At 56.5% G+C, this 56,747-nt stretch carries 52 protein-coding genes and 1 pseudogene (1 of these 53 only partly in view); 34 read left to right on the top strand and 19 right to left on the bottom strand.

The window, feature by feature from the left end; all coding sequences use genetic code 11:
* The first annotated feature begins 175 nt into the window (after positions 1 to 175).
* The 9 genes from B347_RS27210 (at position 176) to B347_RS0114950 (ending at position 13,094) form a co-directional block, all read left to right on the top strand.
* Positions 176 to 415, top strand: coding sequence for a transposase (locus B347_RS27210; RefSeq protein WP_081498301.1), 240 nt, complete (start codon positions 176 to 178; stop codon positions 413 to 415).
* A 64-nt stretch (positions 416 to 479) separates the two neighbouring features.
* Complete coding sequence (locus tag B347_RS27205) at positions 480 to 605, top strand: hypothetical protein (protein ID WP_423812785.1); 126 nt, start codon at positions 480 to 482, stop codon at positions 603 to 605.
* Between the two features lie 137 nt (positions 606 to 742).
* Positions 743 to 1,141 carry a plasmid pRiA4b ORF-3 family protein gene (locus B347_RS25465; protein WP_100218036.1) on the top strand — a complete coding sequence of 133 codons (399 nt, stop codon included), beginning with the start codon at positions 743 to 745 and terminating at the stop codon, positions 1,139 to 1,141.
* A 173-nt stretch (positions 1,142 to 1,314) separates the two neighbouring features.
* Complete coding sequence (gene recC / locus B347_RS0114975; protein ID WP_019410507.1) at positions 1,315 to 4,764, top strand: exodeoxyribonuclease V subunit gamma; 3,450 nt, start codon at positions 1,315 to 1,317, stop codon at positions 4,762 to 4,764.
* Complete coding sequence (gene recB / locus B347_RS0114970; protein WP_019410506.1) at positions 4,764 to 8,453, top strand: exodeoxyribonuclease V subunit beta; 3,690 nt, start codon at positions 4,764 to 4,766, stop codon at positions 8,451 to 8,453. Before recC ends, recB begins: the two co-directional genes overlap by 1 nt.
* On the top strand, positions 8,450 to 10,534 hold the full coding sequence (recD, locus tag B347_RS0114965) for an exodeoxyribonuclease V subunit alpha (RefSeq protein WP_019410505.1): 2,085 nt from the start codon (positions 8,450 to 8,452) through the stop codon (positions 10,532 to 10,534). Before recB ends, recD begins: the two co-directional genes overlap by 4 nt.
* A gap of 194 nt (positions 10,535 to 10,728) precedes the next feature.
* On the top strand, positions 10,729 to 11,313 hold the full coding sequence (locus B347_RS0114960) for a YfiR family protein (RefSeq protein WP_019410504.1): 585 nt from the start codon (positions 10,729 to 10,731) through the stop codon (positions 11,311 to 11,313).
* Positions 11,310 to 12,581 carry a diguanylate cyclase domain-containing protein gene (locus B347_RS0114955; RefSeq protein ID WP_019410503.1) on the top strand — a complete coding sequence of 424 codons (1,272 nt, stop codon included), beginning with the start codon at positions 11,310 to 11,312 and terminating at the stop codon, positions 12,579 to 12,581. The genes B347_RS0114960 and B347_RS0114955 overlap by 4 nt, the downstream gene beginning before the upstream one ends.
* 6 nt (positions 12,582 to 12,587) lie before the next feature.
* Entirely contained in the window at positions 12,588 to 13,094 is a 507-nt protein-coding gene (locus tag B347_RS0114950) for an OmpA family protein (protein ID WP_019410502.1), read from the top strand.
* Positions 13,095 to 13,257: 163 nt separating this feature from the next.
* On the opposite strand, the gene B347_RS0114945 is transcribed toward B347_RS0114950, so the two are convergent.
* A complete protein-coding gene (locus B347_RS0114945; RefSeq protein ID WP_019410501.1) occupies positions 13,258 to 14,205 on the bottom strand; it encodes a LysR family transcriptional regulator in 948 nt (315 codons plus the stop codon).
* A gap of 129 nt (positions 14,206 to 14,334) precedes the next feature.
* Here B347_RS0114945 and B347_RS0114940 point away from each other — a divergent pair, with 129 nt between their 5' ends.
* Together B347_RS0114940 and mmsB are read left to right on the top strand one after the other, a co-directional pair.
* Entirely contained in the window at positions 14,335 to 15,849 is a 1,515-nt protein-coding gene (locus B347_RS0114940; RefSeq protein ID WP_019410500.1) for a CoA-acylating methylmalonate-semialdehyde dehydrogenase, read from the top strand.
* Between the two features lie 10 nt (positions 15,850 to 15,859).
* A complete protein-coding gene (gene mmsB / locus B347_RS0114935; protein WP_019410499.1) occupies positions 15,860 to 16,747 on the top strand; it encodes a 3-hydroxyisobutyrate dehydrogenase in 888 nt (295 codons plus the stop codon).
* A gap of 53 nt (positions 16,748 to 16,800) precedes the next feature.
* Here mmsB and B347_RS0114930 read toward each other — a convergent pair whose 3' ends face one another.
* The 3 genes from B347_RS0114930 to B347_RS0114920 all read right to left on the bottom strand — a co-directional run bounded on the left by B347_RS0114930 (position 16,801) and on the right by B347_RS0114920 (position 19,736).
* The gene (locus tag B347_RS0114930; RefSeq protein ID WP_019410498.1) at positions 16,801 to 17,145 is read right to left on the bottom strand and encodes a cupin domain-containing protein; all 345 of its coding nucleotides are present in this window, start codon (positions 17,143 to 17,145) and stop codon (positions 16,801 to 16,803) included.
* Positions 17,146 to 17,309: 164 nt separating this feature from the next.
* A complete protein-coding gene (locus B347_RS0114925) occupies positions 17,310 to 18,713 on the bottom strand; it encodes an amino acid permease (protein WP_019410497.1) in 1,404 nt (467 codons plus the stop codon).
* A gap of 138 nt (positions 18,714 to 18,851) precedes the next feature.
* Positions 18,852 to 19,736 (bottom strand): LysR substrate-binding domain-containing protein, encoded by an 885-nt coding sequence (locus B347_RS0114920; RefSeq protein WP_019410496.1) that lies wholly within the window; start codon positions 19,734 to 19,736, stop codon positions 18,852 to 18,854.
* A gap of 111 nt (positions 19,737 to 19,847) precedes the next feature.
* On the opposite strand from B347_RS0114920, the gene B347_RS0114915 reads away from it, so the two are divergent.
* The 5 genes from B347_RS0114915 to B347_RS0114895 all read left to right on the top strand — a co-directional run bounded on the left by B347_RS0114915 (position 19,848) and on the right by B347_RS0114895 (position 25,814).
* Positions 19,848 to 20,612, top strand: coding sequence for a sulfite exporter TauE/SafE family protein (locus B347_RS0114915; protein ID WP_019410495.1), 765 nt, complete (start codon positions 19,848 to 19,850; stop codon positions 20,610 to 20,612).
* 170 nt (positions 20,613 to 20,782) lie between these two features.
* A complete protein-coding gene (locus tag B347_RS0114910; protein ID WP_019410494.1) occupies positions 20,783 to 21,367 on the top strand; it encodes an NAD(P)H-dependent oxidoreductase in 585 nt (194 codons plus the stop codon).
* 65 nt (positions 21,368 to 21,432) lie between these two features.
* Positions 21,433 to 22,344, top strand: coding sequence for a LysR family transcriptional regulator (locus B347_RS0114905; protein WP_019410493.1), 912 nt, complete (start codon positions 21,433 to 21,435; stop codon positions 22,342 to 22,344).
* Between the two features lie 115 nt (positions 22,345 to 22,459).
* The gene (ggt, locus tag B347_RS0114900; RefSeq protein WP_019410492.1) at positions 22,460 to 24,127 is read left to right on the top strand and encodes a gamma-glutamyltransferase; all 1,668 of its coding nucleotides are present in this window, start codon (positions 22,460 to 22,462) and stop codon (positions 24,125 to 24,127) included.
* Between the two features lie 244 nt (positions 24,128 to 24,371).
* A complete protein-coding gene (locus tag B347_RS0114895; protein WP_019410491.1) occupies positions 24,372 to 25,814 on the top strand; it encodes a SulP family inorganic anion transporter in 1,443 nt (480 codons plus the stop codon).
* A gap of 120 nt (positions 25,815 to 25,934) precedes the next feature.
* Here B347_RS0114895 and B347_RS27200 read toward each other — a convergent pair whose 3' ends face one another.
* The 3 genes and pseudogenes from B347_RS27200 to B347_RS26595 form a co-directional block, all read right to left on the bottom strand.
* Positions 25,935 to 26,648 (bottom strand): methyl-accepting chemotaxis protein, encoded by a 714-nt coding sequence (locus B347_RS27200; RefSeq protein WP_423812784.1) that lies wholly within the window; start codon positions 26,646 to 26,648, stop codon positions 25,935 to 25,937.
* Between the two features lie 141 nt (positions 26,649 to 26,789).
* Positions 26,790 to 27,722: pseudogene (locus tag B347_RS27195) on the bottom strand (methyl-accepting chemotaxis protein); the annotation flags it as partial.
* 103 nt (positions 27,723 to 27,825) lie between these two features.
* On the bottom strand, positions 27,826 to 28,053 hold the full coding sequence (locus B347_RS26595) for a hypothetical protein (protein ID WP_157786890.1): 228 nt from the start codon (positions 28,051 to 28,053) through the stop codon (positions 27,826 to 27,828).
* A gap of 216 nt (positions 28,054 to 28,269) precedes the next feature.
* Between B347_RS26595 and B347_RS0114885 the strand changes: the two genes are divergently transcribed.
* Positions 28,270 to 28,953: a histidine phosphatase family protein gene (locus tag B347_RS0114885; RefSeq protein WP_019410489.1), complete on the top strand. Its 684-nt coding sequence runs from the start codon at positions 28,270 to 28,272 to the stop codon at positions 28,951 to 28,953.
* 92 nt (positions 28,954 to 29,045) lie between these two features.
* Here the strand turns inward: B347_RS0114885 and B347_RS0114880 are convergent, their stop codons facing one another.
* A complete protein-coding gene (locus tag B347_RS0114880) occupies positions 29,046 to 29,552 on the bottom strand; it encodes a hypothetical protein (protein WP_019410488.1) in 507 nt (168 codons plus the stop codon).
* Positions 29,553 to 29,643: 91 nt separating this feature from the next.
* Positions 29,644 to 31,110: an ArnT family glycosyltransferase gene (locus B347_RS0114875; protein ID WP_019410487.1), complete on the bottom strand. Its 1,467-nt coding sequence runs from the start codon at positions 31,108 to 31,110 to the stop codon at positions 29,644 to 29,646.
* A 322-nt stretch (positions 31,111 to 31,432) separates the two neighbouring features.
* On the opposite strand from B347_RS0114875, the gene B347_RS25460 reads away from it, so the two are divergent.
* From B347_RS25460 to B347_RS0114815, 12 genes are all read left to right on the top strand, one after another.
* The gene (locus B347_RS25460) at positions 31,433 to 32,479 is read left to right on the top strand and encodes a DUF2515 family protein (RefSeq protein WP_019410486.1); all 1,047 of its coding nucleotides are present in this window, start codon (positions 31,433 to 31,435) and stop codon (positions 32,477 to 32,479) included.
* Positions 32,476 to 33,111, top strand: a complete 636-nt coding sequence (locus B347_RS0114865) for a hypothetical protein (protein WP_019410485.1) — start codon at positions 32,476 to 32,478, stop codon at positions 33,109 to 33,111. Before B347_RS25460 ends, B347_RS0114865 begins: the two co-directional genes overlap by 4 nt.
* Before the next feature lie 286 nt (positions 33,112 to 33,397).
* Positions 33,398 to 34,534 carry a phosphoribosyltransferase domain-containing protein gene (locus tag B347_RS0114860; protein WP_019410484.1) on the top strand — a complete coding sequence of 379 codons (1,137 nt, stop codon included), beginning with the start codon at positions 33,398 to 33,400 and terminating at the stop codon, positions 34,532 to 34,534.
* Positions 34,524 to 35,282, top strand: coding sequence for a Trehalose-6-phosphatase (locus B347_RS0114855; protein WP_019410483.1), 759 nt, complete (start codon positions 34,524 to 34,526; stop codon positions 35,280 to 35,282). Before B347_RS0114860 ends, B347_RS0114855 begins: the two co-directional genes overlap by 11 nt.
* Entirely contained in the window at positions 35,275 to 36,369 is a 1,095-nt protein-coding gene (locus B347_RS0114850) for a cysteine protease StiP family protein (RefSeq protein WP_019410482.1), read from the top strand. Before B347_RS0114855 ends, B347_RS0114850 begins: the two co-directional genes overlap by 8 nt.
* Positions 36,369 to 37,328, top strand: a complete 960-nt coding sequence (locus tag B347_RS0114845) for an HpcH/HpaI aldolase/citrate lyase family protein (RefSeq protein ID WP_019410481.1) — start codon at positions 36,369 to 36,371, stop codon at positions 37,326 to 37,328. Before B347_RS0114850 ends, B347_RS0114845 begins: the two co-directional genes overlap by 1 nt.
* Complete coding sequence (locus B347_RS0114840; RefSeq protein ID WP_019410480.1) at positions 37,325 to 37,999, top strand: HAD-IB family phosphatase; 675 nt, start codon at positions 37,325 to 37,327, stop codon at positions 37,997 to 37,999. Before B347_RS0114845 ends, B347_RS0114840 begins: the two co-directional genes overlap by 4 nt.
* Before the next feature lie 80 nt (positions 38,000 to 38,079).
* Positions 38,080 to 38,226 (top strand): hypothetical protein, encoded by a 147-nt coding sequence (locus B347_RS26590; protein WP_019410479.1) that lies wholly within the window; start codon positions 38,080 to 38,082, stop codon positions 38,224 to 38,226.
* A complete protein-coding gene (locus tag B347_RS0114830) occupies positions 38,223 to 39,407 on the top strand; it encodes a TerD family protein (protein WP_019410478.1) in 1,185 nt (394 codons plus the stop codon). Before B347_RS26590 ends, B347_RS0114830 begins: the two co-directional genes overlap by 4 nt.
* Positions 39,408 to 39,473: 66 nt before the next feature.
* Positions 39,474 to 39,923, top strand: coding sequence for a tellurite resistance TerB family protein (locus B347_RS0114825; protein WP_019410477.1), 450 nt, complete (start codon positions 39,474 to 39,476; stop codon positions 39,921 to 39,923).
* 7 nt (positions 39,924 to 39,930) lie between these two features.
* Positions 39,931 to 40,974 (top strand): TerC/Alx family metal homeostasis membrane protein, encoded by a 1,044-nt coding sequence (locus B347_RS0114820; protein ID WP_019410476.1) that lies wholly within the window; start codon positions 39,931 to 39,933, stop codon positions 40,972 to 40,974.
* A gap of 157 nt (positions 40,975 to 41,131) precedes the next feature.
* Positions 41,132 to 41,710 carry a TerD family protein gene (locus tag B347_RS0114815; RefSeq protein ID WP_019410475.1) on the top strand — a complete coding sequence of 193 codons (579 nt, stop codon included), beginning with the start codon at positions 41,132 to 41,134 and terminating at the stop codon, positions 41,708 to 41,710.
* A 359-nt stretch (positions 41,711 to 42,069) separates the two neighbouring features.
* Here the strand turns inward: B347_RS0114815 and B347_RS0114810 are convergent, their stop codons facing one another.
* Positions 42,070 to 42,696, bottom strand: a complete 627-nt coding sequence (locus tag B347_RS0114810; protein WP_019410474.1) for a LysE family translocator — start codon at positions 42,694 to 42,696, stop codon at positions 42,070 to 42,072.
* A 137-nt stretch (positions 42,697 to 42,833) separates the two neighbouring features.
* Between B347_RS0114810 and B347_RS0114805 the strand changes: the two genes are divergently transcribed.
* The 3 genes from B347_RS0114805 (at position 42,834) to garD (ending at position 46,154) form a co-directional block, all read left to right on the top strand.
* A complete protein-coding gene (locus B347_RS0114805) occupies positions 42,834 to 43,316 on the top strand; it encodes an Lrp/AsnC family transcriptional regulator (protein WP_019410473.1) in 483 nt (160 codons plus the stop codon).
* A 259-nt stretch (positions 43,317 to 43,575) separates the two neighbouring features.
* The gene (gene kdgD, locus B347_RS0114800) at positions 43,576 to 44,487 is read left to right on the top strand and encodes a 5-dehydro-4-deoxyglucarate dehydratase (protein ID WP_019410472.1); all 912 of its coding nucleotides are present in this window, start codon (positions 43,576 to 43,578) and stop codon (positions 44,485 to 44,487) included.
* 113 nt (positions 44,488 to 44,600) lie between these two features.
* Positions 44,601 to 46,154 carry a galactarate dehydratase gene (garD, locus tag B347_RS0114795; RefSeq protein ID WP_019410471.1) on the top strand — a complete coding sequence of 518 codons (1,554 nt, stop codon included), beginning with the start codon at positions 44,601 to 44,603 and terminating at the stop codon, positions 46,152 to 46,154.
* A gap of 41 nt (positions 46,155 to 46,195) precedes the next feature.
* Here the strand turns inward: garD and B347_RS0114790 are convergent, their stop codons facing one another.
* Complete coding sequence (locus B347_RS0114790) at positions 46,196 to 47,596, bottom strand: purple acid phosphatase family protein (protein ID WP_019410470.1); 1,401 nt, start codon at positions 47,594 to 47,596, stop codon at positions 46,196 to 46,198.
* A 499-nt stretch (positions 47,597 to 48,095) separates the two neighbouring features.
* Positions 48,096 to 48,695, bottom strand: coding sequence for a response regulator transcription factor (locus B347_RS0114785; protein ID WP_026014209.1), 600 nt, complete (start codon positions 48,693 to 48,695; stop codon positions 48,096 to 48,098).
* Positions 48,696 to 48,808: 113 nt separating this feature from the next.
* On the opposite strand from B347_RS0114785, the gene B347_RS0114780 reads away from it, so the two are divergent.
* Complete coding sequence (locus B347_RS0114780) at positions 48,809 to 50,425, top strand: ATP-binding response regulator (protein ID WP_019410468.1); 1,617 nt, start codon at positions 48,809 to 48,811, stop codon at positions 50,423 to 50,425.
* Positions 50,426 to 50,455: 30 nt separating this feature from the next.
* On the opposite strand, the gene B347_RS0114775 is transcribed toward B347_RS0114780, so the two are convergent.
* Positions 50,456 to 50,743, bottom strand: a complete 288-nt coding sequence (locus tag B347_RS0114775; protein WP_019410467.1) for a hypothetical protein — start codon at positions 50,741 to 50,743, stop codon at positions 50,456 to 50,458.
* A 212-nt stretch (positions 50,744 to 50,955) separates the two neighbouring features.
* A complete protein-coding gene (locus B347_RS0114770; RefSeq protein WP_019410466.1) occupies positions 50,956 to 51,756 on the bottom strand; it encodes an AraC family transcriptional regulator in 801 nt (266 codons plus the stop codon).
* Between the two features lie 118 nt (positions 51,757 to 51,874).
* Here B347_RS0114770 and B347_RS0114765 point away from each other — a divergent pair, with 118 nt between their 5' ends.
* Positions 51,875 to 52,750 carry an amino acid metabolite efflux pump gene (locus tag B347_RS0114765; protein ID WP_019410465.1) on the top strand — a complete coding sequence of 292 codons (876 nt, stop codon included), beginning with the start codon at positions 51,875 to 51,877 and terminating at the stop codon, positions 52,748 to 52,750.
* A gap of 70 nt (positions 52,751 to 52,820) precedes the next feature.
* Here B347_RS0114765 and B347_RS0114760 read toward each other — a convergent pair whose 3' ends face one another.
* The 5 genes from B347_RS0114760 to pstC all read right to left on the bottom strand — a co-directional run.
* Positions 52,821 to 53,450, bottom strand: a complete 630-nt coding sequence (locus B347_RS0114760; protein WP_019410464.1) for a hypothetical protein — start codon at positions 53,448 to 53,450, stop codon at positions 52,821 to 52,823.
* Entirely contained in the window at positions 53,450 to 54,148 is a 699-nt protein-coding gene (locus tag B347_RS0114755) for a hypothetical protein (RefSeq protein WP_019410463.1), read from the bottom strand. The genes B347_RS0114760 and B347_RS0114755 overlap by 1 nt, the downstream gene beginning before the upstream one ends.
* A 103-nt stretch (positions 54,149 to 54,251) precedes the next feature.
* A complete protein-coding gene (gene pstB / locus B347_RS0114750; protein ID WP_019410462.1) occupies positions 54,252 to 55,013 on the bottom strand; it encodes a phosphate ABC transporter ATP-binding protein PstB in 762 nt (253 codons plus the stop codon).
* Between the two features lie 76 nt (positions 55,014 to 55,089).
* On the bottom strand, positions 55,090 to 55,983 hold the full coding sequence (gene pstA / locus B347_RS0114745; protein WP_019410461.1) for a phosphate ABC transporter permease PstA: 894 nt from the start codon (positions 55,981 to 55,983) through the stop codon (positions 55,090 to 55,092).
* Positions 55,983 to 56,747, bottom strand: partial view of a phosphate ABC transporter permease subunit PstC gene (pstC, locus tag B347_RS0114740; RefSeq protein ID WP_019410460.1) — the 3' portion only. Its footprint extends 201 nt past the window's final position; only the last 765 of its 966 coding nucleotides appear in the window; the start codon falls outside the window, past its right edge; it ends in the stop codon at positions 55,983 to 55,985. Before pstC ends, pstA begins: the two co-directional genes overlap by 1 nt.

Genomic DNA, 56,747 nt, shown 5'->3' with positions numbered 1-56,747 from the left:
AGTAGGTCATCGTCAAGATTAAATTCCAAACCCCCTGTCTGCTCACGCAGACAGGGGGTTTGTTTTTTGCGTCCGAAAAAGTGGCGCCAAGCATCAGTTTGTTAGTAACCGTCCGGCCTACACCCTCTCCTGATTACTCTCCAAATTGGGCAAGATAATGGGCACTATTCTTTAGCTGACACAGTCTTGGATACAGTTTCCTCCGCTCGTCGAACCCGCCTCCCTCAACGTCTCGCCAGCGTTCAAATGCCAAGTCGTCGGGGCCACTTTCCAGTCTGGCACCTCCGTGTCCTTGAGCGCTCGTGAGCATGACGTCAATGCCAACCTGGTCTTTAGATGGCGGCAGCAATATCAGGAAGGAGCTTGTTATCTGGATCGCTGCCGCCGCCAGGAATATGCGCCGTGGCTTCGATGAATAGGGCCTTGGTGCCAACTCAACTTGAAGCAGATCCGTTCTCCGATCAGATTTTTGCGGACGTATCGGTGATCGAATCAAATTGTTGTGGTGGGATGGCGACGGTTTGTGTCTCTTTTGCAAATTTGCAAACGGTAGGAAAAAGTGTGCTTCGTCTAGCCGTCAGCAACCAGCGGTCGCGTGTCGCTGACGGCTGCGCAGTTGTCGATACCGTTGGAAGGCATTGATTGGCGCAGGCCTGTTCGCTGCTGGAACAACTGCATGCATGGTTTAACCAGGCGCTGATTGAACTGTCGGAAGAATCGGCATTGGGCGGCGCAATCTTCTATGCACACAATCGGTAGCGCTATGGTATGCCCGATCCCTATGGGCTGGGGGCCAACTGCTAACCCGGATGCTCGTAAAACGCTGATCAAGGCGCTGAGCGGAAAACGAACATTCGAGTACCTCTATGACTCCGGTAACAGTTGGTGTCACCGTATTAAGGTCAAAAAAATACTTCCCGCCATTGCCTGTCCTCAGGTGCCGTATTGCATCGACGGCGCCAATGCTTGCCCACCGGAAGACGTGGGTGGCGGGCTAGGTTACAAGCAGATTCTGGAAGCGATGACCAATCCCGATCATCCAGCGTATAAGGCGATGGTTGAATGGCATGGCGACTTTTTTGATCCGGCAGCATTTGAATGCGCGAACGTCAACCCGTGGCTTAAACGGATTAAGGTTTGAGTTGCAAGGCGGTGTAGTTCGGACGCTTACCTTACGTGAGCAGCGTTGCAATCTAAGCACTGGACATAGACCCCCGGCGCCCCCACGCTCATTTCCAGCGTCCAATACGCCAATACCCTTTGAGCAATGTTAAGGTTCGCCTTTGGATTTTGCCTTCTCCTAAGGATGCCGTCATGCCGGGTGCTACGTCCCTCAACGCGGGTTTTATGGTGGTTCACGGTAACCGCCTTGATGAGTTACGCAACCTGGTCGTGAGCTGGATGCGCCGCTATCCACTTGCGCCTCTGGAGAACGAAATTGCTCTGGTGCAGAGTAATGGCATCGCACAATGGTTAAAGCTGGCTCTTGCCGAAGATGCTCAAGACGACGATCTGGGCGGCTGTGGTATTGCCGCCGCGATTGATGTGCAACTGCCCGGCAGTTTTATGTGGCAGCTCTATCGGATGGTATTGGGCAGTGAAGAAATCCCTGCCAAGTCCTTGCTCGATAAAGGCCCCTTGACCTGGCGTTTGATGCGCTTGCTCCCAGCCCTTATTGATCAACCGCACTTCGAACCGTTGCAGCGCTTTCTAACCCACGACACCGATCTGCGTAAGCGCTACCAGTTATCAGAGCGCCTTGCCGACTTGTTTGACCAGTACCAAGTCTATCGTGCTGACTGGTTGGAAGACTGGGCTGCAGGTCGCCATCAATTACGCAATGCCCGAGGTGAAAGTCCGGCCTTGAGCTCGGCTAACTGTTGGCAAGCCGAATTATGGCGGGCGCTGCTGCTCGACGTTGGAGAGGAAGGCATGTCGCAAAGCCGTGCGGGTGTCCATCAGCGTTTTATTGAAAAAATTAATAGCCTCGAACACACACCGCCCGGTCTCCCTGCTCGGGTAATTGTGTTCGGTATTTCGTCATTGCCCGCTCAAGCGCTCGAAGCACTGGCTGGCCTGGCCCGCTTCAGCCAAGTGCTGCTCTGTGTACATAACCCGTGTCGCCATCATTGGTCTGATATCGTTGCCGACAAAGATCTGCTGCGCCATCAATACAAACGCCAATCCCGCAAAGCCGGAATGCCTACGGCACTGGATCTCGACATCCTGCACCAACACGCTCATCCATTGCTCGCCGCGTGGGGCAAACAAGGTCGTGACTACATCAACCTGCTTGACAGCTACGACGACCCCAACAGCTATCGGGCCGCCTTTCGTGATGGCCGCATCGATCTGTTCAGTGAAGTGGAACCGCTCAACCTGCTCAATCAATTGCAGGACGACATTCTTGAGCTGCGCCCACTGAACGAAACTCGCGAACTGTGGCCTGCCGTTGATTTGGATAAAGATCACTCAATCCGCTTCCACATTGCCCATAGCGCACAACGCGAAGTCGAGATCCTTCACGACCAGTTACTCGCTCGATTCAGCGAAAACCCTCACTTGCAACCGCGCGATGTAATCGTGATGGTGCCGGATATCGACAGCTACGCGCCGCACATCCGTGCCGTATTTGGCCAGATTGAGCGCGACGATCGCCGCTTCATTCCCTACACGCTGGCCGACCAAGGTCAGCGCGGACGTGATCCGCTGCTGATTGCCATTGAACACCTGCTCAAACTGCCCGACAGCCGCTTCCCAGTCAGCGAAATCCTCGACTTACTGGACGTTCCAGCATTACGTGCCCGCTTTAATGTGCAAGAGCGCGACTTGCCAACCCTGCATCGTTGGATCGAAGGCGCGGGGATTCGTTGGGGGCTGAATGCCGAACAGCGTGCTGGTCTGGGGTTGCCCTCTGAACTGGAGCAAAACAGTTGGCGTTTCGGCTTGCGTCGCATGCTGCTCGGTTATGCCGTTGGCAGTGGTGAGGCTTGCGATGGCATTGAGCCTTACGATGAAATTGGCGGCCTTGATGCTGTCCTGATCGGCCCACTCGTGGCCCTGCTTGATGCGTTGGAAATTGCCCACCAAGAATTTTCGCAGCCCGCCTTGCCGCAACAATGGGGCGAGCGCTTGCAAGCTTTGCTGCAATTGTTCTTCCAGGCAGAGACTGAGCATGACGACTACCTGCTGGCCCAACTCGAAGAACTGCGCGAGACCTGGCTCGAAACCTGTGAGCTGGTTGGTCTGCAAGATCAATTACCGCTAACCGTAGTACGTGAAGCCTGGTTGACTGGCCTTGACCAAGGCAAGTTGTCGCAACGCTTCCTGGCCGGGGCCGTCAACTTTTGCACACTGATGCCGATGCGTGCCATCCCATTCAAACTCGTCTGCCTGCTTGGCATGAACGACGGCGACTACCCGCGTGCGCAACCCCCGCTGGACTTCGACTTGATGGGCAGCGACTATCGTCCAGGCGATCGTTCCCGCCGCGAAGATGACCGTTACTTACTGCTCGAAGCGCTACTGTCTGCACGCGACCAACTCTATATCAGTTGGGTCGGACGCAGTATTCGCGACAACAGCGAGCGCCCGGCCTGCGTCTTGATCGGCCAATTACGCGATCACCTTGCCAGTGGCTGGCATCTCCAAGGTGATGAGGACTTGCTTAAGGCCATGACTCAAGAGCACCCGCTGCAACCATTCAGCACCCGCTATTTTCACGAAGGCGATCCCAATCTGTTCAGTTATGCCCGTGAGTGGCAACAATTACACGAGCCACAAATAGCCCCTGCACAGCCCGAAACCCTTGCAACGCATGAACAAGAAGAACCTTTAAGTCTCACTCAGTTGCAGGACTTTTTGCGCAACCCAGTGCGCCACTTCTTTAGTCAGCGTCTGAAAGTATTCTTTGAAGCTGCCGAAGTGCCGCTAGAGGATGAAGAACCCTTCGTGCTCGACGCGTTGCAGCGCTACACCCTCAGCGACAGCTTGCTCGAAGCCGCACTGGCGCAACCGGACCAACTGGAACACGCTCTACAGACCCGCGCCCAACGCCTACAAGGCAGCGGACTATTGCCGATGGCAGGCTTTGGTGAGTGCTTGCAACACGAGTTGATTGAGCCTCTTCCCGACATCCTGCAACGTTATCAACAACTCTTGGCTCTGTGGCCGACGCCGCTCAACAGCGCACTGCCAGTCAGCATTGAAGGCCATGGGCTTACGTTGGAAGGATGGCTCAGCAACCTGCATCAACGCAGTGACAAAGGCCTACTGTCCATCACGACGATTCCCAACAGCATTGGGGCGATAAAGGCACGTAAATGGCATCGCCTGACCAGGCCATGGGTCAATCATCTGGTGGCCTGTGCCAGTGGCCTAGACATGTCCACTGCCTTGGTCGCCAGTGATGAGACTCTGCTGTTAGCCCCTTTAACGCCTCAACTCGCCAGCGACATTCTGGGCAACTTATTGATGGCCTGGAAAGTCGGCATGAACCATCCGCTGCCCATCGCCATCAAAACCGGCTTTGCTTGGTTGGCCCAGACTGATCCGGTCAAGGCCGATGCCGCAGCACAAAAAGCTTACGAAGGTGATGGCCAAACCAGCGAAGGCGAGCGTCGCGAAAGCGCAGCCTTGGCTCGGCAGTTCCCTGACTACGCAGCGTTGATGGCCGATGGAGCATTTGAAGACTGGTGCGATGCCCTTTATCGCCCACTCTTCGACGCGCCTTGGCGCTCATTAAACAGCGAGGAGTCCCGCTAATGAGCGAGCAAAAAATGCCCTTGGCTTTGGCTTTTCCCCTACGCGGCAGCCAACTGATCGAAGCGAGTGCCGGCACAGGCAAAACCTTCACCATCTCGGCGCTCTATCTGCGTTTGATCTTGGGTCATGGCGGTGAAGAGTCGGGGTTTGGCCGTGAGCTATTACCACCGCAAATATTGGTCGTAACGTTCACCGACGCGGCGACCAAAGAGCTGCGAGACCGCATTCGCACCCGACTCGCCGAAGCAGCGCGCTTCTTCCGTGACGAAATCCAAGCCCCGGATGCTCTGGTTGAACAACTGCGTGATCAGTTCGCCGCTGGACAGTGGGCCGCCTGCGCGGGTCGCCTCGACATCGCTGCACAATGGATGGACGAAGCAGCGGTATCGACCATCCACAGTTGGTGTCAACGGATGCTGCGCGAACACGCCTTCGACAGCGGCAGCCTGTTCACCCAAACCCTCGAAACCGACCACAGTGATTTACTCGGTGAAGTGCTACGCGATTACTGGCGTTTGTTTTGCTACCCCATGCACGGTGACGCACTGAACTGGGTGCGCGCCAACTGGAGCGGTCCATCCGCCCTGCTACCACGCGTTCGCGCTTTATTCGGCAGCTCTAGCCCGGCAACTAATGCCGAGCAAAGCCCGGCACAAATAATTGAAGCCTGCTTGCAAGAGCGTCGTCTGGCACTGTCCGAACTCAAAACGCCATGGCTGAAATGGGCTCAAGAGTTGCGCGATATCTGCTTGCAAGGCGTAGCCGCTAAAGCCGTCGATGGGCGCAAAATGCAGGCGCGTTACTTTGAGCCTTGGTTTGAAAAAATCAGCGCTTGGGCTGCTGACGAGTCCCAGGAGCAACTAGATCTGGGTACTGGCTTCACCCGCCTGACGCCTGACGGCATGGCCGAAGCGTGGAAAGGCGAAGCGCCGCAACACCCGGCGCTGGACGCCATGCGCGGGCTAAAAACTGCGCTGGACGCATTACCCAGCCCCGATGCCGCTGTTCTAGAGCACGCAGCGCGTTGGGTCAGTGCTCGTTTTGAAGCAGAAAAACGCCGGCGTGCCGAGATGGGCTTCGACGACATGCTGCTCAGGCTTGATGCGGCGCTGCAGGCTGAGGGCGGCGAGCGTCTGGCGTCCCTTATACGAGAGCAATTTCCCGTCGCGCTGATTGATGAGTTCCAAGACACCGACCCGGTGCAGTACCGCATCTTCGAGACCATCTATCGTATCGAAGACAACACGCCAGACACCGGCCTATTCCTGATAGGCGACCCGAAGCAGGCGATCTACGCCTTTCGTGGTGCTGACATCTACACCTACTTGCGCGCCCGCCACGCTACCAGCGGTCGACTGCACACATTGGATACCAACTTTCGCTCCAGTCATGCCATGGTGGACGCGGTCAACCATGTGTTTGAGCGGGCCGAGCAGCGAGACGCCGGGCGAGGCGCGTTTTTATTCCGCGAAGGTTCTGAAAACCCTGTGCCCTTTCTTTCGGTTAAATCCCAAGGGCGCAAAGAAGTCCTACACATTGATGGCCAGGCTGTAACAGCCCTCAATCTGTGGCAGTTACCTTCCGAACAGCCCGTCTCAGGCGCGGTGTATCGCCAGCAACTGGCGGCCGTGTGCGCTAGCCAGATCGTCGAGTTACTCAATGGCGGTCAACAAGGTCGATGCGGTTTTGCCAAAGATGGCCAACCCTTTAAAGGCATATTGCCCGCCGATATTGCGATTCTGGTGCGTGACGGTAAGGAAGCTCAGGCCGTGCGGCGTGAATTGTCGACTCGGGGTGTGCGTAGCGTTTATCTGTCGGATAAGGATTCGGTCTATGCCGCGCAGGAAGCTCACGACGTGCTGGCCTGGCTCAAGGCCTGTGCCGAGCCGGACGTCGAGCGTCCGCTGCGAGCGGCACTGGCTTGCATCACCCTAGACTTGCCGTTGGTTGAGCTCGAGCGCCTGAATCGGGACGAATTGGCCTGGGAACGGCGCGTCATGCAGTTCCGTGGCTACCGTGAAACCTGGCGCAAACAGGGCGTACTTGCCATGTTGCGCCGCCTGCTGCACGACTTCGAATTACCCCAGGCCTTGATCGCCCGTCCCGACGGAGAGCGCGTACTGACTAACGTATTGCACCTGTCTGAGCTGCTACAACAGGCGGCTGCGGAACTGGATGGCGAGCAAGCGCTGATCCGGCACTTGGCCGAACACTTGGCAGTGTCAGGTCAGGCGGGCGAAGAACAAATTTTACGTCTGGAAAGTGATGAGCAACTGGTCAAGGTCGTGACCATCCATAAATCCAAAGGCCTGGAGTACCCATTGGTCTTCCTGCCGTTTATCTGTTCGACCAAACCCGTGGATGGCAGTCGTTTGCCGCTGCATTACCACGATGCAGCGGGCAATGCCCACGTCAGCCTGAAACCCACGCCAGAATTGATCGCCCAAGCCGATGACGAGCGTCTGGCCGAAGATTTGCGATTGCTCTATGTGGCCCTCACACGCGCCCAGCACGCCTGCTGGCTTGGCGTCGCCGACCTCAAACGCGGCAACAACAATCGTTCGACTCTGCATCTTTCTGCGTTGGGCTATCTGCTGGGCGGTGGTGCGCTGCTGGCTGAGTCCGTTGCGCTTGAACGCTGGCTGGCTGATTTGAAACATGACTGCGCAGCGATTCAATTCGCCCCCGTACCCCCAGCCAGTGACGCGCGTTTTTATCCTCCGCTCAATCAGGCCACTTTGCTCAAACCGCTGATCCCGACACGGCGTGCTGCGGAAAACTGGTGGATTGCGTCCTACAGCGCATTACGTATTGGTGACAGCCTCAGCCCTGCCGAAGCGCCTGAAAGTGCCTTGGCGCAAAAGCTATCGGACGATGAGCGACTTGATCCAGATGCGCCGCGTGAAGTGTTAATCAGTGGTGGCGATATACACCGTTTCCCGCGAGGGCCAAATCCCGGGACTTTCCTGCATGGTTTGCTTGAGTGGGCCGGAAGCGAAGGTTTCAAGGCCGATCCTGAGGCGATCAAAGACGCTGTGGCGCGCCGCTGTAATCGACGCGGCTGGCAAGGTTGGATCGACACGCTGAGCGACTGGTTACAGCACCTACAAGATGAGCCGTTGCGTCTGAATAACGGCCAGCCTGCTGTAGTCTTGAGCGAACTGAGTCAGTACCAAATTGAAATGGAATTCTGGTTCGCCAGCCACCGGGTCGATGTCTTGCAGCTAGATCAACTCGTGCGCCAGCACACCCATGGCGGTGCATCGCGTGCCGCCGCCGAGCCGAGCCTGCTTAATGGCATGTTCAAAGGCTTTATCGACCTCACGTTCGAACACGAAGGGCGGTATTACGTAGCGGACTACAAATCCAACTGGCTCGGTGCCGACGATTCGGCCTACACCGAAGAGGCGATGAACACCTCAATTCTGGATAACCGCTACGACCTGCAATACGTGCTGTACCTGCTGGCCTTGCACCGTCAACTCAAAGCCCGCCTAGTTGATTACGACTACGACCAACACATGGGTGGCGCGTTGTACCTGTTCTTGCGCGGTACTCGCTCTCAAGGCCAAGGCGTGTTCTTCACTCGACCACCCCGACTATTAATCGAAAGCCTGGACCTGATGTTCCAGGGTAAACCTCAGCCCAAGCAGGCTGAACCGGCGTGGGAACAGGGAGTGTTGTTATGAGTCGTTCGTTTGCCGAACTGTTGCCTACGCCATTGACGGCCGAAAGCCTTGCCCAACTCCAGCCCTTGAGCCGTGCACACGACTTGCTTGTGCTACTCGAACGTTGGGTCGAGCGGGGCTGGCTACGCGCCTTGGATAAAGCCTTTGTGGCCTTTTTGCATGAGCGCGACCCGCAGGGCGACCCTTTGGTGTTGCTGGCGGCAGCACTGACCAGCCATCAACTAGGTCATGGCCATGTGTGTTTGGACCTGTTTGAAACTCTTAAAGAACCCGATTTCGCGCTGTCCTTGCCACCTGAAGGCGATGTGCAAACTGGCGCCATGTTGCTGCCTTCGCAACTGCTTGAAGCGCTGGATGGCGACGCATGGTGTACAGCCCTGCACGCCAGCCCATTGGTGGAGCACGCGGGGCAGTCGTCGCCAGACTCTGCGAGCAGACCTTTGGTGTTAAGCGAGCGCCGTTTGTATCTGCGCCGCTATTGGGCCTATGAGCGCCGAATCGACAGTGCGTTGCGTCAACGTCTGTCAGCCCCCGAGGTAATACCTGATGATTTATCTGCGCGCCTGAACGGATTATTTGGCAGCCCTAAAGCCGATGCGCTGATTGACTGGCAAAAATTGGCCTGCGCGTTGGCTACGCGTGGCGCTTTCAGCATTGTTACCGGCGGCCCAGGGACCGGTAAAACCACCACCGTGGTGCGTCTGCTCGCGTTGCTCCAGGCTCCGGCCGTTGAAGCGGGCGCGCCTCTACGCATCCGTCTGGCGGCGCCCACGGGCAAGGCCGCCGCACGCTTGACTGAATCCATCAGCCTGCAAGTCAAATCGCTGGAAGTGGATGACAAGGTTCGGCAAAAAATCCCCAGTGACGTAACCACTGTTCACCGATTGCTAGGCAGCCGTCCAGGCACACGCCACTTTCGGCATCACGCGGGCAATCCTCTGCCGCTTGACGTATTGGTGGTCGACGAGGCATCGATGATCGACCTCGAAATGATGGCTAACTTGCTCGACGCGCTGCCTGACCATGCGCGGCTGGTATTGCTGGGTGATAAGGACCAGTTAGCCTCGGTAGAGGCGGGCGCCGTGCTGGGCGATTTGTGCCGCGATGCCGAGGCCGGCTGGTACACCCCGCACACACGCGAATGGTTGGAGTGCGTCAGCGGCGAAAATCTCGCCGCCAGCGGCTTACAACAAGACCTGGATGGCACTCATCCGCTGGCCCAGCAAGTGGTGATGCTGCGCCACTCGCGGCGTTTTGGTGAGGGCAGTGGCATCGGCCAACTGTCGCGGCTGGTCAATCAGCAACAGTCGCACGAAGCCCGCGCGTTGTTGGCTGCTAGCACTCACAACGACCTCTTTACGTTGCCACTCAAGGGTGAGCAAGACCGCGCCTTCGAGCGCTTGGCACTGGAGGGGCGAGGAGCCGATGCCAAAGGCTATCGGCATTATCTTGAGGTCTTGCGCGATCAGCGCCCGGTCGCCGACGCAGGGCTTGAAGACCCTTGTTGGGCCGCTTGGGCGGGCAAGGTGCTGGAGGCTTTCGAAACGTTTCAGGTTCTCTGCGCCGTACGTAAAGGGCCGTGGGGTGTGGAAGGGTTGAATGAGCGTATCACCCGGTCTTTGTTCGCCCGCAAACTGATCGACAGTGACCAGCACTGGTACGAAGGGCGGCCGGTCTTGATGACCCGCAACGACTACGGCCTGGGCCTGATGAACGGGGACATTGGCATCGCCCTTAGGCTTGCGGAGCGTGATGGACTGACCCAGCGCCACGTGTTGCGCGTTGCCTTTGCCCGTAACGACGGGCAGGGCGGTATTCGCTTTGTGCTGCCAAGTCGCCTCAATGATGTCGAAACGGTTTACGCCATGACTGTGCACAAATCCCAGGGCTCAGAGTTTTCCCACACCGCACTGGTGCTGCCCGAAGCGCTTAACCCGGTATTGACCAAAGAACTGATCTACACCGGCATCACCCGGGCCAAACACTGGTTCAGCCTGGTCGAGCCGCGAGCGGGCGTGTTTGAAGAGGCTGTGCAGCGCAAGGTAAAACGCCTGAGCGGCTTAATGCTCGGACTGAGGTAAGACGCAGCAACTCTTAACTTATCTGTGGGAGATTGTGTGGGGCGCTGCACGCTGACGTAGTAGCTATCGCAGTTCACGATGGCCGCCACGCTGCAACTAAAATACTTTAAATATGTGATGGGGGTCACAGTATTTATGCGTGCTGTGGTATCGTTCGGATTATAAATCCTACAACGATTACCGAGATTTCCTGCATGGATGTGGCTGTCTCCTCGGCGGGGCAGGGCTTTGGGTGGCTGCGACGGCTATCCTTGTCCTTGTCCCTTTGCCTGTTACTGCTGAGCACTCCTTGCCTGGCCCAATCTGAAGCACCCATTAACCTGGTTGATCAGCGCGCCAAGGCTGTGACCCAGGTTGTCCTTGGCATCCTCAGCTATGCGCGTTGGCCCACTGAGCCTGCGCAGTTGCAATTGTGCGTCATCGGCCCTACCGAATATACCGATGACCTGTTCAAGGGCACGACTCAGTCCAGTGGACGATCGGTGCATGTCTCTCGTTTGCTGGCAAATAATCCGAGCATTGCCAGCGTCTGCAATGCAGTCTATCTGGGCAAGTTAATCGCGCAAGAGCGCAGTGACTTGTTTGACTCATTGGCTGGCCAAGCCGTGCTAAGCATCAGCGAGGATGGCCATCAATGCACTGTTGGCAGTTTTTTTTGCCTGCACTTTAAAGATGACCAAGTAGTGTTTGAGGTCAATCTCGACTCTGTTGCCCGCAGCGGAGTTCGCATTCATCCAAGCGTATTGCAACTGTCACGCCGTAAGGCTGTACAGCCATGAGCCCGAGTAACCCACAGTACTACCGCCGCAAGTTGCGCTGGGTGCTGCGCCGTGGGCACCTGAGTGTGGCGTTTGTCGCCGTGGTGCTGGCCAGCACGTCCTTGACGTTTCTGGGTGTGCTCGCGCTCAAGGTGTACGCCGATCACAACCTGCATTTGATTACCCGGGCGATCAACTACACCGTCGAAGCGGCGGTGGTGTTCGATGACAAGGCCGCTGCATCCGAAGCACTGAATTTGATCGCGTCCACAGAAGCTGTGGCCGAGGCCGAGGTCTACACCGTTAATGGTAGGTTGCTAGCGCACTGGCGGCGCCCGGAAAGTGGCCTGTTATCGAACGTCGAAATGTTATTGGCCGACAGTTTGCTCAAACAGCCGTTAACGGTGCCGATTGAACATCAGGGCCGACAAGTTGGCAGGGTGATTGTGCGTGGGCATGTCGCCGATATGCTGCGCTTCTTACTCAGTGGGCTGTTTGGAATCATCGTGTGCACAGCGCTTAGCGCCTGGAGTGCGCTCTATCTTTCGCGGCGCTTGCTTAAAGGCATCGTCGGGCCTTTGCAGCAGTTGGCCGAAGTGGCCCACGCCGCGCGCAGTGAACGTGCCTTCGACCGCCGGGTGCCGGCGGCACACATTGCCGAACTGGACAGTTTGGGCAACGACTTCAATGCGTTACTGGATGAGTTGGAGTCACGGCAAAACCACCTGCGAACCGAAAACCAAGCGTTGGCGCATCAGGCTAACCACGACTCGCTCACCGAGCTGCCTAACCGTGCCTACTTTGCCGCGCGACTGGCGCGCACTTTGCGGACCTTGGGCCAGCGCAACGACAAAGTCGCCGTGTTGTTTCTCGATAGCGACCGCTTTAAAAACATCAATGACACCTACGGCCATGCTGCGGGCGATGCGGTGCTGGTCGCAGTGGCCACTCGCATTCGCGCCCAGTTGCGTGAAAGCGACGTGGTCGCGCGTTTGGGCGGTGATGAATTTGCGATCATGCTCGCCCCGTTGCATAAAGTCGAAGACGCTCAGCGTATTGCCGACAAGATCATCGCCAGCATGCATGAACCGATTGAGCTGCCAGGGCAAACCTCTGTCGTGTCCTCGCTCAGTATTGGCATCGCCGTTTACCCCGAACATGGTGCAACTCCTGATTTGCTGTTGTGTGCAGCGGACGCGGCGATGTACCAGGCCAAACGCCTCGCCCGAGGCGGACAACACGTTGCCGAGTCGGAGTACTCCGCAACCCAATACCCATCAGGAGCTTGACCCCCCATGCACGCAGCGACTCGTCGTTATCAACAGTTTTTCAACGTTGTATGGATATTGGCGATGCTGGTTTTGACTGGCTGCCAGACGACGGCCCCACAAAAAGGCCTAACGGCGGCGCAGATTACCGAGCTTAAGCAACAAGGTTTTGAACTGACCGACGAAGGTTGGGCCTTTGGCATGTCGGACAAGGTGCTGTTTGGCAGCGATCTAGAAGTGCTCAACTCCAAAAGTCAGAAAGTCGTTGAGCGAATTGGTACTGCCTTGCTGGCGGTCGACATCCAACGGGTGCGGGTAGACGGCCACACCGACTCTTCGGGGCAGGTCGCCTATAACGATCAACTCTCCGTGCGCCGCGCCAAACGCGTGGTCAAGGTACTGGCCACCGTTGGCATGCGTCCTGAAAATATTGACGTGCGTGGGCTAGGCAGCAGCCAGCCGGTGGCTTCCAACAAAACCCGCGCCGGGCGCACAGAAAATCGCCGCGCATCAATCGTCGTCATAGCCGATTAAAGGCAGGTACCTGTAGCCGCTTCCGAGGTACGAGGCTGCGAAGCAGTCGTCAACCAAGGCTCTCGTGGTGTCTGACACCATGAGTGCTCAGGTCTTACGGGCGCTACGCGACCGATCGCAGCCTCGTACCTCGACAGCGGCTACATGAAAAAGTGTTAAGGCCTCAATCAGCAAACCTCATCTCCCGCGTTTCCCCGAGCAGCAGCGGCGCATTCAGTTCCGTCACGGTGCGGATGTAATCCCACAGCAACGTAATCCGTTTCAGCTTTCTCAAGTCCTCCCGGCAGTACATCCAAAATTGCCGCGTCAGGTTGATTTCATCTGCCAGTACCGGCAATAAACGCGGGTCTTGAGCAGCCAGAAAACACGGTAGTATCGCCAGTGAGCGCCCTTGCTGCGCCGCCACGAACTGCGCAATGACGCTGGTGCTGCGCAGGTTTGCGCTGGCGCCAGGCAGCACATTGGCCAAGTACAGCAGCTCGGAACTGAACGCCAGATCATCGACATAACTGATAAACGGATGCTCCGCCAGGTCACTCGCTCGACGAATGGGCGGGTGCTGGTCCAGATAGTCCTGGGTCGCGTACAGCTGCAAGCGGTAGTCGCACAACTTGCAGCACACGTAAGGCCCGTGCTCCGGGCGCTCTAGTGCGATGACAATGTCGGCCTCGCGTTTGGACAGGCTGATGAAGTGCGGCAGCGGCAGAATATCCACCGAAATCGCTGGGTAGGTGTCCACAAAATGGCTCAGTTGTGGGGTGATGAAAAAGCTGCCGAAACCCTCGGTGCAGCCCATACGCACATGCCCCGACAATGCCACACCAGAGCCCGAGACCTGCTCGCAGGCCATGTGTAACGTGCTTTCAATGGACTCGGCATACCCCAGTAAACGCTGGCCTTCGTTGGTCAGGGTGAAGCCATTGGTGCGCGATTTTTCGAACAGCAAGGTGCCTAGTGCGGCCTCCAGCGAGCTGATACGCCGCGACACGGTCGTGTAGTCGACCGCCAGACGTTTGGCCGCGCTGCTGGCCTTGCGGGTGCGGGCCACTTCGAGGAAAAACTTCAGGTCATCCCAGTTCAATGCGCTTAACGATGTGATGTTTTTTTGCATGTTAGACCGGCTTTTATGTGCGTTCTTATTAGAAGAACGCACACCTATACTCCAAAAACAGTCCTGCGACCAATCTGGACGCCCGCCCGTGTCGTTTACGGGCTCATAAAAATAATTTTGGAGACTTCCATGAACGTTTCTACCACCCCGTACCAAAATGCCCGCCTGCTGATTGATGGCGAATGGGTCGAGTCGCAGACCACCGAGTGGCACGACATCGTTAACCCCGCCACCCAGCAAGTATTGGCCAAAGTCCCGTTTGCTACCCCGGATGAAGTCAACGCCGCCATCGCTGCCGCCCAACGTGCTTTCCAGACCTGGAAGCTGACGCCTATTGGCGCGCGGATGCGCATCATGCTCAAGCTGCAAGCGCTGATTCGCGAGCATTCCAAGCGCATTGCCACCGTGCTCAGTGCTGAACAAGGCAAAACCATTGCCGACGCCGAGGGCGATATTTTCCGAGGCCTGGAAGTGGTCGAGCACGCCTGCTCCATTGGCACCTTACAAATGGGCGAATTCGCTGAAAACGTTGCTGGCGGGGTTGATACCTACACCCTGCGCCAACCGATCGGCGTGTGTGCGGGTATTACGCCTTTCAACTTCCCGGCCATGATTCCGCTGTGGATGTTCCCCATGGCGATTGCCTGCGGTAACACCTTCGTCCTCAAGCCTTCTGAGCAAGACCCGCTGTCAACCCTGATGCTGGTCGAGCTGGCGCTGGAAGCTGGGGTTCCGCCGGGCGTGCTGAACGTCGTGCACGGCGGCAAAGATGTGGTCGACGCGCTGTGCACCCACACCGATATCAAGGCGGTGTCGTTCGTCGGTTCAACCGCTGTAGGGACTCACGTGTATGACCTGGCCGGTCGCCACGGCAAACGTGTGCAATCGATGATGGGCGCCAAAAACCACGCCGTGGTGCTGCCCGACGCGAACCGTCAGCAAACCCTCAATGCCCTGGTCGGCGCAGGTTTCGGTGCTGCGGGCCAGCGCTGCATGGCCACCTCGGTTGTGGTGTTGGTGGGGGCGGCCAAGCAATGGCTACCTGACCTTAAGGCGCTGGCGCAAAAGCTCAAAGTCAATGCGGGCAGCGAGGCGGGTACTGATGTAGGTCCGGTGATTTCCAAGCGTGCGAAAGAGCGCGTGCTGGGACTGATTGAAAGCGGGATCAAAGAAGGTGCAGTTCTTGAACTGGATGGTCGCGACATCAAGGTTCCAGGGTTTGAACACGGCAACTTTGTCGGGCCGACCCTGTTTTCGGGTGTGACCACCGACATGCAGATTTACACTCAGGAAATCTTCGGCCCCGTGCTGGTGGTCATCGAGGTCGACACGCTGGATCAGGCCATCGCACTGGTTAACGCCAACCCGTTTGGCAACGGCACTGGCCTGTTTACCCAAAGTGGCGCGGCCGCGCGTAAGTTCCAGAGCGAAATTGATGTAGGCCAAGTCGGCATTAACATCCCGATCCCGGTGCCCGTCCCGTTCTTTAGCTTCACCGGTTCGCGTGGCTCCAAACTGGGCGATCTGGGGCCGTACGGCAAACAAGTCGTGCAGTTCTATACGCAGACCAAGACTGTCACCAGTCGCTGGTTCGACGATGACAGCGTGAATGATGGCGTCAACACCACCATCAATCTTCGTTGAGGGCACGACCATGAAAATCGCATTTATCGGCCTGGGTAACATGGGCGCCCCGATGGCGCGCAACCTGCTCAAGGCCGGGCATTCGTTGAACCTGTTTGACCTGAACCAAGACATTCTTGCAGAACTGGCGGAACAGGGCGGGCACATCAGTGCCTCGCCACGTGAAGCCGCGCAGGGCGCTGAGCTGGTGATTACCATGCTGCCAGCGGCGGCCCATGTACGCAGCGTGTGGCTGGGGGAAGACGGCGTGTTGGCCGGTATCACCGAAGGCGTGCCTGCAGTGGATTGCAGCACCATTGACCCACAAACCGTGCGCGATGTTGCCGCCGCGGCCGCCAAGCAGGGCGTGCACATGGCGGATGCCCCGGTGTCCGGCGGCACCGGCGGCGCGCAAGCGGGCACCCTGACCTTTATGGTCGGCGCCAACAAAGCGTTGTTCGACACGCTGCACCCGGTGCTGTCGCAGATGGGCCGCAACATTGTCCATTGTGGTGAAGTGGGCACCGGCCAAGTGGCCAAGATCTGCAACAACTTGGTGCTCGGGATCTCGATGATCGCGGTCAGCGAAGCCATGGCCTTAGGCTCGGCATTGGGCATCGACAGCCACGTACTGGCAGGAGTGATCAACAGCTCCACCGGGCACTGCTGGAGTTCCGAGGTGTACAACCCGTGGCCGGGCATTGTTGAAACCGCCCCGGCATCACGCGGTTACACCGGCGGTTTTGGCGCCGAACTGATGCTCAAGGATCTGGGGCTGGCCACTGAGGCCGCACGTCAGGCCCATCAGCCGGTGGTGCTGGGCGCCGTGGCGCAACAGTTGTATCAAGCCATGAGCTTGCGCGGAGAAGGTGGCCAGGACTTCTCGGCCATCATCAACAGCTACCGCAAACCCGAATAGGGTTTTCCAGGGAATCCGCGTCGGGCGGATTCCCTGGGTTTTACCGGATTCGATCAGGCAAAAACGAAGTACTTGCGCACGGTTTCAACCACTTCCCACGTGCCTTTCATTCCCGGCTCAATCACAAAAATGTCACCGGCCCGCAGGTGGATCGGCTCTTTGCCCTCAGGGGTGATGATGCAATAGCCTTCACGGAAATCGCAGTATTCCCACTTCACATACTCCACGTACCACTTGCCGGGCGTGCAGATCCACGTGCCCATGATTTTGTCGCCGTCCTCGCTGGTGTAGGCATTGAGGTTGACGGTATGCGGGTCGCCTTCCAGCTTTTCCCATTTGCAGGCATCCAGCACGGGCAAAGGATGCGTGTCGCGAAGTACGGTAATCGGCGCAGACATAAGAACTCCGTTGAGGGTGTGAGACACAAACCTCACCCTAACTGGCCTTGCGCGTGGGCAGATGCCTGGTTCCGACACTCAGCGGCTCGAATACGCACCCCCAGATACGCAAATGCCCCGGCACTTGAAGGCAAGTGCCGGGGCTTTTCAATTGCGCGTCAGGGTTAGTGGCGGTTAACCAGTGCCTTGCCCATGCGCAGGCGCACACGGTAGAACACGTAAATAATCAGCAACCACACCGGCATCGCATACACCGAAGGGCGAACGTCGGGGATCATCCAGATTACCGAGACGATCACCGCCATAAACGCTAGGCACAGCATGTTGCTGAACGGCGACCAGAACGCTTTGAAGCCAGGCTCAACGCCACGTTTGGCCATCGCCTTGCGGAACTTGATGTGGGTGAGGCTGATCAACGCCCAGTTAATCATCAGCGAGGCAACCACCAGCGCAAACAGCAGCTCCAGCGCTTTGTGCGGCGCGACGTAGTTGACCACCACACACAACAACGTCACCAGCGCCGACACGCCCAGCGCTCGCAATGGCACGCCATTTTTGGTCAGCTTCATCAGTGCTTTCGGCGCATCACCTTGTTCGGCCAAGCCAAACAGCATGCGGCTGTTGCAGTACACGCCGCTGTTGTACACCGACAGCGCGGCGGTCAGCACCACAAAGTTAAGGATCTGCGCGGCAGTGTCGCTGCCGATCAAGGCGAAAATCTGTACAAAGGGGCTGCTGCCGTAGGCATCGCCACCCGCGCCCAGTGTTACCAACAACTGATCCCACGGGTACAACGCCAACAGCACCGTCAGTGCGCCCACGTAGAAAATCAGAATCCGGTACACCACCTGATTAATAGCCTTGGGGATAACTTTTTTCGGTTCGCTGGCTTCCGCCGCGGTGATGCCCACCAGCTCCAGGCCACCAAACGAAAACATGATGAAGGCCATCGCCATCAGCAGCCCGGTGCCGCCATTGGGGAAGAAACCGCCGTGGCTCCACAGGTTACTAATTGACGCCTGCGAACCGCCTGTGCCGCTGAAAAGCAGGTAGCAACCGAGCACGATCATGCCGACAATCGCCACCACCTTGATGATCGCGAACCAGAACTCCATCTCGCCAAAGACCTTCACGTTCAGCGTGTTGATCAGGTTGACCAGCACAAAGAACACCACAGCGCTGACCCACGTTGGCACCTCGGGCCACCAAAACTGGATGTACTTGCCGACAGCGGTCAGCTCGGCCATGCCCACCAGCACGTACAGCACCCAATAGTTCCAGCCCGACAGAAAGCCGGCGTAGCCGCCCCAGTATTTGTGGGCGAAGTGACTAAAAGAGCCGGCCACCGGCTCTTCGACGATCATCTCGCCCAACTGGCGCATGATCAAAAACGCGACAAAGCCGGCAATCGCATAACCGAGAATCATCGACGGTCCAGCGGACTTGAGCACACCAGCCGAGCCCAGGAACAGCCCCGTACCAATCGCGCCGCCCAAGGCAATCAGCTGAATATGACGGTTTTTTAGTCCGCGTTTGAGTGTGACCGGGGGGGAATTAGCGTCAGCCATCGGTTGCCCTGTTGGTTGGTGTTTTCTGTATGTAATGAAGCCACCCCTGTAGCACGGGTGTCATGAAGGCCCGGATATTACTCCCGGTAAAAATTAAGGCATACAGGTGAAGACGACTCTGCGACATTTCTTACAGCGTTAAGGGACTGAAAGTGCATCCAATAACGCTCTCGCGTAGGCCGGTAATTGATCAAACGAGCGGGCACTCAACAGCAGCTTACGTGCTGCCCACGGCTCGTTCAGCGGTACAACCTTAAACGTCGGCGTCGCTTGCCAGCGTTCAATCGTGGCGTTGGGCACGATGCCCAGCCCCGCCCCGCGAGCCACCATGCGCAATACACTGTCAAAACCTTCGGCGCGAATTCGCACCTGCATGCGCGCGCCGCTTCGCAGCGCCTGCTCTTCCAGATACACCGCCAGCGCGCTGTTTTGGGAAAGTCCGACATAGTCATGGCCTAGCGTGTCAGTGAACGCCAGCGTTGAGTGTTGAATCAGCGCATGCCCCTGTGGGATCACCAGCATGAGCGGGTCGTCACGAAAGGGCCGGGTTTGCAGGTCGTGGGTGTCGACAGCGTTGGAAATGATTCCAATATCGGCCGCGTCCTGACGCAAGGCATGGGTGATGCGCAGGCTGGTCAGCTCTTGCTGTTCAATGCTGATGTTGGGGTGCCGGCAGACAAAGTCGGCCAGCAGTTCGGGCAAGTACTCGGTCAGTGCGGTGGTGTTGCATAACAGGCGCACCTGGCCTTTAAAGCCTTGGGCGTATTCGGCCATGTCGTGTTTCATGCGTTCAACCTGTTGCAGCAATAGCCGCGCATGCTGTGCTAGCGCTTGCCCGGCCGGTGTTGGGCTGACGCCACGGCGGCTGCGCTGCAAACACTCAACCCCCAGCGACGCCTCCATCGCACGAATTCGCGCACTGGCGGCGGCCAGCGACAAATGGCTGACGCTGGCGCCCGCTGTGATATTGCCCGCCCGCACCACATTTAAGTACAAGCGCAGATCAATCAGGTCGACATGCATGGTTGAAGTCATCTCAGGTCATCTGTGGAGTGTTCAGCCTATTGCTTGGCAAGAGGCTGGCTCAGTGTATGACGCATTTTCAACCCCGTCGCCGTGGCTCAGCATGTCGCCATGAAATCATTAATCGAGTTCTACCAACACTTAGGCTGGGCCTTGTCACTGCTGGTCATGATGACCTTTGTGCTGGCCGGTACGGTCAAAGGCATGATCGGTCTGGGCTTACCCACCGTTGCCATGGGCCTGCTCGGGCTGGCTATCGCTCCGGTGCAGGCTGCAGCGTTGTTGATCATCCCTTCCATCGTCACCAATGTTTGGCAGTTGGCCATAGGCGGGCAGCTAAAGGTGCTGATAAAGCGCCTGTGGCCCATGCAACTGGCGATCTTTTTTGGTACTGGCCTTGGCGTGCTGTGGTTGAGCGTTGATAGCGCCAGCGAAGTCGTGCGCGGATTGGGCGCGGCATTATTGCTTTACGCCCTGAGCGGTCTGTTCCTGCCCGCCTTGCGCGTGCCCGTGTCAGCCGAGCGTTGGGCAGGCCCGATGTGTGGGTTGATTACCGGGGTCATCACCTCGGCGACCGGGGTATTCGTGATCCCCTCCGTGCCATATCTGCAAGCCTTGGGCTTAAGCAAAAATCAGTTGGTACAAGCCTTGGGATTGCCCTTCAGCGTCTCTACATTGGCCCTTGCTGCCGGGCTTTACTGGCGCGGTAAGTTGGGCGGCGGCGAACTCAACGCCTCGTTGCTGGCGCTGCTGCCTGCCATGCTCGGCATGTGGCTGGGCCAATGTTTGCGCGAGCGCATCAGTGCCACGCTATTTAAGCGGGTGTTCTTTATAGGAATGGCGCTGCTGGGCACGCATTTGTTGATCAGTGGTTGAAACGCTTGAGCAACAATCAAATTGCTATTCGTGCTTTTCTAGCAAAAGCCATTTGCCTCAGCGCGGGTGTTTCCCGAAGGCGGGGGGCTCTATTCTGGCCACCTGTTTTAAACCTTCAACGCCCTGTGCTGTTCACCAGCGCTGAGGGCTGACCCCTGATGAGGCTGATGATGAAAAAGATTCTGTTACTTAACGGCGCTAAAAAATTTGCTCACTCCGATGGTCGCTACAACCTAACGATGCACGACACTGCCCTGGCGTTTTTTGATCGCCAGGGTTTTGAGGTCAAGGTCACCCATATCGACGAAGGCTATGACATCGCCCAAGAAGTCGAAAAATACCTGTGGGCTGACGTGATCATTTACCAAATGCCGGGCTGGTGGATGGGCGCGCCGTGGATCGTTAAAAAATACATTGATGAAGTGTTCACCGAAGGTCACGGCAAGCTCTACGCCAGTGACGGCCGTACCCGTTCCGATGCGTCGCAGCGTTATGGCAGCGGCGGCCTGATTCACGGCAAAAAATACATGCTGTCATTGACCTGGAACGCACCGCAGCAAGCGTTTGAAGACCCGGCTGATTTCTTTGAAGGCAAGGGCGTGGACGCGGTGTACTTCCCGTTCCACAAGGCTAATCAGTTTTTGGGCATGACCGGCCTGCCGACCTTCTTGTGTGTTGACGTGATGAAGCGCCCGCAGCCAGACGTCGATGCGGCCCGTTATGAACAGCACTTGGCTGATGTTTTTGGTCTGTAACGGTAGTCGCAGCCTCTCAGTGCTCGGTAGCGACTACTATTAGCCGCTATTGATGAGGGGCATGCGTGAAAGCCAGATCTGATGAACTGCAAATTTTTGTGTCGGTAATTGAGTGCGGCTCGATCTCGGCCGCCGCCGAACAAGCCGGGCAAACGCCTTCCGCCGTTAGCCGTACGCTGTCGCGGCTGGAGGCCAAGCTTGAAACCACGCTGATCAACCGCACTACGCGGCGCATGGGCTTGACCGAAGAAGGCAAGTTTCTCTTTGAGCAGGCCAAGCTGATCCTAGAGCAAATGGACGAGCTTGAAGAACGCCTGATCTCGCACCAACGCACGCCGTCCGGGCGCCTGCGCATTAACGCCGCTTCGCCGTTCATGCTGCATGCCATCGTGCCGTACCTCCCCGAGTTCCGGGCGCTCTACCCCGAGATTCAACTGGAACTGAACAGCAACGACCTGATCATCGACTTGCTCGAGCAAAGCACCGACATTGCGATTCGTATCGGCACCCTGGCCGATTCCACCTTGCACGCCCGCTCACTGGGTTGCAGCCCGCTGAACATCCTCGCCAGCCCTGAATACATTGCGCAATACGGCGCCCCGAGCGGCGTGGCCGATCTGACCAACCACACCTTGATCGGCTTCACCCAAAACGATGGCCTCAATCAATGGCCACTGCGTTATGCACAGGGTGATCGTTGGCCCATCCAGCCCGCGATCAGTGCCTCCAGCGGTGAAACCGTGCGTCATTTGGCGTTGCAAGGGCAGGGCATTGCCTGTTTGTCGCATTTCATGACCCATGAAGACATCAGCACCGGGCGTTTGCAGGTGCTGCTGGGCGAGTTCAACAGCGGCTACCGTCAGCCCATTAATGCCGTGTACTACCGCAACTCGCAGCTGGCGCTGCGCATTCAATGCTTTCTGGATTTTATTCAGACCAAGCTTGCGAGCTACGCGGCACCGTACTTCAAAGACTAACGGCCAGAGGTCTACAGGTTGTGCGGCTCCATGCCGTTTTCCGTTGCTGTTTGAAATTTTTGACGAAATCAGACAAGGTTCGGCAATAGTTGATAACAATAAAAGGAAGACGCGAATGCGCATTGTATGGTTCAAAACCCTGGCCTTGACGGCTGCCATCGCCGCCAGCTCCTCGGCGTTTGCCGTCACTCTGGAAGGCGGCGCAGTGGCTGCACCCGATCAATACGGCGCTGAAGTGGCGGCGCAAATCCTCAAAAAAGGCGGTAACGTGGTCGACGCCGCTGTCGCAACGGCCTTCACCCTGGCCGTGACCTACCCCGAGGCGGGCAACATCGGCGGTGGCGGTTTCATGACCTTGTTCATTGATGGCAAACCCTATTTCCTCGACTACCGCGAGACCGCGCCTAAAGCGGCCAGCCGCGATATGTACCTCAATGACAAAGGCGAAGTGATTGAAAACCTGAGCTTGGTGGGTGCGCGTGCCGCAGGCGTACCGGGCACGGTGATGGGCATGTGGGAGGCGCATCAGCGCTTCGGCAAATTGCCATGGAGTGAGCTGCTGACCCCGGCCGTGGGTTATGCGAAAAATGGTTTCAAGGTGGCCAACCAGCAATTTCAATACCGCGAAGATGCGCTGGCGCTGTTTAACGGCACCACCAACTTTGGTGATTACTTCGGCAGCATGAAGTCCGGCGAAACCTTCAAGCAGCCTGAGCTGGCCAAAACGCTGGAGCGTATTGCCGACCAAGGCGCCAAAGACTTTTACCACGGCGAAACAGCCGACCTGATAGTCGCGCAAATGCAAAAAGACAAAGGCCTGATTACCCAAGAAGACCTCAACGACTACAAGGTTAACTGGCGTGAGCCGGTGCGCGTCGACTTCCGTGGCAACACCTTGTATACCGCGCCACTGCCAAGCTCGGGCGGCATCGCACTGGCGCAACTGATCGGCATTAAAGAAGACCGTGCAGCGGACTTCAAAGGTGTGGAGCTGAACTCGGCCCCGTACATTCACCTGTTGGCCGAGATCGAAAAACGCGTCTTTGCTGACCGCGCCGATTACTTGGGCGACCCGGACTTCGGCAAAATGCCGGTGGCCGAACTGACTGATCCGGCGTACATCGCCAAGCGTGCGAAAGAGGTCAACCCGAAAGCGATTTCTGAAACCGCTAACGTTAAGCCGGGGCTGGAACCGCATCAGACCACGCACTTCTCCATCGTCGATAAAGACGGCAACGCTGTCAGCAACACCTTCACCCTGAACTGGGATTACGGCAGCGGCGTTGTCGTTAAAGGCGCGGGCTTTTTGCTCAACGATGAAATGGACGACTTCAGCTCCAAGCCTGGTGTGGCCAACGGTTTTGGTGTGGTGGGCGGCAATGCCAACGCCATTGAGCCGGGCAAGCGCATGCTGTCGTCGATGAGCCCAAGCCTGGTGACACGCGATGGCAATGTCACGCTGGTGCTCGGAACGCCCGGTGGTTCGCGGATCTTTACCTCGATCTTCCAGGTGCTAAACAACCTCTACGACTACAACCTGCCGCTGGAAAAAGCAGTGGCTGCGCAGCGCGTTCATCACCAGTTGCTGCCTAAGGACACCATTTACTACGACGCATACGCACCCCTGACCGGCAAAGTCGCCGATGACCTTAAAGCCATGGGCTACACCCTCGAAGATCAGGGCTGGAACATGGGCGACATCCAGGCCATTCGCGTTAACGGCACTCAGTTAGAAACCGCCTCTGACCCACGTGGTCGTGGCGTAGGCAAAGTGGTGAAGTAACTTCGCACATCCTGTAGGAGCCGCCGCCCTGCCTTCGACGCCGCGCTGTCGCGCAGCAAACAGGCGACCGATAATCGACAGCATCCCCCAATCGATTCCCTCTCCTTCGGGAGAGGGCTAGGGTGAGGGGGGCTCTTGATCTTTAAACGATCGCTCGTTCCTACCAGTGTCTTACCTTCCGCGCAATTTGTTACCATCCGTTTCATATCCTCACCCTTCGTTCGTCCCGTCTTTTAGGTAAATCATGAAATTCTCACGTCTGCGCGCTGATGTCTTGGCCGGGCTCACGACGTCGTTTGCGCTGCTTCCCGAGTGCATTGCGTTCGCGCTGGTCGCCCATCTCAACCCGCTGATGGGCCTGTATGGCGCGTTTATTATTTGTACGATTACTGCGCTTTTCGGGGGACGGCCGGGCATGGTCTCCGGTGCTGCCGGTTCGATGGCGGTGGTGATTGTCGCGCTGGTGGTGCAACACGGTGTGCAGTATCTGCTGGCGACCGTGCTGCTGAGCGGGCTGATCATGCTGGCGTTCGGGCTGCTCAAACTCGGCAAGCTGGTGCGCATGGTGCCGCACCCGGTGATGCTCGGATTCGTCAACGGGCTGGCGATTGTGATCGCCATGGCCCAGTTGGATCACTTTAAAGAAGGTGACAAGTGGCTCAGTGGTACGCCGTTGTACCTGATGATCGGCCTTGTGGCGCTGACCATGGCCATCGTCTATTTGTTGCCGCGTCTGACCCGCGCCGCGCCGCCTGCACTGGTGGCGATTTTGAGTGTGGGCCTGGCGGTGTATTTTCTGGGCTTACCGACCCGCACCTTGGGCGACATGGCGCACATCGCGGGGGGCTTGCCGACGTTTGCCCTGCCGGATATTCCATGGAACATGGACACCCTGCGCCTCATCGCGCCGTACGCGATTGTGATGGCGATGGTTGGCCTGCTGGAAACCCTGCTGACGTTGAACCTCACGGACGAAATCACCGAGTCGCGTGGTTACCCGGACCGTGAGTGTGTGGCCCTTGGGGCGGCGAATATGGTGTCGGGCGTGTTTGGCGGCATGGGCGGCTGCGCGATGATCGGGCAAACCGTGGTTAACCTCAGCTCGGGCGGGCGTGGCCGCCTTTCGGGCGTGACCGCCGGGGTCATGATCTTGCTGTTCGTGCTGTTCCTGTCGCCGTACATTGAGCGCATCCCGCTCGCGGCGTTGGTCGGCGTTATGTTTGTCGTCTCGCAACAGACATTCGCCTGGGCCTCTTTGCGGGTGCTGAATAAAGTGCCGCTGAACGATGTGCTGGTGATTATTGCGGTCACGATCATCACTGTCTTTACCGATCTGGCGGTCGCTGTGATGTGCGGGGTTATCATTGCCGCGCTTAACTTCGCCTGGCAGCAGGCGCGCCAGTTGTACGCCGACGCGCAGGTAGAAAGCGACGGCAGCAAACTGTACCGCGTCCACGGCACGCTGTTTTTTGCCTCCACCACGGCGTTTCTCAAACTGTTTGATCCGGCCGATGACCCAGCCACTGTGACCTTGGATTGCGGCCACCTGGGCTTTGCGGACTACTCGGCCATTGCCGCGCTGGAAACGTTGCGCGAGCGCTACCGTAAAGCGGGCAAGCACCTGCGGGTTGTGCACTTGTCCGAGCGCAGTAAAAAGCTGCTCAAGCGTGCTCGAGTGAATCACTAGGGGTTGTACGAAATATTTGGAGCGAAGGTCAGGCAAAGCGAAAACAGGCGCGCAAGCGGAATTTACGGGGTGTAAATGAGCATTCCGAGCCTGTCTTCAACGGCGCTAGGGACTGCTTTTTTACACCTTAAAGTGGCTCACCATTTCTTGCAGTTGAGTGCCCAAACGCGCCAGTTCAACGCTGGATTTGGCCGTCTCGTCGCTTGCGGCCGCGGTCTGCTCGGACACGTCGCGCACGTTGATGATGCTGCGGCTGATTTCTTCCGCCACAGCACTTTGTTGTTCGGCCGCAGCCGCTATTTGCTGGTTCATGGACTGAATATTCGACACGGTGCGGGTAATGCCTTGCAACGAAGTTCCCGCCTGACGGGTCAGGTTCACGCTGCTGTCGGTCAAGGTGCGGCTGTTGTTCATGACCATGGCCACGTGCTTGGTGCCGCTGTGAAGGGCTGCCACCAAGGTTTGAATCTCTTCGGTGGATTTTTGCGTGCGTTGCGCCAGTGCGCGAACTTCATCAGCGACCACAGCAAAACCACGCCCCGCATCACCCGCACGGGCGGCTTCGATGGCGGCGTTTAGCGCCAGCAGATTGGTCTGCTCGGCCACCGCCTTGATCACGTCCATCACGCTACCGATCTTGTCGCTTTCTGTTTGCAACACGGCCATAGCTTCGGTCGAGCGGCCCACTTCAACCGCCAAACGTTCAATCTGATCAATTGCCTGATTCACCACGTTGTCGCCTTCGCGCGCTTCGCCGTCAGCGGCGGCAGCGGCTTGGGATGCTTGCTCTGCATTGCGCGCCACTTCTTGCACGGTGGCAGTCATTTCATGCATGGCGGTGGCCACCTGATCTGTTTCGACCTTTTGGCTGTTAACCCCGGCACTGGTTTGTTCGGTGACCGCAGACAGCTCTTCGGCCGCGCTGGCGATTTGGGTTACGCCGTCGCGAATGCCGCTGATCAACTCACGCAAGGTGGTGCCCATACGTGCAATACCTTGTTGCAGTACGCCCAAGTCATCACGGCGGGTGACGCGCAGGTTTTGGCTCAGATCACCGCTGGCAATGCGCTCGACCACGTCCAGGGTTTCACGCAACGGCCGGGTGATTTGGCGGGTGATGATCACCGCAGCGCAGACCCCGAAGAACAACACCAGCAAGGTGCTGATCAATTGCAGGCGATTGGCGCTGACACTTTCGGCATCGCGACGCTCAAGTTGAATGCTGTACAGATCGTTGCTGCGACTGACGATGCCGTTGCCGTAGTCGGTCATGTCTTTGCGCATATCGATGATGGTGCTGTTGGTGCCAGTGAATACCTGCAGCGCCTGCGTGTATTGGGCTATTGCCGCACTCAGGGTGCGCAAGGTATCGCCGTTAGCGGTGCTGAAATAGTTGTTCAGCCCTTCAAGGCTGGCGCTTGCTGCACTCAGTTGAGCACGTGCTGCCTGTTCGTTCGGCACCGTGGGGGAGGACGTGAACGCCCGTACCATATCGCGCGCGAGCAAGAACTGTTCGCGAACGTTGATCACGGCTTGGTATTGCTCAAAACGACCTTCTTCGCCAGCAGGACGTTGCAGGGTGCGGGCGTTGAGGGTGGCAATGTCTGCAAGCGCCGCTTTGGCGCTGCTGTCCATGTGCTCACGCGACACGGCAGACTCAATGTAAGCCTTGCGCATTGTTACCAGAGCGCGCTGGTAACGGGTGATGAAGTCGTGTTGCTCGTTGAGCAGCTTGAGGTTTTCCGGGCTTTTGAAGATGACGAGCAATTGCTTTTGCTGAGCTTCAAAGGCGTCCAGGTTGGTTTGCACGTTCTGTGCAGCGGTTTCGTCGCCATTCGTCAGCATGTACTGCAAACGCGCGACCCGCAGGTTGGTCAGCGCACTGTTGAGCCGTGTGATGTCGCTCATCCAGTTACTGCGGGCAATCAGGGTATCCAGACTGAACCAACTGCCAATAGCCATCAGGCACGTGAGGGCTAAAACCAGGCCGAAGCCCAAAGCCAGTTTCAGGTTAACGCTGATGTTGCTCAGCCAATTGTTCATTTAAAACTCCAGAAGCGGTGCACGCAGGATCGAATTTCGCTGGAGGGTTTTGTTTTTTTGGCCCAGCAGAGTGCTTGTGTTGGGCTGTATCGGCGGGAGACGGCAGACCTGAAACGTTTTTTGATGCGTCGTGATCAATGGGCAAGTAACTGTTTGTAATGTCGCCATTAATCCCCGGCTTCAAGACTTTTTTCACATTTGTTTCACTCGCTCCTGACTACCCTATTTTTAGACTATGTTCAGTTGGGAAAAAGGCTTGCTATGCAAGACTACTTTCTTACGCCGGAGTGGGATTGCTCATCCATCCATTGTCATATTCGCGTTATAGGGTGGCGGCATATGTCGTTCACTGGCTGCCAGAGGGGCGTTCTACGTGATTTTGAGTCTTCGACTAGCCGGGGCTAAACGCGCAATGTTGCGCAGGGCGCTGGCACGTTATCGAAATACACTGGTAGTGATCGGGGTCAGCGTTCTGACTCTTTTTATCACGCTGCAACTGCTGTCGCTGTCACCTGCGCCTGACCTGGCGAAACTCAACAATGCTAGCCGCGTGTTGACCCTTACCCAAAGCTGGGCTGACGGCGATGTGATTGCACTGGTGCGCCATGTGGAACGTTGTGATCGCACGAATGCGGCCTGTCTTGGCCCACAAGAAGGTGTAACGGTGCAGGGTGCAGCGGTCGCGCAGGGCTTGGGGGATCACTTCAGGCAGCTAGGGCTCAAAAACGCCGATATTTATAGCAGCGACCTGACGCGAGCACGGCAAACCGCCGAGGCGATGTTTACTCACCCCGTTGAAGCACACGACTGGATATTCAATTGCCAGGGTACGATGTTGCGCGATGTGCTTAAGCACAAAGTGCCGGGCCGCAATCTGGTGTTGGTCACCCACAGCGAATGCATGGACGATCTTGAGGCGGGCATGCATGTGCCAACAGACACCACATTCGGCTACGGAGCCTCATTGTTTATCAAAGCCGATGGCGCCAGCGCTCAGCCGCAGATGCTGGGGTACATCGAGACCAAAGATTGGGGGAGCATCGTGCCGCACACAGCTCTTCCCGTCGGCAACAGAGTTGATGCGTCGAGATTGTGATGCAGCCGTGTTGACCTGAACCGCTCTAACGCCCGGCCACTACAGCCGGGCGTTTTCATTGGAGGCGGGGATCGTCCACTGCGCGAGCCCTATCAGGCAGGCTTGAGCACGCGGTTCCAGTTTTGCTCGTCAGGTAGCGGTAGATCGCTGAGTTCACGGGCCACCCCATTTTCAATGTCGTCAGCGCTGAGCACCTTTTCGTCAAGCCACGGCCACGTTGCATCCGCATCGCGAAAATTGAGCTGATTGTTCAGTTGCTGACAAGCGAGCGCGAGCGCATGCATGAGCGCCCATTGGCTGGTGATATAGGGTTTTTGTGGCGCCGGGATGCGGCTAAGCAGGGCGGCAACATGGGGCAGATCGGAGCTTGGCGGTACGCTGCTAAGCAAGTTCCACACAATCGTCCCGTTGTTCGAGCTGTTCTTATCAGCCAGTGCCGGGTCTGTACTGACCTCGACACTGAGTTTTACGTGCTGTTGTTCTAGCTGATCAATCAAATAGTTGGCGAGATCCGATTGGCGCAGATACGCAGTTGCTGTCTTGTAAGCCAACTGCGCGTCGTAATCGCTCAGGGTCTGGCTGGTAATACTGATGGTCATAGCAGGCTCCTTGACTGGGAAACGTCCAGCACTTGGAGCGTAGCCAAAACCGGTTATTCGGCCACGGTAACTTCGGTTCTATTGTCCGCCGTCATGTTTTCGGGCTCTCAGCACCCAGAGATACAAAGTAAAAGCTGCGATGCCCCACGGTGACTGTTGCTAATACGTTCAGTGGCTGTCCGGCCACATCCGGCTTTTCAACGATGGCCACGTTATCGGGCGAGGTCTGTAAAAAGGCCAGTAGCTGTTCTTTGGTTTGCAGCGCCTGTTGCAGTTGCTGGCTATAGAACACCACCGAGGCCAGGCGCTCGTCGGGTTGCATCAAGGCAATATGCTTGCCGCTGGCCTGCAAGCTCAAGGCCTGTGCCGACACGGGCTCAAAGGACACGGCGCGGTCAGCCCGCGGGGCTAGGTAGGCGGCCACCAAGTAGCAACTGACGATGATGCCCAGAAGCGTCATTGCAAAGCCGCGATGATGGTCGCTGATGCGCTTGGCCAGCGCAGAGGTCTGACTTTTGTGCCGCAGCCAGTCCAAAACCACCCCGGCGTATTCCGCTGCAATCACCGCAGCAGCAGGGGCGAGCGACATCAGGTACACCGTGCGTTTGCTGGAGGCTAGGGTCAGCAACATGAATTGCGCCAGCAGCCAGACGCAGAAAAATAGCAGGTAACGGTTTTGCAGCAATTGCTTGCGAAAGTACCAGAGGCCCAGATAGGTCAGTAGGTTCCACGGCAAAAAGGCTTCGGGCAACTTGGCCAAATAATAATAGAAGGGTTCGTAGTGCCCGGCCTCGACAAACGAGCCGCTAAAGCGCCCGATGCTGTTGGCCCACAGCACTTCACCCACCGCCGCCAGCCCGCCGCGCTGGTACAGCACGGCCAGCCAGATCATCAGCGGGATCAGCCCGAGCAGCGTCAACAGTGCAGGGCGCAGCCAGTTTTTCAGGATAAAACGTTTGTCGATCAGGCTTTCACACAACAAATAGGCAAAAATCACCACGCCTGGCAGCGCCAGTCCCAGCACGCCTTTGCTGAGCGTCGCTATCGCAATTCCGACGGCAAACAACAGCCAACTGCTGAGTGCAAAGCGGGGTTGGCGGCTGGCGTGATAGAAGGCTAGCAACGCCATCGTCACCCCGAGGGTGAGTAAGGCATCTTCACCCACTTGGCGGCTGTTGCTCCAAAAACTGGCCATAGTGGCGAGCATGGCGGCGGCCGTCCAAGCCAGTGCTGTTGGGCGTGCGAGCTTGCGCAGCATGGCGTACAGCAACAGCACACAAAACAACCCCGCAAAAGCCGAAGCGAGCCGCGCGCTCAAGGGCTCACCGCCAAACAGGCGAATGGCTCCGGCATCCAGCCACAGACTCAAGGGTGGTTTTTCCAGAAAAGGTTCGCCGAGCAACGTGGGGGTGACCCAGTCGTTGCTCAGGTGCATCTCCATCGCGATTCCCGCCACCCGAGATTCGGTTGAGCCTTGTAACTGATGATTGCCCAGCGCAAAGAAGAACAGCAAACAACCGAGCAGCACTAACAACAGAACGGGACGAGTCAGACGCATTGGGCTACCAAGCAGAAGTCGAGTGAATAATGCGCTGGAGTATAGGAGGCGAATGTTTAACAAAATGTGAAAAGCGAGAGGTGGGGAGTGAAAGGTTTTGGATATTTTTCTGAGTGATTAAGAGGTTGTATCGGTAGGAATAGTCTTGATTTTTTAGTCGATGAATTCCGGCGGGTACGTGCTGTTAGGGTCGTGGCTTTCCAGCCGGGGCGGGCCAATGACTTAGTGTTTTAAAGACCAAGCGTGCGACGCCCAACGCTTGAACGAAAGCACTGTTCCGCTCTCCGAATGCAAGACTCGGTGGGTGGAAGTCTACGGCTGCATGACCGAAGTCACCGACGTATCGATTCTGACCTGTGAGTGCATTTGGCGGATATTTCAGCGCGAAGCCGAAGAAATAGTCGCCCCTGGCGGCGTATTGATTGCTGACCCCAAAGAACGTAACCGCGCCATCAATGCCGCCTATGCACGGTTGTGGTTACACGATGAGCGTTTTCAATGGGCCGGGCTGGCGGCGTTTGCCTCCAAGCAAGTGGGGTGTGGTCTGCTGCACGCGGCCGACTCAATTGAAAAAATCCACACCGAAACAGCCGCGGTGGGGGCGTTGATGAGCACGTTCAGCGGCCCTCATCCCCTGATCAGCGTCGAAACAGTGGAGCTGCTGCAAAAAAAATTCGCAGACTATCAAGTCACCAATGCCGATAACCCGATCCCCTTTGACCTTCGATTCGAAGGCGATGAACAAGGCCAGCTCCAACAACAGTTTCAGTATGTGTACGACATGATGGCACTGGGCAATACCACGTTGTTTCTAGACATATTTCCGCTGCATGCGTTTTATAAAAAGCGTGGGTTGGAGGAGTTGAAGACGTGTATTGAGTCGAGGGCAAAAATCTTTGGTCATTCGAAGTTTCCGGTGTTGTGGCCGGTGGGGCAGGAGAAACTTATTTTTGGACAGGTCTATATCGAAATTTTGCAGGCATTTGAAGCCCTAGAGTCGGGGGATATTGCCAAGAGCGTTGAGTATTTTGCGGCTCACGAGCAAGAGAACATTCTCCAACCGACCATTTACGAAGACCTGCAGTTGATCATACTGCTGCGCGGTAATCATGCATCCTATGTCACGGATTTCCCCTCAGGCGTCGCTCAAGCCATTGAGCTGACCCTCACCAGCCAATGCCTGCGTGTCGACGACGGGCGCACCATCAGTTTTGACGACAACCCTTTTGCAAACTTGGCAGACCTTGATCAACGCATGGTCTTTGTTCTTGCCGCGGCAAAACGATTTGACCAGATGCTGCACGACTCTAACCGTGATGCGCTGGTGCAATCGATCAACGACATTGCTGCGAGTGGTGGCACGCCATGACGCTGCGACAGAAAGTAGGCGGCTGGCGTCGGGTTGTCGCCATAACATTTTTGGCGATCTTGGCCGCAGTAACACTGAGCTGGACCGTGCAATGGTTAAGGGGCGAACCAGAAATCGCCTTGATACGTGGTGAGCCATGGGAAGATATGCGTCAGCGTTCCAGTGCAAAGATTAGTCCGGCAATATCTGGCCATTACTGGTTTCACATGCCCAAGTCCGATGCTCGCTTGCGTTTTATTGATCCGCAGTATGGATTTGTCACGCCGCTGGCCCGCTTCTTTACGATCAGCTTTGATAACGAACGGGTGGCCTCCATTCGCATGTCGCCGCAAATCGAGCCTCTGCTCTTGGATGATGCGCTAATCATTGTGCTGGATTTACAGGAACAATGGCGCCGGGGAGGGTGGGTTCCCAGCAATCCTCGTAGTAATCCACCGATTGCCGATACCCCCGAATGGCGTGCTCGATTGCGGGACGTAAACAAGGGTGGAAGAACCTTTTGGCAAGCAGGTGACAAACATCAGGCCATGCTGATCCTGCACCGCTTCAAGGACAATAAACGGCCCACTGAAGAGCGTTACATGATCACTTTGGCGCTAGCCAATCCTTGGATACCCCGCGATGCAGAGTAATTCGAACACGCATCATGCATGGAGGTCGCTCCCTCCAAGCGCTATCCCTGCTATTGCGGGGCAGGGCTTCAATCAGTCCGCTGCTTTTGCCGTAGAACGCACCCGGCTCGATAGTGTGTGACGTCGTGAAGTTAATCCAGCCACTGCCATTGGACATGGTCAGTGTGTACGGGCCAAGCAACTCGATCATGGCCATTTCCAGTAATCATTTTTCTCTTGTTTAAAGGGAGCTACTCGCGAATCTTGCCACCCCTCTTTTTTGCGTATTTCCAGGTAATAGACTCTGATGAGCAGCGGTAAACCCATGACCGGAGCCCAGGCTTTGTGCGCAAACCTCAGGCGCGGTCGACTGGAGGTTGAAGTCTCTGCATCGACTTTTGATCCGCAGGCACTGTTTAGTTTCGCTGAGCGGCGTAACCCCAAACGCGCCTTTCTGTTTGTTTCGCACGTATTGGGTCGGCACATTCCGACTCGTCCGTCGCGGATGGCCGAAAGCTTCAATGCGTTGGCCGCTAAAATTCCCGCCGACTTACCCGGCCCCGTTCTGGTGATTGGCATGGCTGAAACCGCCATTGGCCTAGGCGCTGGCGTACACCGCGCCCTCAGTCAGACCCGCGATGACTGCATGTACCTGTGTAGCACTCGTCACCCTACAGGCAGCGAGTTGCTTGCCCATTTTGAAGAATCACACAGCCATGCCAGCACGCATTTGCTGCACATGCCACAGGACGCTCGCACCCGCGAATGGCTGTTCAAGGCCCGCTCGTTAGTGCTGGTGGACGATGAAGCGTCGACCGGTAATACCTTTATCAATGTCTCTAAAGCCTTGGCCGAGGCCGGCCTTGTTTCGATTGAGCGAATGGTCACGGCGACGCTGACGGACTGGTCCCAAGACGCAGTGCGCAAGGCGCTGGGCGATCACGTCAGCAGCGTCTCATTGCTTGAAGGTCGTTACACATTCACCGAAGACCGCGGTGCAGCCCTGCCCGATATGCCCGAAGTGGGTAGTGTTGCCCAAGGCGACTGGCCGTTAGACCCCATTCGTGACTGGGGGCGAATGGGCGTGCGTGAGCACTGTGACACGCTGGCCCTAGGCATGCAGGTGCTGCCCGGTGAGCGCGTACTGGTGGTGGGCACCAGCGAATTTGTCTGGCCCCCGTTTTTGTTGGCCGAGCGCCTAGAGCAAGCCGGTGCCGATGTGCACTTCAGCGCCACCAGCCGCTCGCCCATTGCCGTGGGGCATGCTATCGGCCATGCGCTCTCGTTCAGCGATAACTATGGTCTGGGCATCCCCAACTTCCTGTACAACGTCGCCCCGGGGCAGTTTGACCGCGTGCTGATTTGCAGCGAAACCCCGGCCGCTGCGCTTGATCCGGCGTTGCGCAATGCGTTGAATGCGCAGGTCATTGCCCATGACCACTAATCGTCCGCTGGTGTTCGTTGACCTTGACGACACGTTGTTTCAAACCGCCCGAAAAATGGCCGATGAGCCGCGTTACACCGCCACCCTGGATGTGGACGGCCAGCCCAATGGCTTTATGAGTGCCACGCAGAAAAGCTTTGTTGAGTGGCTGCTAGCTACCGCTGACGTTGTGCCAGTGACTGCCCGCAGCGTCGAGGCCTATCAGCGGGTGCAGTTGCCGTTTGTACACGGCGCTGTGTGTGCTCATGGTGGGGTCATCCTCAATGCTGACGGCTCGCCGGACAGCCACTGGCAAGCCCGTATGAGCCACGCGCTGGCGCATGAGCAGAACCGACTTCGTGGTCTAAACGAACACACGCTGGCAATTGGCGCCGAACTGGGCTTCTCGCTACGCGGGTGGGTGGTTGAAGAGCAAGGGCTGGCCCTTTACGTGGTTACTAAGCACAACAACGCAACCGACCAGGTGCTGCTTCGTGTGCTGGCCGAGGTCAAGGCAAGGGGATTGCTCGACGGGCTGTACGTTCACGGCAACGGGAACAATTTGGCCTTCCTGCCGCTGGCGCTGCAAAAGCGTGAGGCGGTGCGCGAGTGGGTTCGCCGCGATCAAGTGCTCAATGGCAAACGTCCCTTACTCGGCTTTGGTGACAGCCTGTCGGACGTGGGCTTTATGTCTGAGTGCAACTGGTGGGGCACGCCCAAGCGCGGCCAGTTGGCCAGCCATGTGTTGGCGAGTATTGATCATGAATAAGGCATTTGCCGGGTTGAACACTGTCGGCAGCGGCAGTTACGGGGTCGATGATGTGCATTTTTTACTGCGCGTCATGGAGATTGACGCGACTGATGTGCTGGAAAAAGAGCGCTTGATTCAGACCCAGCAGCGTCATTACTCCGAAATGATCAGCCACGAACATCCGCCCTCTGATCACCACAAAGTCCTGTATCAACAAGCGTTGGGGCAAAACGGTGCGCGCATGGCGGCCGATGTTCAGGCGTTGGCCCTCGCGCTCAACGAACGTTTTAACGGGGCTTCGATTGCGTTGGTATCGTTTGTGCGGGCAGGGTTGCCATTGGGTGTTTTGCTGCGCCGGGCGCTGGTTGAGCGGGGGCGTGATGCGCGGCATTACGGGATCAGCATTATTCGAGACCGTGGAATCGACAACGTGGCACTCGAAGCTATCATCAAGGCCCACGGTGCCGAGAACATCGTGTTTGTTGATGGCTGGACCGGTAAAGGCGCGATCAGCGGGCAGATTCGCGATAGCTTGGCGGGTGACTCGCGCTTTCCATCCGAGCCGCGTCTGGTGGTGTTGGCCGACCCTTGTGGGCGTGCCTGGCTGGCGGCATCGGCCGAAGACTGGTTGATCCCTTCAGGTATTTTGGGGGCGACTGTATCGGGCCTGGTATCACGCTCAATCTGGCCACCTGAGCCCGGTTTGCACGGGTGCGTGGTGTATGACCACTTGGCTGGGCATGACGAGACCATGAACTTTATCCACAGCATCGAAATCGAGCGTGCTCACGTGTCGCCGCAGGTCGCTGCACAACCCTGGGCGCCGACACAGGCCTTGGCATTGCAACAACGAGCTGTGGCGGCGGTCGAACGTGTCTCGAGGCGCTTTTCGGTATCCAACCCCAATCGGGTCAAGCCCGGTATCGCCGAGGCCACCCGTGCGGTGATGCGCCGTGTGCCCGATCAGGTGTTGGTGCGCAGTTGTGCGGATCGGGACGTTCAACTGCTGATGCACCTGACCCGTCAGGAAAATATCGAGGTCGAAGAAGTCGGCGACGAACTGGGACCGTATCGCGCAGTGACTGTGATCAGGAGTGTTCGTTGATGACCCGGCATTCAGCTTATGCCCTGGGCGCCACGCTCTACATGCCGGCGACCCGTGCTGACATTTTGCAGGTGGTGTACGGCGAGAAAATTCAGGGCTTACGTTCGTTGGTGGTGTGCCTTGAAGACGCAGTCGCCGAAACCGATGTGCAGCAGGCGCTGAACAACCTCAAGCACCTCTTACTGGCGATTGATGCGCGCGGCGGTAGATCATTCGGCGGTCCGATTCTGTTTGTCCGGCCGCGTGACTCAGCGATGGCAGCGCGGCTCAATGAATGGTCATTGATGCGTTACGTCGATGGTTTTGTCGTCCCTAAGCTCAGTCTGTGCAATATCCGAGAGTGGCAACAGGCCGTAACCCGCAGCGATTTGATGCTGATGCCAACCCTTGAAACCCTTGAGGTGTTTGATCCCAGCGCCATGATTGAGTTGCGCAGTGCCCTGTTGGAGCAACTGCCGGGGCGGATAATCGCCTTGCGCATCGGCGGCAATGACCTGATGAGTTGCCTGGGCTTGCGCCGTACCCCGACGATGACGCTGTATAACACGCCCATGAATTACGTGATTTCGATGTTATGCGCGATCATGGGCTCTGCGGGCTTTGCCCTGACCGCGCCGGTGTTCGAACAGCTCAATGCCCCGCAACTGCTGGAGCAGGAACTGGCGTTGGATATTGCCCACGGGCTTATCGGTAAAACTGCGATACATCCGTCGCAAATCGCAGTTATCCACAGGGCGTTGCAAGTCACCCTTGAAGACCTCAACAGCGCACGTCAAATACTCAGTAAGACGGCGCCTGCGGTGTTCAAATTCAACGACGCTATGTGTGAACCCGCGACCCATTACAAATGGGCGCAAATGATTATTGAGCGAGCGCATTGGCAAGGGGTTCGCCCCGAAATAGCCAGCTCGATGGACACTTTTGGAGGCAGCCAGCGATTGGCTGAAGTAGTCGGTTGAACGAAGTTTTAAATACACCAGAGAAGGGCAAACCGGTCCTGTCGGCCTTCGATTTTGATGGCACGTTGACCTATCACGACAGTTTTGTCCCCTTTTTGCGCTTTGCCTTTGGCAATCGACTGTTCGCAATGCGCCTGTTGCGAATGATCCCGTCAACCGCGTCTTATTTGCTGGGCAGGATCAGCCGAAATGATTTGAAAGAAAAGCTAATCACGGTCTACCTCACTGGAACCAAGGAAGCGTGGGTCGCAGAGCGTGCCGACGCATTTTGTGACGCTTCGTTCCAGCGGTTAATGCGGCCTTTGGGCTTAACATCGGTCGCCGATCAGCTTGAGCAAAAAGCAATCGTGACGATCTGCTCGGCATCACCTGAGCTAGTGCTCAGGCCTTTTGCCAAAAAGCTGGGCATCGGGCTCATCGGTACGCGCCTGCAATCGGTCGATGGCGTACTCACCGGCGAAATTGACGGCACCAACTGTCGATGCGAACAGAAAGTCCTCCGGCTAGAGGCGCAGTACGGTCCTTTGGACCAATACACCCTGCGCGCTTGGGGCGATACCCAGGGCGATGAGCAGATGCTGGGTGCTGCACAAGAACCCCATTGGCGCGAGTTTCATGCGCTGTGGAGGCGCAAGCGGCCATTGGACGTGTGCTTGCGTGATCCGTTGTAAGCCTGGCGCAAGTTAAGCAGGTCAATAATCAGCAATCACTTACGGCACCTCGTGCCTCCGTGCAAACAAGGAGACACTACATGGCTATTGGGTTGTCCCAGATTCAAACTATTGTCCTGGAAATAAAAGCCGGGACCGGTTTTGAAAAAAACCGTCCGGGCCTGATAGCCAACGCCGGGAACACATCTCCCTTAACCCACGCTGCTGTGCAGGCGTTGCGCGCATGACCACGCTAACGCCGGGAGCAAACGCTGCCGTTAATCCTGGCACCTTGAGCGTTACTGTCAGCTACAGCCCTGTGCCGGGTGCTGATCTGGACGTCTCGGCGTTCCTGCTTAGCGAATCGGGCAAGGTGCGTGGCGACAACGACCTGTGTTTCTTTGGCCAGCAGAGCGTCAGCGATGGTGCTGTGAAGCTGGTTGAGTCTGCTCCCGGCCGTGCAGTGTTCAGCCTCAATCTAGAGGCGATTGATGCGGCCATCCAAAAAGTCGCATTGACGGCGACCATTTACGAAAACAAGGCCCAGTTCTCCTCATTCGCACCACTCAAACTTTTGGTGACCGGGGGTATTGAAGCGCCGATCCCGACGCAAGGCATGCAAGAAACCGCGCTGATCCTCGGTGAGTTCTATCGCCGTCAAGGTGTATGGAAATTTCGCTGCGTCGCACAAGGATTTGCCGGTGGGCTGGCGCCTTTGGCCGAACACTTCGGCGTTGAAATTGCCACCGCTGCTCCCGCAGCGAATCCAGTACCCGCCATCACTCCTGCACCGCCAGCACCGGCACGCACAGTCAATTTGTCAAAGGTCACCCTCGACAAGCAGCGCCCGACCATCAGCCTTGCTAAAAAAGACGGTGATTTCGGCGAGATCAAAATTAACCTCAACTGGAATCGCGCCCCACAGAACAGCGGTGGTGGTTTTTTTGCCTCGCTGCTCGGTAAGTCGGGTGGCATTGATCTGGATGTGGGTTGCTTGTACGAAATGGAAAATGGTCGCAAGGGCGCAGTCCAGGCGTTGGGCAATGCGTTTGGTAATTTTGTTGACGAGCCGTTTCTTCAATTGATGGGCGATGACCGGACTGGGTCAGTAAGTGACGGTGAGTGGCTGCGGGTCAACGGCAAGGAGTGGCGCAAAATGCGCCGGGTGTTGGTGTATGCGTTCATTTACGAAGGTGCGCCTAACTGGCAGGCAACTGACGGTGTTATCACGCTGTACATCCCGGGCGAACCGCCGATTGAAGTACGCCTGAGCGAAGAGGGCGGTAATAAGGGCATGTGCGCCATCGCCTTGCTCGAAAACGTGGGTGGCAGCGTCAAGGTCAATCGCAAGGTCGAGTTCTTCAAGGGCCATTCCGACATGGACAAGGCATTTGACTGGGGCATGCGCTGGGCCGCCGGGTCCAAGTAAGCACTGTGTAACAGGCCACCTGCCTAGGCAGGTGGTATTCCCTCAATCTTTGACAAGGCGACGACCATGCTTGAATGGCTGAAAACCAACGCAACGGCTGCCCGAGACAAGCTCTCGTCAGAAGTCAGCAAGTTCAAAAATCGCGAATTCATGGAGGCTGTGGTCTCTGGGTGCGCGCTGGTCGCGGCTGCTGATGGCGACATCAGCAGTGATGAAAAACAGAAAATGATCGGGTTTATTCAAAACTCGAAAGAGTTGAAGGCGTTTGACGTTAAAGACGTGATCACGTCCTTCAATGAGGTGTGTGAACAATTTGAATTTGATCAGCAGATCGGTCGGGCTGTAGCGCTGAAGTCGGTCGGTCAGCTACGTAAAAAAGAAGATGCGGCTCGTCTGTTGGTGCGTGTTTGTTGTGCCATCGGCAGTGCGGACGGCAACTTTGACGAAAGTGAGCGGGCTGTTTGCCGCGCTATTTGTAATGAGCTGGGGCTAAGCCCCGGCGATTTTGATCTCTGAGGGCATCATGGAAAACACGGCAATTGGCTTTCCGCCAACGACCATCGCTGTATTTGTGGCTTTGGCGGTCATTGCTTTGGCAATCGACCTGTTTACCCACAAAAGCGATAAACCGGTCACTTTGACCAACGCGGCCGTCTGGTCAGTTTTTTGGGTACTGATCTCGCTCGCCTTTGCGGGCTACCTGTACTACGCGCATGGGCCAAGTGTGGCCAGCTTGTTTGTCACCGGTTATGCGCTGGAAAAAGTCCTCAGCGTCGACAACCTGTTTGTGTTCATGGCGATCTTTGCCTGGTTCAAGATCCCCGATGTGCTGCGTCACCGCGTGCTGTACTGGGGCATCATCGGCGCCATCGTATTCCGCCTGATCTTCGTGGCCATTGGTACCGGCCTGCTGGCGTTTGGTCCGTGGGTTGAAGTGCTATTTGCAGTGATCGTCGCCTGGACTGCAATCATGATGTTGCGCGGCAACGAAGAAGATAAAGACGAAGATTACTCAAAGCACATCGCTTATCGGTTTGCGAAAAAGCTGTTTCCGGTTTGGCCAAAGCTGCACGGACATAACTTCTTTGTGTCGCGCAAAGAGCTTGAAACAGAGATCACCAAACCTGAAAACAAAGGCATGACCTTGGTCGGCAAAGGCGCCTTGTTCGCGACTCCGCTGTTTCTGTGCGTGGTGGTGGTTGAAGTGTCAGACATCCTGTTTGCTTTCGACTCGGTGCCCGCTGTTATCGCCGTGAGCCGTGAACCGTTGATTGTGTACTCAGCCATGATGTTTGCGATTCTCGGCTTGCGGACCATGTACTTCGTACTCGAAGCCCTTAAACGCTACTTGGTGCACCTGGAAAAATCGGTGGTCGCATTGTTGTTCTTTATCGCTGCCAAGCTGGCGCTGAATGCAACCAACCACCTGTTTGGCCATGGCATCAGCATTGAACCCAACACCAGTCTGTTGGTGGTGTTAGTGGTATTGGCGATCGGTATCGTGGCCAGCATTATTTTTCCAGGTAAAGAAGAGCAATCGGACGTTAAAAAAGACACGAATGCTTGAACACGCGTTAGGAGGGGGGGGACTGATGGCACTTCCCCGTTCTAAAGGCCGCAGCCAGGAAACATACGGTGAACGTGCTCGTTATGACTTGGCTAAACGCGAGGGTAGGGCATTTTAATCTGCACCCATTTAACTATTCATATAAGGGTTCATGAACATGGCAGTAAGTCTGAGTAAAGGCGGCAATGTCTCCTTGACCAAAGAAGCACCGGGCCTGACAGAAGTGATTGTTGGTTTGGGTTGGGATCCGCGAGTAACGGATGGCGCGGAGTTCGATCTGGATGCCTCGGTGTTTATAGTTGGCGAGAGCGGCAAAGTGCTGAATGACGGTAGCTTTGTGTTCTACAACAATAAAACTTCGCCGGACGGCAACGTGGTGCACCAGGGCGACAATCGCTCGGGCGCAGGCGAAGGTGACGATGAGCAAGTCAATGTTAACCTCGCGGGCTTTGCTCCTGAAACCAAACGGCTGGTGTTTGCGGTGACCATCCACGAAGCAGACAGTCGCAAGCAAAGCTTTGGTCAAGTTTCGAACGCTTACATGCGTGTCGTGAACAAGGCCAACGGTAAGGAGTTGGCACGCTTTGACCTGAGTGAAGATGCTTCGACTGAAACCGCCATGATCTTCGGCGAGCTGTACAGCCATAGTGGCGAATGGAAGTTCAAGGCTATCGGTCAAGGCTTTGCGGGCGGTTTGGGTCCGCTGGCTAAAGATTACGGCGTAAACCTGGGTTAACTCTCCCCCCTGATATCTGGTAGTAGCGAGCTCGCCTCGCGATCTTTTGAGCTTTAAGAGCGCGCGGGGTAATCGACTGTCTATCTGCATTTCCTAAACTCAAAGGGTTCTTTTTCACGCCATGAATCAGACTCTACTAAACCGATAAAAATTTAATTCGCACGTTCTTCTGAACATTTAACTGCGCAACGTATTGCGCAGTTAAATAAGATTTCTAGGTGGGTGAGGTTCTACAGGCCAACGTAATAAAGGCCCGTGTGCCAAAGTCAAAGCGCTGATTAAACGCTCACCTAGACGTGCAATCACTTAAGTTGTTGCCGAGATGAATACCCGTTAGAACATGAACGGATATTGCGCCATTACAGGTTCTGAACCCACATGGCCCCAGCCGCCCCTAGCATCATCAGCGCTGCACCTCTGAACAAAAAATGTTGCGCACGCTGGCTGGCGAGCACATGGCGAATCCGCACCGCGCCCAGTACAAACAGGCCGCCGACAATGAACAGCACTGCAATGGTCAGCGGCACAAGCATGAGCCCCCAGGTGTGCAGTGACACCGACTCCAGATTAATGACCAGCGGCAGCAGCGCGAGATAGAAGGCGATGGTCTTCGGGTTGCCCAAGGTGATGGTTAGGCCGGACAGCCAGGCGCTGAACAGTTCCTGTTTGTTGATCGGCCGACCTGCCGACACCGGCTGCGGTTTTGCCCACCAAAATTGCCACGCCAGGTAACACAGGTAAATCGCCGCGCACCCGCGCACCACTACAAATAAGGCGTCGAAATAGTGGGCAATCAAGCTGAGGCCGAACACGGCGAAAGACAGATAAATCAAGTCCCCAACAATTAATCCCACTAACAAACTGAAGCCGAGCAGCGCGCCACCACTGACGCTTCGTGCAACGAGGGCAGCCATTCCTGGGCCAGGAATAGCCGCTGCAATACCAAGGGCAGCGGTGTAAGTCAGCGCTTGAGAAAGTGCGAGCATGAGTTGAATTCGTCCAAGGGTGATTTTTTTGTGTGAATAAGCATATCTCCGAGGCAAGGGTTAAATTCGTCTGTTTGTGTTGTTGAATGGCTTAATTTGGGTCAGATTTACCGCTAAAAACTAATGGATAGGTATTTATGACCGAGCAGACGTTAAGTGCTATCGACGCCAAAATTCTTGCTGCTTTGCAGCAGGATGGACGCACCACCAATCAGACGTTGGCAGACGACATCGGCATGTCGGCTTCGCCTTGCTGGCGCCGGGTGCGGCAACTGGAAGAGCACAAGGTAATTCAGGGTTATCGCGCGGTGCTGGATAGACGCAAGATCGGCCTCGGCGTTTTAGTGTTTGTGCGGGTCACGATTGATCGACACAGCGAAGTTGAAGCGCGCAAGTTTGAGCAGGAGGTCATGGCCCTGGAAGACGTGGTGGCTTGCTATAGCATCGGTGGCGATGCGGATTTTTTATTGCAGGTGGTCTCGCGTGATCTGGACACATTTGCCGACTTTGCCATGTCGGTCATTCGGCGCCTAACCGGGATCAAAGAAATGCAGAGCATGTTTGTGCTCAAGGAAATCAAGCCGTTTGTGTCTTATCCGGTCAAAGGTCCCAAGGACTGATACCGCTCGCAGGCGCCTTTAATCAGGTTCCTAAGACAACGTATCTCTTGTGAGAAATTATTTGCGGTTCACCTGATCTCCCACTAAGCCCTTTAAACCGCTGTTTTAGCGTCGGCGCATACGCAGCGGGCGAGGACGCGTACCTGCCATTTAAAGAATGGGGGATTGACGATAATATTATTAGTTGTACGATGACGTACGACACAGCGGAAGCGCTGCCGTCTTTTTCATCACAATAAGCTCCTAGGGTGTTCGAATAATGAATCCACAAGAACTGAAGTCCATCCTCTCGTCCGGCCTACTGTCTTTTCCGCTAACCGATTTCACCGCTCAAGGTGACTTCCACCGTGAGGGCTACATCAAGCGTCTGGAATGGCTGGCCCCGTATGGTGCTTCAGCCCTGTTCGCGGCAGGCGGCACCGGTGAGTTCTTTTCCCTGGCGGCCAGCGAATATTCGCAGGTGATCAAAACCGCCGTCGATACCTGTGCCACCAGCGTGCCAATTCTGGCCGGTGTTGGCGGTTCGACGCGTCAAGCCATCGAGTACGCACAAGAAGCCGAACGTCTGGGCGCCAAAGGCCTGCTGCTGTTGCCGCACTACCTGACCGAAGCCAGCCAAGATGGCGTTGCCGCCCACGTTGAAGCCGTGTGCAAGTCGGTCAAAATCGGCGTCATCGTTTACAACCGCAACGTTTGCCGCCTGACCGCGCCGCTGCTGGAGCAACTGGCCGAGCGCTGCCCGAACCTCATCGGCTACAAAGATGGTCTGGGTGACATCGAACTGATGGTCTCGATCCGCCGCCGTCTTGGCGACCGTTTCAGCTACCTGGGTGGCTTGCCGACAGCCGAAGTCTACGCTGCGGCTTACAAGGCGCTGGGCGTGCCGGTTTACTCATCGGCGGTGTTCAACTTCATCCCGAAAACCGCAATGGATTTCTACCACGCCATTGCCCGCGAAGATCACGCCACCGTCGGCAAGATGATCGACGACTTCTTCCTGCCGTACCTGGACATCCGCAACCGCAAAGCCGGTTACGCGGTGAGCATCGTCAAGGCCGGGGCCACCATTTCTGGTTATAGCGCAGGCCCGGTTCGCACCCCGCTGACTGATTTGTTGCCAGAAGAATACGAAGCCCTGGCGGCCTTGATCGACAAGCAAGGTCCGCAGTAAAGAATTCCAAAGGCCGCTGATCAATCAGCGGCCTTTTGCGTTAGGAAATCGTCTCGTGTTAGACAGAGCAACCTTCACCCGCACATAACAATAATTCCTTAAAAGGCGGCGTCATGACGTTGATTGAACATTCCGATTCGCCGCGCACCATCCAACTGCATGCGCTGGATAACGTGGCGGTGGTGGTGAACGACCAAGGCGTACCGGCTGGGACTGAGCTTGCCGATGGCCTCATTACCTTGGATTTTGTGCCGCAGAGCCACAAGGTCACGCTGGTCGACATCGCCGAAGGTGGCGAAGTCATTCGCTATGGCCAAACCATCGGCTACGCCTTGCAAGCGATCCCCCGTGGCAGTTGGGTCAATGAAGACCAGTTGCGCATGCCTACTGCGCCGCCGCTGGACAGCCTGCCGTTGGCCACCGAGACACCGGCCGCGCAGGCGCCGCTTGAAGGCTTCACGTTTGAGGGCTATCGCAACGCTGACGGCACCGTCGGTACGCGCAATATTCTGGGTATCACCACCACCGTGCAATGCGTGACCGGGGTGTTGAACCATGCGGTCAAGCGTATCCGCGACGAACTGCTGCCCAAGTACCCGAATGTCGACGAAGTCGTGGCCCTGACCCACAGCTACGGCTGCGGCGTGGCGATCAGCGCCACCGACGCCTACATCCCGATTCGCACCGTGCGCAATCTGGCGCGCAACCCTAACTTGGGCGGCGAAGCATTGGTTATCAGTTTGGGCTGCGAGAAATTGCAGGCCGGGCAAGTGATGCACGACAACGACAGCTCGGTGGACCTCAGCGAGCCGTGGTTGTACCGCCTGCAAGATGCCAGTCACGGCTTTACCGAAATGGTCAAGCAGATCATGGCGCTGGCCGAAACCCGTTTGAAAAAGCTCGATCAGCGCCGCCGCGAAACCGTGCCGGCGTCCGAGCTGATTCTGGGCATGCAATGCGGCGGCAGCGATGCGTTTTCCGGGATCACCGCTAACCCGGCACTGGGTTACGCCTCAGACTTGTTGCTGCGGGCCGGAGCGACCGTAATGTTCTCCGAAGTCACCGAAGTGCGCGACGCCATTTACCTGCTGACCTCACGTGCGCAAAGCCAGGAAGTTGCCCAGGAACTGGTGCGTGAAATGGACTGGTACGACCGTTACCTGGCCAAAGGCGAAGCGGATCGCAGCGCCAACACGACCCCGGGCAACAAAAAAGGCGGGTTGTCGAACATCGTCGAAAAATCGCTGGGCTCCATTGTTAAATCCGGTAGCAGCGCGATCAATGGCGTGCTTGGCCCAGGCGAGCGTTTCAAACGCAAAGGGCTGATTTTTTGTGCGACGCCAGCCAGTGACTTTGTCTGCGGAACCTTGCAGCTGGCGGCCGGGATGAACCTGCACGTGTTCACCACCGGGCGCGGAACGCCGTATGGCTTGGCGATGGCGCCGGTGGTCAAAGTGTCGACCCGCACCGAACTGGCCCAGCGCTGGCCGGACCTGATTGACATCGATGCCGGGCGTATTGCCACCGGGCGGGCGAGCATCGAAGACCTGGGTTGGGAGCTGTTCCACTATTACCTGGATGTGGCCAGCGGCAAAAAACGCACCTGGGCCGAACAGCACAAACTGTACAACGACATCACCCTGTTCAACCCAGCACCGATTACCTGAGGCGTTGATTAACGAGCCATATAGTCGCTACGCGTTGAAGCTCACTTACCCCGCGACTTACACGGATAACCATCCGGGCCGACGGTACCATGACAGGCGCGTTCGGCTGGCAAGTCGTCCACAGGCTCGATCAGGTGATTGCGATTGTCGGCATCGCGTTCTAGGTCAAAGGCGTCATACAACGTGCCCGCTGCCGTATAGCTGCGCACTTTGAGGCTTGCGTTCTGGACGTCGATAGTTTGATACAGCTGGGTTTCTTCGGCGCTGCGATCCGGTTGCAGTTGGGCGCGGTCATTGAGGCCATACATCTTCGAACCCGCCACCGACACCATATACACCGGCCCCTGAACCTGACCTCCTGCACGGGCCAGGCTGGCGGCTTCACGCCCGGCTTCGTGGGTGACGCGGCTGTAGCAATGGTCATGACCCTGCAATACCAAATCGACCGCGTACTGCTCGAACAGCGGTTTCCATGCGGCCTTCAACGGCTCGGTATCTTCGGGGCGAGCGCAGGTGAATACGGGTTGGTGATTGACCACAATGTTCCAGCGCGCCGGGCTGTTTTTCAGGCTCTTCTCAAGCCATTCGGTTTGCTTGGTCAACGTGCCCATGTCGAGCGCCGCAGTGCCATCCAGCACGATAAAACGCACGCCTTGGTAATCAACAAAATAAGTGGTGTTCTTCAAACCCGGCACGCCGTTGTCCGGCAACGCAAACTGACGGCTCCAGTGCGGGCTCAGGGTGCGGCCTTCAGTGCCGTCAGGGTTAGTGCTGTCCAAGTATTCGTGATTACCAATAGCGACGACTTGGGGAAGCATCGCGTAGTTGTAGCCGCCTGCCTGATTCCATTCGCCCCATTGATCGTCGTGTACCAAATCATCGCGTTGCGAAACTAAGTCCCCTGCATGCACGACCAACGCCGGATTAGCCACACTGTGCAGCGCCTGACGAATACTGCGCGAGGCCAACGACAAGATGTCGTTCTGCATATCGCCCATGTAGATAAAGTTAAACGGTTTGAACGCTTCGGTCGGGGTATGGAACTGCAACCATTCGCTCCAGCCTTCGGCACCTTTGACGCGGTACACATAGGCGGTGTCTGGCTGCAAATCATGTAGGCGCACTTGATGGTAAAGGGCTGCACCGTTTTCGGTGTCTAGGCTCACCTGTTTGCCTTCAAGTAAATGAGCTGCCTTGTCCAGTTGTGGGCCATCGAGCGCTATTGCCAACTGCAACTGAGACGCTTGCTGGCGCGTATCGGTGCGAAAGGTCACGGCCATTTCCCGAGCGGGATTGGCGCCGGGGGTCAGCACAATACGGTCTGCCAGACCGCTGGCGGCATAAGGTGTACCGGGTGAGTGCGGCAGAGGTGAAACGGATTGGGCGCAAGCACAGTTGATCACTGAAAATAGCGCGAGAGCCAATAACGTTGGGCGAATCATGGAGCCTCCTTGAGTGGCGAACTGCGCCCAAGGAAACAAAACCCCGTGACATCGAGATGACAGCAGGGGGTCGATACAGCTCGGTTTTAACCGGTTTCTGACGTCTCTAAAGACGAGGATGACTAAACGTTGAAGGCTAGAGGGTCGTTTAAGATCAAACCTCAGGCGCGCACGCCTTTATTAAATGGGCTAAAACGGTCAGTGCTATGTGCAGGGTTTTATGTCCGCTGGAATGAGCTGTAAGAGTTGGAAAATTATTGCGTAAGAATTATCGATTAATTATGTAAGGCCATTCCCAAATTTATAGATAGGGTTACATGGCCACTAGCACGTTTGCCCTAATGAGTTTCAATGCTGGCGCTGATAGGATTTCGCCTTATTTTGTCGTCTTAATTTTTTGGTTGTGGTTTTGCACCGTGCGTTTGCGGCGACCGTACGGGCTATTTAATGCCCGCATTTATTTAGAAAAGTGCGAAGCTTTTTAACGGATGAGTAAGCCCTAAACGATGCCTGAATACTTTACCGCTGCGGCACGGGATGGCACGTCCAGGCTACGTAATAACGCCGAGACATGAATGCGTACGGTGAAGGGCGAAATCTGTAATTCCTTGGCGATTTCTTTGTTGGTCTTGCCGTTAGCGATCAGGCGCAATACCTCTTTCTGGCGTGCGGTGAGCACATTCGTCTGTAGCGGTAACAGGCCCGAAGGTGAAAACTTGACCACTACATTGCCTTCTCGGATCGCCAGTAACGCCTGACCTATTTCGTCCGGGGCAATGTTCTTGCCGATAAAACCATCAACACCCAAGGTCATCACCTGTTCTATTAACAAGGGATCATCGACCATTGACACCACAATCAATGCAGTGCGCGGCAATTGCTGTCTCAACTCGCTCAATTGGCTCATGCACGTTAAACCTGGAAAACGTAGGTCGAGAATCAGAGTGTCAACGGCTTCGCCTGTTTGGATTAATGCCTTAACCGCCTCAAAGTTGTCGGCTTGTTCCAACGTTGCCTTGGGTAGCAGTCGCTGCACAGTGCGCACCATAGCCTCTCGGAACATAGGGTGGTCGTCGGCAATGATAATTCTGCATGACATACTTTTTTTACCTGCATTAGCGTTGTTTTGGGGCCTAACTTGGGCGTCGCGCCGAGCGGTGATGAGTAGCGCTAATTGATGACACATCGGCTACGCCGTTAAGGATGTTCTGCATGACGTTCGAGAAAAACACCGAACTCGACCAAGCCAATTTGCGCATTATTGTGTCTAGCTGCGCCATTGTGTATATCAGCGCGTTGGGTTTTCTGCCCGGCCATCAGGTGGGCACTTATCTGCCCGTCATTCTTTATTACATCGTGTTTCTGTTAGCGTCGATTGGCTTTCGCTATGTCATCGCTCTGTGGCCGGGGCATTACCCCGCGCGGCGAATCTTGGGGATGGTTCACGATTACACCGGCACCTCATTCGGGCTCGTCGTCGGCGCCGAAGCGGCGTTGCCTCTCTATGCGGTAATGGTCTGGATCAACCTTGGCAACGGCATGCGCTATGGCTCACGCTACCTTGCCATTGCGACGGGGTTAGCGTTGCTGGCGTTGATGATTGTCTACTGGCTAACGCCTCTGTGGCAGGCGCAACCGTTTATGGTGTTGATGCTGATGATCACCAGCACGGTGATCCCGCTGTATGCTCACCTGTTACTGGAGCGTACGCGTAAAGCATCGGAAGAAGCCGTTGCCGCCAATCTCGAAAAATCGCGTTTTCTGGCCCAGGCCAGCCATGACTTGCGCCAACCCATTCATTCTATTGGCTTGTTCACCGCCTGCCTGCGTGAGGCTCGCCTGGGGGCTGAAGAGCGCCGATTGGTGGACAGTATTGACCGCTCGCTACTCAACGTATCGCAACTCTTTCGCTCAATTCTCGATCTTTATACGCTGGACAATGGCCGCGTTCTGCCCCGGTATCAGGCCTTGAACCTGGGGGATTTTTTGGCCGATCTGGCGCGCCAGAATGTTGAAGCTGCGCGCTGGGCCGGAGTTGAGTTGCACGTGCGGCCTTGTTCTTTTTGGGTGCGGGCTGACCCGGTGCTTCTTACTACGATGATTCAAAATGTACTGTCCAATTGTTTCAAGTACGGAGCCCGGCGGCCGGTGCTGATTGGCGTGCGCCCACGCGGTAAGGGACTTGCCATCGAGGTTCATGATCAGGGGTGCGGGATTAACAAAGAACATTTGCTTAAAGTGTTTGAAGAGTTTTATCGCGTCCGTCATCAGCGCGATAAAGATGTTGAAGGCGTTGGCCTGGGCCTTTCTATCGTTAAGCGTGTGGGGCAGTTGATGGGCCTTGATGTTGCTATCCGCTCGCGTGTGGGCCATGGGACGTCCGTGTGTGTGTATGGTCTTGTTCGGGTAAAACCGCCGCACAACCTCAATATTCAAGGCGACGTGTATGTGGCCGGGCTGTTGACTGGATTAAAAGTGTGTCTGGTAGAGGATGATCGCAACGTGTTGCTGGCCACTCAGGCGCTGTTGGAGCGTTGGGGGTGTGTGGTGCAAGCCGAATCGACTGGACTGAACCTGGTCAGCGACTGTGACGTTATCATCGCAGACTATGATTTGGGCAACCACGCCACAGGCATTGAGTGCATAGAACATGTGCGTCAACAGCGGGGTTGGGCGGTGCCCGCGTTGATACTTAGCGGGCATGATGCAGAGATGATCCAGGCGCAGTTGCACGAGTGTCAGATAGCCATTCTTTCAAAGCCCGTCCACCCAACTGAGTTGCGAGCTACTTTGCGTGAATTTAGTCCTAGCCCCTTAAACGCCGAATAATCGAGCGCAGATACATTTTTCGTATAGCGCCTAGTCTTTGGTGCAATGGGCTCCTAACCCCATCCCCATAGAGGCAAGGGCAACCATAGGGCCACTCGGCAGTTGACAGGTGTATGCCCCAGCATCGGTTTTAACCGTGAAGAAGGTGGTGTTGAAGTCGTTGCGCACGTTTGAAATGCTGGTTATTGGCTTGCCAATAGTGGTTTGAGCCCGCTCCTTAAGATTATTTTCCGAAGGCTTGACGACTTGGCAGCCACTCAGGCCGAGGGCCAATGCGCTAAGTATTGTAAGAGCTGTTAGTGTGTAAAACGACTTCATATAAACCTTCTTTATATTTATTGAATGATCGCTAATTAGCCGACAAGCACTTGCCTTGTCCGCACGTCGCGATGACTTCTTAATTGGACGGGATTGATAGTTGAAAAAGAGTAGTGTTGCGCGCGGTGAGTGGCAATTAGGGCGAGTGTACTAATGGCTATTCGCCGTTCGTGATGGAAGGCGCAGTGTTTAAATGATCGTTAAAAGACCTGTTATTGGGCGACGACTTTCATATATTCAGAGTGTTGCAAATACCGGCTTGGCACTTCGCCTAATACTTTGCGAAATACGCTGGTAAACGCACTGGGGCTGCTGTAGCCCAAGTCGGTTGCGACCCGCGTAACAGGCTCGCCGTTACCCAGACGGACCACCGCCGCCAATAAACAGGCTTGTTGGCGCCATTCAACAAAACTGATGCCGGTTTGTTGGCGAAAAAGCCGGGTGAAGGTGCGACGGCTCATGCCCACCTGCCGGGTCATGTCATCTATCCCTATGTCCAGCGACGGGTGTGCCAGCAGAGTGCGGCAGGCCAGCGCGAGTCTAGGCTCGTTGGGAAGGGGCGCATTGAGGGATAAGGGCGCCATGGCGGCGATTTCGTGCAGCAGCAAACGCATCAGCAGGCCGTCACGCTGAGCTTCGTCGTACAGCGCAGGAATATATTGGGCTTGCAGCAATAACTGACGAAGCAAGGGCGACACGCCGAAGACCTGGCAGTGAGCGGGCAGGGCGAGTTGCCCGGCAGCAGGGTTAGTGATGTAGGTGTTGAGCATGGTGACCGGCCCGGCCATGGTCATTTCGTGGGCGACCCCTGCCGGTACCCAGATAGCCCGTTGGGGCGGCACCACCCAATTGCCTTGCTGGGTGAACACGGTGATCACGCCGCAGGCGGCATAGGCAAATTGACCGCGCTGATGGGTATGCAATGCAAAGTGCTGCCCGTCGCGGTAGTCATTGGCCATGACCACTGCATCGCGGGGCGTGTTTTCGTAAGGGTCTATCTGAGTTTTGCGCATGGCCCGAATTTAATGACTTATGACCTTATAGTGCAAGCGGGCCTACACTCCTTTTGTTCATAGTGGCGACCGGTTGGTGCATACAGCCACCAGCGCTGGTTATTGGACGTAGAACACTGTGCAAAAAAAACACCTGATTTTGGCCGTTTTAGTCACGGCGATCTGGGGGCTCAACTTCCCCATTACCAAACTGGGCCTAGCAGCGGTTGATCCGCTATTGCTGACGGCACTTCGATTTACCTTGGCGGCGCTGCCATGGGTGTTTTTTGTCAAACGTCCGCAGATCGCCATCAAGTGGCTGGCGGCGTATGGACTGATTTTCGGCGTTGCGATGTGGGCGCTGATCAATCTGGGCATCGAAATGGGGGTGCCGCCCGGTACTGCTGCGCTGCTGATCCAGTTCAGTGCTTTTTTCACCATGGTCTGGGGCGTGTTGCTGTTTCGCGAACACCTGAGCCTTGGGCAGAAACTGGGGCTAGGACTCGGAGTGATGGGGCTGATCAGCATTATTGCGGCCAGCCCCGGCCATGGGACAACCGTGGGCTATGGCTTGCTGGTGGTCAGTGCGTTTAGCTGGAGTGTGGGCAACATCATCATTAAGCAGTCGCGGGCTCGAGAAATATTTGCCTTTGTGGTCTGGGCCAGTCTGTTCCCGCCGCTACCGTTGCTCGCGCTCACGTGGTTGGCGCACGGGAGCGCGCCGTTTGTCAGCGTCGTATCGCACGTTGAGTGGGTGGCGCTGTTCTCGCTGTTGTTTCAGGTGTATGCAGCGACGCATTTTTGTTACTGGGGCTGGAATTTATTACTCAGGGAATACCCGGTATCAAAGGTGGCACCCTTGTCGTTATTGATCCCGGTGTTCGGGGTTGTGGGCTCAATGCTGATACTGGGCCATCAGGTTGGGGTGAGCGAAGGAGTATCGATGGGGGTTATTTTGCTGGCGCTGGTGGTGGGGATGTTGAGGTGGCCGCGCCTGCTTCGCAGTCGGACGTAGCCTTGCAGAACGGCGGTCCTGCGGCTCGCATCGCAGCCTTCGTGCCTCGTCAGCGGCTACAGGCTCTGAATCAGGAAGTAAACGCTCTGGCACGTTGCGGTGCGGGCTCTTCGTGTTTGATCGGTTGCTGCCAGGCGAGCTGCGTCTGCACATCACCGACGGCATCCAACACGCGCTGCGCCCAGTTCTCATCTTCGGGATGGACGACAACAACGCGAAAGCCGTGATCATGGCCTTCAAGCTTTACCCCCTCGGAGTCATCGACATGCAAGTCGATGTCGAAGGCGGGTGGGAATTTCGAGGGGGAGTTTTCAAAGCCGTGGGCAGCCAGGGCATGGCCATGCCTAACACTGTTGACCACGCCGTCAACACGAATGCCGTGCAGCAACAGCCAGCGACGAATGTAAGACGGGGTCCGGCCGGACGAGGTGTAGACCCAGATGCTGCAACCCTGGCGGCGCAGTTCACGGGTCAGGGAGCGCGTTCCGAACCGCAACGGCTCACCCAGCCAGCGATGAACAAAGTCGGGCAGCCAGCTTTCTTCAATGTCGCAGTGGTGGAGTTGGCAAGCTAAGGTGTCATCGATATCAAACGAAATACGGATGCGCTGGGGCTTGAGCAGGCTGGTGGGGATGCCGCATTGTTTGGCCAGTCGGCTAGCGGCTGACCGGTATTTGGCGAGCATAAGGTGCCTGCTCATCAATGACCTCCTTGCTGGGCGATCAAAGGTGTGTCCTTTAGAAAAAACTTCGAGGGAGCAGGTGCTTGCTCCTCCAGAAAGGCTGCGTATTTTTTCTTGATCTTGGGCAATTCGTACAATGCCTTGATGCCATGTTTGGCAGAGTTGCGGATGACCGAAGAGGGGTTGAAGTAGCCCTCGGCGTTTTCCAGTGTCAGTACGAACGGCGACAAGCCTTCGCGCATGAGCAAATAGCTGACGATGAGTGACCCGCTGCGGTTATTGCCTTCGATAAACAATTGCGGCTCGCTAAGGATTCGTACATAAACACCGGCAGCGCGTTTCCAGACTGATTCGTTGCGGTGTGCGCCGTACCAATTGAACAAGTCCTTTATCCCTCCCTCAACGTTGTTGAAGAAGTGTTCCTCGGTTGCCAACAGGTGCTGAGCGTATTCCTCTCGTCCTGCCGGGTCTCGGCCACAGAGAACAGTCGCATTGATCTCCAGCATCAGGTTCAGTTGCTGAAGATCAAACAGGTCAACGCCACGTGCGACATAGTCGTCAATCAGCGCGTAGCCTTCAACTACATTGAGCAGCACTTCGTCAGTCAGAGGATCACGTTGCTCGGTAAAGTGCTGGCTGAGCTCGGCAAAGCGGCTCTGTACCTTACGCAGGGCGTGTTCAATTGCTGGCAAATCAAGACGATGCGATGCAGGCATTGGCGTTCCTGAAAAACGGTGTTCGAGAATGAAAAACGACCGTACGTCCGACAACGCCTCTGGGCATTTGGCGCACGTACAGTCTTGAGCCGCTAACGATTGTTTAGCTGAACTTACCGGTGATGTAGTCACTGGTCATTTGTTCACGTGGGTTATCGAAGATCTGGGTGGTCGGCCCCATCTCAACCAGGTACCCGGTGCGCGTGCCTTGCGAAATATCCACCGAGAAAAAGGCCGTAGTATCCGCCACACGAATGGCTTGCTGCATGTTGTGGGTCACCAAAGCGATGGTGTAGTCCTTCTTCAACTCGACCATCAGCTCTTCAACACGGCGGGTAGCGATCGGGTCGAGTGCTGAGCAGGGCTCATCCAGCAGCAGCACTTCAGGTTCGGTCGCGATGGCGCGAGCGATACACAGACGTTGTTGCTGACCACCGGAAAGCGACAAGCCGCTAACCTTGAGCTTGTCTTTGACTTCATCCCACAGTGCGGCGCCTTGCAGAGCGTGTTTGACGCGGTCGCCAATGTCGCCCTTGTAGCGGTTGAGGCGCAGGCCGAAGGCGACGTTGTCGAAGATACTCATCGAGAACGGGTTCGGCTGTTGGAACACCATGCCGATGTAGCGGCGCACCACTACCGGGTCAACGCCCTTGCCATACACGTCTTGTCCGAGGAAATGCACGTGGCCCTCAAAGCGAAACCCTTTGACCAGGTCGTTCATGCGGTTGAGGCTGCGCAGCACAGTACTTTTGCCGCAACCGGAAGGACCGATGAAGCCGGTGATCTTGTTCTTTTCAATCGGCACATGGCTGTCACGAACTGCCAGGAAGTTGCCGTAGAAAATCTTGTCCAGTTTGCAGTCCATGACCACAGGTGCCTGGGTGATAAACGGAGCGGCTATTTGCGCAGATGATACGTTCAAAATTCAGATGCTCCCGTTCTCAATACTTGGGCTTGCCGAAAATACGGCTGACGATATTCACGACCAGTACGATCATTACCAGTACCAGCGAGGCCGCCCATGCGAGCTCGAGCTGGTTGTCGAAAGGCATACCGGAGAAGTTGTAAATCAGTACGGCAAGCGACGCCGTCGGATTCATCACTGCCAGGCTGCCGTCGTGGAAGATCCAGTAGTTGCTGAACAGCGCGGTAAACAACAAGGGTGCGGTTTCGCCGGCGGCACGTGCCACGGCCAGCATGACGCCTGTCAGGATGGCCGGCATGCCGGTAGGCAATACGATTTTCCAGATCACCTGCGAGCGGGTGCAGCCCATGCCGTAGGCGGCGTCCTTCATGATTTTGGGCACCATCTTCATCGACTCTTCAGCCGTCAACACGACGATGGGCAGCATCAGTACCGCCAGTGCCACGCCACCGGCTGGTGCTGAGTAGGTTCCAGTGGTCATTACCACCAAGGCGTAGGCGAATACACCCGCCAAAATGGAAGGCAGACCTGTCAGCATCTTCGCGGCAAAGCGCGAGGCGTTTGCCAGTTTGCTGTCGGGGCCCAGTTCCGCGAGGAACACCGCGGCCATGATGCCGACAGGAACCGCGATGGCGGCCGCAATGCCGACCATCACAAACGTACCGGCTAGGGCGTTGCCGAAACCGCCACCGGTCTCGAAACCCGTGGGAGGCAATTCGGTGAACACTTCGAGGCTCAGACGGGCGCCGCCGCGGGTGATCAGCATGTAGAGCACTGAAATCAGCGGCACGCTGGCGATCAGTGCGCCTGCCCAGACCAGCGTGGTCAACACCAGACTACGCAGAGCGCGGCCTTCAAACTTGCGCTGCAAGCTCGGTAAGGCGGCTATTGGGGACGTGAGGTTTGTCATTATTTGTGACCCCGCTGGGCGTAAAGCATGATCATGGAACCGAGGACGTTGACCAGCAGTGTGATGAACATCAGCACCAGAGCGGCGTACATCAATACTTCGATCTCGTTGGGGCCGGCTTCAGGGAAGTTCAGCGCCAACAAGGCCGCCAAGGTATTGGCCGGTGCAAACAGAGAAAGCGAAATGTTGTTGGCGTTGCCTACCAGCATCGCCAGCGCCATGGTTTCACCCAGCGCGCGACCCAAGCCGAGGACCAGAGAACCGAAAATGCCGGTGGCAGCGGAGGGCACCATCACCTTGAGAATCGCTTCCCAGTGGGTGGTTCCCATGCCGTAGGCGGCTTGCTTGGTTTTCATCGGTACGGCGGTGAGGGCGTCCTGCGAAACAGCAGCGATGGTTGGCAGAATCATGATCGCCAGTACCAGCGCCGCAGGAAGCAGTCCTGGGCCGCTCAACGACGTACTAAAAAAAGGTATCCAGCCTAGTTCGCTGTTCAACCATGCTGTGAGCGGTCGAATCGCCGGGATCACCACGTAAATCCCCCACAGCCCGTAGACCACGCTTGGGATGGCGGCGAGTAATTCAACGATGGTGCGAAACACAGCGGCTAGCTTGGCTGGCAAGAAGTCCTGGGTCAGAAAAATCGCCATGCTGACGCCGAAAACACCTGCGATCAACAGTGCGATCAGGGCGCTGTAAAGCGTGCCCCAAATAGCTGGCAGAATGCCGTACTTGCCTTGGTTGACGTCCCAGACGCTACCGAA

It is taken from the genome of Pseudomonas psychrophila HA-4 (assembly GCF_000282975.1).
Classification (GTDB): domain Bacteria; phylum Pseudomonadota; class Gammaproteobacteria; order Pseudomonadales; family Pseudomonadaceae; genus Aquipseudomonas; species Aquipseudomonas psychrophila_A.
This window is presented reverse-complemented; position numbering and strand designations above follow the sequence as displayed.

Excerpts from the sequence above, each read along its gene's own strand:
- B347_RS25465 (WP_100218036.1), top strand. The coding sequence starts at position 743 with ATGCACACAATCGGTAGCGCTATGGTATGCCCGATCCCTATGGGCTGG.
- recC (WP_019410507.1), top strand. The coding sequence starts at position 1,315 with ATGCCGGGTGCTACGTCCCTCAACGCGGGTTTTATGGTGGTTCACGGT.
- recB (WP_019410506.1), top strand. The coding sequence starts at position 4,764 with ATGAGCGAGCAAAAAATGCCCTTGGCTTTGGCTTTTCCCCTACGCGGC.
- recD (WP_019410505.1), top strand. The coding sequence starts at position 8,450 with ATGAGTCGTTCGTTTGCCGAACTGTTGCCTACGCCATTGACGGCCGAA.
- B347_RS0114960 (WP_019410504.1), top strand. The coding sequence starts at position 10,729 with ATGGATGTGGCTGTCTCCTCGGCGGGGCAGGGCTTTGGGTGGCTGCGA.
- B347_RS0114955 (WP_019410503.1), top strand. The coding sequence starts at position 11,310 with ATGAGCCCGAGTAACCCACAGTACTACCGCCGCAAGTTGCGCTGGGTG.
- B347_RS0114950 (WP_019410502.1), top strand. The coding sequence starts at position 12,588 with ATGCACGCAGCGACTCGTCGTTATCAACAGTTTTTCAACGTTGTATGG.
- B347_RS0114945 (WP_019410501.1), bottom strand. The coding sequence starts at position 14,205 with ATGCAAAAAAACATCACATCGTTAAGCGCATTGAACTGGGATGACCTG.
- B347_RS0114940 (WP_019410500.1), top strand. The coding sequence starts at position 14,335 with ATGAACGTTTCTACCACCCCGTACCAAAATGCCCGCCTGCTGATTGAT.
- mmsB (WP_019410499.1), top strand. The coding sequence starts at position 15,860 with ATGAAAATCGCATTTATCGGCCTGGGTAACATGGGCGCCCCGATGGCG.
- B347_RS0114930 (WP_019410498.1), bottom strand. The coding sequence starts at position 17,145 with ATGTCTGCGCCGATTACCGTACTTCGCGACACGCATCCTTTGCCCGTG.
- B347_RS0114925 (WP_019410497.1), bottom strand. The coding sequence starts at position 18,713 with ATGGCTGACGCTAATTCCCCCCCGGTCACACTCAAACGCGGACTAAAA.
- B347_RS0114920 (WP_019410496.1), bottom strand. The coding sequence starts at position 19,736 with ATGCATGTCGACCTGATTGATCTGCGCTTGTACTTAAATGTGGTGCGG.
- B347_RS0114915 (WP_019410495.1), top strand. The coding sequence starts at position 19,848 with ATGAAATCATTAATCGAGTTCTACCAACACTTAGGCTGGGCCTTGTCA.
- B347_RS0114910 (WP_019410494.1), top strand. The coding sequence starts at position 20,783 with ATGAAAAAGATTCTGTTACTTAACGGCGCTAAAAAATTTGCTCACTCC.
- ggt (WP_019410492.1), top strand. The coding sequence starts at position 22,460 with ATGCGCATTGTATGGTTCAAAACCCTGGCCTTGACGGCTGCCATCGCC.
- B347_RS0114895 (WP_019410491.1), top strand. The coding sequence starts at position 24,372 with ATGAAATTCTCACGTCTGCGCGCTGATGTCTTGGCCGGGCTCACGACG.
- B347_RS27200 (WP_423812784.1), bottom strand. The coding sequence starts at position 26,648 with ATGCATGAAATGACTGCCACCGTGCAAGAAGTGGCGCGCAATGCAGAG.
- B347_RS0114885 (WP_019410489.1), top strand. The coding sequence starts at position 28,270 with ATGTTGCGCAGGGCGCTGGCACGTTATCGAAATACACTGGTAGTGATC.
- B347_RS0114880 (WP_019410488.1), bottom strand. The coding sequence starts at position 29,552 with ATGACCATCAGTATTACCAGCCAGACCCTGAGCGATTACGACGCGCAG.
- B347_RS0114875 (WP_019410487.1), bottom strand. The coding sequence starts at position 31,110 with ATGCGTCTGACTCGTCCCGTTCTGTTGTTAGTGCTGCTCGGTTGTTTG.
- B347_RS25460 (WP_019410486.1), top strand. The coding sequence starts at position 31,433 with ATGACCGAAGTCACCGACGTATCGATTCTGACCTGTGAGTGCATTTGG.
- B347_RS0114865 (WP_019410485.1), top strand. The coding sequence starts at position 32,476 with ATGACGCTGCGACAGAAAGTAGGCGGCTGGCGTCGGGTTGTCGCCATA.
- B347_RS0114860 (WP_019410484.1), top strand. The coding sequence starts at position 33,398 with ATGAGCAGCGGTAAACCCATGACCGGAGCCCAGGCTTTGTGCGCAAAC.
- B347_RS0114855 (WP_019410483.1), top strand. The coding sequence starts at position 34,524 with ATGACCACTAATCGTCCGCTGGTGTTCGTTGACCTTGACGACACGTTG.
- B347_RS0114850 (WP_019410482.1), top strand. The coding sequence starts at position 35,275 with ATGAATAAGGCATTTGCCGGGTTGAACACTGTCGGCAGCGGCAGTTAC.
- B347_RS0114845 (WP_019410481.1), top strand. The coding sequence starts at position 36,369 with ATGACCCGGCATTCAGCTTATGCCCTGGGCGCCACGCTCTACATGCCG.
- B347_RS26590 (WP_019410479.1), top strand. The coding sequence starts at position 38,080 with ATGGCTATTGGGTTGTCCCAGATTCAAACTATTGTCCTGGAAATAAAA.
- B347_RS0114830 (WP_019410478.1), top strand. The coding sequence starts at position 38,223 with ATGACCACGCTAACGCCGGGAGCAAACGCTGCCGTTAATCCTGGCACC.
- B347_RS0114825 (WP_019410477.1), top strand. The coding sequence starts at position 39,474 with ATGCTTGAATGGCTGAAAACCAACGCAACGGCTGCCCGAGACAAGCTC.
- B347_RS0114820 (WP_019410476.1), top strand. The coding sequence starts at position 39,931 with ATGGAAAACACGGCAATTGGCTTTCCGCCAACGACCATCGCTGTATTT.
- B347_RS0114815 (WP_019410475.1), top strand. The coding sequence starts at position 41,132 with ATGGCAGTAAGTCTGAGTAAAGGCGGCAATGTCTCCTTGACCAAAGAA.
- B347_RS0114810 (WP_019410474.1), bottom strand. The coding sequence starts at position 42,696 with ATGCTCGCACTTTCTCAAGCGCTGACTTACACCGCTGCCCTTGGTATT.
- B347_RS0114805 (WP_019410473.1), top strand. The coding sequence starts at position 42,834 with ATGACCGAGCAGACGTTAAGTGCTATCGACGCCAAAATTCTTGCTGCT.
- kdgD (WP_019410472.1), top strand. The coding sequence starts at position 43,576 with ATGAATCCACAAGAACTGAAGTCCATCCTCTCGTCCGGCCTACTGTCT.
- garD (WP_019410471.1), top strand. The coding sequence starts at position 44,601 with ATGACGTTGATTGAACATTCCGATTCGCCGCGCACCATCCAACTGCAT.
- B347_RS0114790 (WP_019410470.1), bottom strand. The coding sequence starts at position 47,596 with ATGATTCGCCCAACGTTATTGGCTCTCGCGCTATTTTCAGTGATCAAC.
- B347_RS0114785 (WP_026014209.1), bottom strand. The coding sequence starts at position 48,695 with ATGTCATGCAGAATTATCATTGCCGACGACCACCCTATGTTCCGAGAG.
- B347_RS0114780 (WP_019410468.1), top strand. The coding sequence starts at position 48,809 with ATGACGTTCGAGAAAAACACCGAACTCGACCAAGCCAATTTGCGCATT.
- B347_RS0114775 (WP_019410467.1), bottom strand. The coding sequence starts at position 50,743 with ATGAAGTCGTTTTACACACTAACAGCTCTTACAATACTTAGCGCATTG.
- B347_RS0114770 (WP_019410466.1), bottom strand. The coding sequence starts at position 51,756 with ATGCGCAAAACTCAGATAGACCCTTACGAAAACACGCCCCGCGATGCA.
- B347_RS0114760 (WP_019410464.1), bottom strand. The coding sequence starts at position 53,450 with ATGAGCAGGCACCTTATGCTCGCCAAATACCGGTCAGCCGCTAGCCGA.
- B347_RS0114755 (WP_019410463.1), bottom strand. The coding sequence starts at position 54,148 with ATGCCTGCATCGCATCGTCTTGATTTGCCAGCAATTGAACACGCCCTG.
- pstB (WP_019410462.1), bottom strand. The coding sequence starts at position 55,013 with ATGGACTGCAAACTGGACAAGATTTTCTACGGCAACTTCCTGGCAGTT.
- pstA (WP_019410461.1), bottom strand. The coding sequence starts at position 55,983 with ATGACAAACCTCACGTCCCCAATAGCCGCCTTACCGAGCTTGCAGCGC.